Raw genomic sequence first — 56,994 nt, 5'->3', positions numbered from 1 at the left:
GCCAGCATTCACAAAGCCAATCGTTGCAACGGTAACCGCGCCGGAATGCTGCACGATACCGGTAATGACAAAGCCGGCAAACAGACCGCGTAGCGGAGTTCTGGTCCAGTGTCCCAGCATATGGCGAAGATGATGGCCGGCGGCGTTTTTCAGACCATTGGTCATCATCTCCATGGCCAGGAGAAACAGGGCCAGACCGCCCAGAACCTGGAAAACCGATGACAGCATGATGGGTTATCTTTTTTATGGATGGGGCGTTAACACAAGCCTAGCAGAGCCCGGGCAGCTTTCAGAGTGTCAGACCAGAAACTTTCGGATATCGAGTTTGTAGTCGTCTGGATCGACCGCCCGAACGATCCGGTCCTGGTTGCCGGGGCGAGACAGATCGATGGTATGCACGGTTACAGGCATTCGGAACTTCGTATTGTACATAACGCGCACCACTGGCAATCTCTGGTCAGATTCATTCGTTTCGATGACCACGCCCAGCTTGCCGCTTTCAAGTAAGACCAATGAACCTATCGGGTACAGCCCAACGCAACGGATAAACTGTTTCACCAGCGTCGGATCCAGATGATCCCCGGACCACTCCAGCAGTTTCTTCAGCCCTTGAGTCGGCGTCAGGCCTTTGTGGTAAACCCGGTCAGCAGTGATGGCATCGTAAACATCCGTGATGGCAACCATGCGTCCGTACTCGGTGATTTCGTCGCCTTTGAGACCCTCCGGATAGCCGCTGCCGTCCAGTTTCTCATGATGTTGGGCGGCGGTTATCACGGTGATCTCCCCGATGCCTTCGGTGCTGGCAAGAATGTCACGGGAATGGCGGGCGTGAAGCTTCATGACCTCGAACTCTTCCGCCGTCAGTCGGCCAGGTTTGTGCAGAACCTCATCGGGCGTAAGAATTTTTCCGATGTCGTGCAACAAAGCACCTACGATGGTCTGGTGCAGAACATCCTGAGAGAGTTTCCGGTAATGTCCGAACAGTGACATCAATACGCTCAGGTTGACTGAGTGTTCCAACAGGTAATTGTCTTTCTCGCGGATCCGTCCCAGGCAGCTCAGGGCATTGGCATTGCGTAGTACCGAATTTTGCAGCTCGTCTGCAAGCTGGTGGATCGGGGCCACATCAATTGCACCACCAATCTTGACGTTGTTCATGAAACTGCCCACCAGGCTTTGGGCCTGGCTGTGCACCTGTTGAGCAATAACTATTTCTTCTGCCAGAGGGGCCTTCGGGGTGTATCCCGGCTTCAGGGCTCCGGCGTTCTGCAGGGCCGTTTCATTGCGCTGATCCACATGCGCCGCCGGCTCGGAATCCTGGCAGTCGGCGCCACGGGTGACATCAATGTAGATATATTGCACGCCCATCTTGCGGATTTTTTCAATGGTCTCTTCCCGCTTGATCACCCCTTGCTTGCGCTGGGTGTTATGGGGGATCCAGTCGTTGTTCAGGTCGGTGATGTACATGCCGACCTTCAGGGCGGAGACAGGAATGCGCTTGATCATTGATGGGGGAAAAACGTTCTCAGGCTATTTTGATAGGTCTGACTTAATACCTGATCCATCGGCAACTCCTTAACGTCGGCAATTTTCTCGGCCACGAACGGCAGGTAAAACGGTGCGTTTTCACGGCCGCGATAGGGTACGGGTGTCAGGAACGGGGCATCGGTTTCCAGCAGGATCTGTTCGATGGGCGTCATGCGTACGATATCGCGCACGTTCTCGGCCTTATTGAAAGTGGTGATGCCGTTGAAGCCCAGGCACCAGCCCTGGTCGATGGCGTATTGTGCCAGCCCGGGCCCGGAGGTGAAGCTGTGAATAACCCCCCGGCGCTCAAGAGAATGCTCGAACTCTTTCAGAATGGCTATGGTATCGTCGTCGGCGTCGCGGCTGTGAATCACCACCGGACGGTCGCTGTCGCAGGCAATCTGAAGCTGCCGGCGAAACACCTCTCGTTGCACGGAGCGATCGGCATTGTCGTAGAAATAATCCAGCCCGATCTCGCCCACGGCCACGATCTTGTCGTCGGTGGCATGCTGGCGGATTTCTGCTTCCACCTCATCCGTATAGGTTTCCGCTTCATGGGGATGAATGCCCTGGGTGCCAAACACCCAGTCAGCGGAACCCGCCAGTTCGCGCACGGCGGCGAGGTTATCTGGCGACACCGCAATGGTGATCACCTTTTCGATGTTGACCCGCTGGCTTTGCTCCAGAGTATCGGACAACGGCCGGTCTTTCAGGTAGTCCAGATGGCAGTGGGTTTCGATGATCGGATGATCAAATACGGGAATCTCACGACGTTTCTTGCTCATGCCGGGGTACTAGACTCCATCAGGGTCGGTGTATGGATGCTATTCTGAGAAGCGAATCACACAAGTTTATCACTTTGTACGATTACTGACCTGCATCGTGGCGATAGGGAGTTTCCTTGATGAAGTATACGGCGTTTGCCCGTTCCTGGTTCCTGAATCCCGACAAGCCGGCTCTCGAAGGCTATCCCTCCCTGTACGAGGGCGAAGACAAGCTGCCTGCGCTTGAAGCCAGTCTGGAGGACATCGGAGAGTACCAGAGGCGGTTGTGGGCGAATCGTAAGCGGGCATTGCTGGTGGTCATCCATGGCCCGGACACCAGCGGCAAGGACAGCCTGATCCGGACGCTGGCCACCTATGCTGACCCTGCCGGCTTTCATGCCTGGTCATTCGGGCGACCCAATGAAACGGAAGCAGCGCATGATTTTCTCTGGCGGGTGACGCCCTATCTCCCCGCCTACGGCCAGATGGTGGCCTTCAACCGTAGTCATCATGAGGCCGTGATCGGGGAGCGGGTATGGCCCGTGCGTGATGCCGACACCTATCACTGGCCGGCCCGGTTCGAGGCGATACGACATTTTGAGCGTCACCTGGTCAGCGAAGGCACCTGTGTCGTAAAAATCTGGCTCAATCTCTCCGAGGATGAGCATAAACAGCGATTGCTCAAACGTCTGGACAAGCCCAGGAAGCGCTGGAAGTTTGACCGCTCGGACATCGAGGGCTGGAAACAGCGCACCCGTTATCAGGCCTTCGCCGAGGAAGCCCTGGCTCAGACCCACACCGAGGAAGCCCCCTGGTTCATTGTGCCCGGCGACCGCAAGCCCGAGGCCCGGGCTATCGTGGCGTCACTGCTGGCCGGGGTGCTGAAACAGCTTGCGCCGGACTACCCGGCCGAACATCCGGATGTACTGGAAGACTATCGTCAGCTGCTGGCAGCGAATGGTGTCAGCTAATGGAGGAATTATGCACATCGCAGTGGTAGGGGGTGGCGTGGTGGGTGTTACCACCGCCAGGGAACTGATTCGCCGGGGGCACCAGGTGACCCTGCTGGAGCGACACGACCTTGCGGGTAATGAGACCAGTAAAGGCAACGCCGCCCAGCGGTCTTACGGTGTGGTTTACCCCTGGGCTGATCCCTCCATGGTCTTCAAGGCACTGCCCTGGCTGTTCAAAACCGACGGCCCGCTCAAGCTGCGGGTGCCGCCTTCGGTAGAAGCCATCAAATTTATGTTTGCCACCCTGCGCTACGCCTGGAGCCCGGGCCTGTTTGGCCTGAATAAGCGGGCGATGCTGCGCCTGGGTATCCACAGTCGGGAGCGCTTTTTGGCTCTGGAACAGGAGCATGACCTGAGCTTTGATGGCGACCACAAGGGCCTGCTGCACCTGGCCAGCAGCCCTGAGGCCATGGATGATTATCGTAAGATTCACGACCTGTTGAATGAGCTGGGCATCGCCTCGCAGCTGCTCACGCCCGAGCAGGTGCGCGCCGCGGAGCCAGGTATGACCGGAGACGGGCCTCTCTATGGTGCTATCAGCTATGACACAGACGGCACCGGCGATTGCCACCTGTTTTCCCGGGCACTGGCGCAGGTGTGTGAACAGCAAGGTGCAAGTTTTCACTATGGTGTCGAGGTTGAGCGGCTGTTGTTTGATGACGAGAAGGTGAACGGGATCGAGTATCGAACCCGCGGCGGCGAGTTAGCCACTCTGGAAGCGGATGCGGTGGTGGTTTGTGCCGGATGCTGGTCACCGCAGCTGGTTCGGCCCCTGGGGCTGGAGCTACCGATCTATCCGATCAAGGGTTACAGCCTGACAGTGCCCCTCAGCGACCCGGACAAGGCCCCGGCCAGCACGATCCACGACGATAACCTGAAAGTAGTGTCGACCCGACTGGGCAACCGGCTCCGGGCCACGGGCTTTGTTGAGCTGGCGGACTTCAATCGCGACATTCCGGAGGCGCGCATCGCCACTATCAAGAAATCCGTGCGTTCACGCTTTCCCGGCTGTGCGGATCTTGAGGCTGCCGAAACCTGGACCGGTTTCCGCCCCATGACCCCGGATGGCCCGGCCATCATTGGCCGCGGGCCACGCCGGAATCTGTTCCTGAATACTGGCCACGGCACCTTCGGCTGGACCCTGTCGGCGGGCAGCGCCTCGGTGATTGCCCAGGTCATCGACGGTGAGGAGCCGGCGGTGCCGCTGGATGCGTTCCGGCCCGGAAGGTTCCAGGAGTAAGCTCAGAGTTTGCGTTCGAGGTTGCCGCACAGAGTGTGCACAAAGCCGACGTCCCGTTCGGAGAGCATGGGCAGGCGCTGGAACACCCATTGCGACAGCTTGCTGTCGGCCGGTGCCTCCAGCGCCGGTAACAGTGTTTCCAGGCGTTGCCGCAAGGCGCCCAGGCGGGCGTCTGAGGCGACCTCCGGCGTGTTGTCACTCTGGCGCGCCAGTCCGGACAGCTCCCAGGCATACAGCATGACCGCCTGCGACAGGTTCAGGGACGGATAGCTGACCGCCATCGGAAAGCCGGTGAGTAGATCGCACAGGGCCAATTCTTCATTGGCCAGGCCCCGGTCCTCGCGACCAAACACCAGTGCCGCCGTCGCCACTGAGCCACCTTTGTTGGCCAGTACCGAGCGCAGTGCGCCGGGTTCGTGCCAGTCCTGTCGGTGATGGCGGGGCTTGGCCGAGGTGCCCATCAGCAAATCCGCGGAGTTTCTAACCGCGGCCAGATCGGGGAAAATGCGCGCATTATCCAGAATGTGGTCACTGCCATGGGCCAGCCAGTGGGCTTCGGGCCGCGTATGCAGGTCGGAATTGACCAGCCATAGCTCGGAAAAACCCATGGTGCACAGAGCCCGCGCAGCGGCGCCGACATTTTCCGGGACTTTCGGTTCAACCAGTACAAAGGCCAGTTTCATGACATTACCTCCGGCGGCGAGTTTACACCAAGCCTCGGGTTGTTTTTACCAGCGCTGGCAGTCTTTGAATGACTGGCTGCGGGAACTGGAGCCACTCTGGCGCCCCATCCCGTTCATGGAACCTGCCCCCGCCTGGCGCGACGCGCATCCTGACCTGGCGCGCTGGCTGGAGGCGCTTCCGGAGGTTGAGTGTCAGGACTGGGAGGAGCGGCTTCCGGAACTGTCCTCTGTGTTAGCCGAGTATGTCCCGGCGCTGGCCCGGTACCAGAATTTGCTTGATCTACCTCGTCTGGCGACCGAGGCCGAGGGCCGGCAGGCGGAACTGGCGGAGGTCGCCGCCGTTGATATGCCTGGCCGAAAACGACAACAGGCCGGCGCATTTGCCGCTGCGGTTTCGCCTCTGGGCTATCCGGTACTGGACTGGTGCTGTGGCAAGGGCCACCTGGGCCGGACCCTGGCCCGGCAGGGGGCGGTTCAGGTAACCGGATTCGAGTGGAATCCGGAACTGGTGGCTGATGGTAACCGCCTGGCCGTGCACTATAGCGACCCGGTTCGTCTGGCTCATCAGGATGTGATGGCCGATGATCTCAAACTGCCTGAGCGCCACCATGGGGTGGCGCTGCACGCCTGTGGCGATCTGCACCGCCGACTGATGCAATCTGGTGCCCAGGCCGGTTTGCCCCGGCTCAGTCTGTCACCCTGCTGCTATCATCTGACCGAGGGTGAACGGTATCAGCTCCAGGCCCGGCAAACCCGGGAATACGGCCAGTGCTTGTCGGTGGATCGTAACGATCTGAGACTGGCAGTCCAGGAAACCGTCACCGCACCGGAGCGGGTGCGCGAGCAAACCATGCGCATCAGTACCTGGCGCCTGGGTTTCGATGCGTTGCAACGGGAACTGACCGGCAACAGGCACTACCTGCCGGTGCCGTCGCACCCGGCCTGGCTCAATAATGGCCGTTTCGAGGACTTCTGTCGCTGGGCGGCGGCAAAGAAACAACTGGCTCTGCCCGCCGATGTTGACTGGGCAGAATGGCTGGCGCGCGGTGAGGAACGATATCGTCAGGTGCGCCGGCATGAACTGCTGCGGCACCTGTTCCGGCGGCCCCTGGAACTCTGGCTGGTCCTGGACTACGCCGTGTTTCTGGAAGAGCAGGGTTACCGGGTTCGGCTGGGCACTTTCTGTGATCGTCAGCTGACGCCGAGAAACCTGATGCTGGACGCGGTACGCGAGGGCGATTGAAAGCCTGAACGGATTTCTGAATACGGGTCAAAAGAAAGGCGCCCGAAGGCGCCTTACCGAGGTTGCCCTGGTTGCCTTAACGGCGAACCTGGATGCGCGCCTCAACACGACGGTTCTGGGCACGGCCAGCCGGCGTGTCGTTGGTGGCAACAGGCTCGGCTTCACCATAGCCCACAGCACTGACACGGTCCGGATCGACACCCAGAGGCCCGGTCAGTCGACCAGCAACCGCTTCCGCCCGACGCTGGGACAGGAACTGGTTATAGCCGGCTTCACCGGCGCTGTCGGTATGGCCGGCGATCTCAACGGTGGTCTCCGGGTATTCCGCCATGAAATCGGCGACGCGACGGATTTCGTTGTCGTAGGCGTTGTCGATGACAGAGCTGTTGGTGGGGAACTGAACCCGCAGTTCAATGGTTTCCACCGTTTCAGTAATACCTTCGCAACCGGTTTCATCCACAGTGGCGCCGGCAGTAGTGTCCGGGCATTGATCCTGGCTGTTCACCACGCCATCGTTGTCGCTGTCGAGCTCACAGCCTCGGCTGTTTACTTCTGCGCCGGCTGGGGTGTTGGGGCACTGGTCGCGGCTGTCGGCCACGCCGTCATTGTCGCTGTCCAGCTCGCAGCCACGGCTGTCGACACTGGCACCGGCCGGAGTGCCCGGGCACTGGTCGCGAGTATCGGGCACGCCGTCGCTGTCGGCATCGACCGGTGCTTTCGGGGCCGGGGCAGAAACTGTGCGGGTAAAGGCCCAGCTCAAGCCAAGCGAGACCATGGTGTCGAAGGTGCTTTCATCAATGCCGTGGAATTCCCGCAGATCGCCACGAATGGAAATGCCATCACTGACGTTGTAGCGGAAGCCCGTACCCACGTTTACACGGGTTTCATCGTGATCGGTGCCTGCCGTACGGTAGGAAATGGTATCTCCCAGCCCGAAGTCGGCATGGCCTGCACCCAGAGAAACGTAGGGATTCCAGGCAGCTTCCGGGCCGGCGAAGTAGTAGGTGCCGTCAACCCGGATTTCGTCAAAATCGGATTCGCCAGACACATACTTGCGGTCGGCATCGGCCCGTGAGTACACGGCTTCAACTGACCAGTGGGGGCGGAACCGGTATTCGACACCAACACCGAACGTGCCGGTTTCACTCAGATCCCGTTTATCGTCAAACAGCTGGAAGCCGGCAAACGGATTCAGGTAGATGGTTTCCTGGCGTTCCGCCAAGGCTGGTGTGGTAAGGGATGTTGCAAGGGCGGCCAGAGCGACCGGGCGCATGAGTTTCATGCAGAACCTCCTGTCTGATTATTATGTCTTGAAGCTGTCTCCGATGAAAACGGATAAACTCCGGTAAAACACTACGTTACTGAAAATCTAGGCCAGTAAGCCATAAAACACAAAATTTGGCATCTTTCGGCGTCTTCGCAATTGTACGCAGCTTTCACACATGACAGATCAATCACCTGCGGGTGTGAAATACAGATGCGCGCTTTTTTTACTGAAATTCAGCGTGTCGCCATTGCCAAACCGGACCTCGAACGAGCTTTCATCTTCCGAGATAACCTCGCCCGTGCCAAAGATGGCATGGGTCAGACGCTGCTGATGCCACACTGGTTCCGCTGTGTTTTGGCTTACTGTTCCTTCACTTTCCAGCTGAACGCCCTCGCGTTCAGCGTATCGCAGACTCACGGGGGTTAACGGGTGATCCAGCCTCAGGGGCTGGTCTGTCGGGGCAGTACCGGTATCCAGCGCGGAGCCGAGTTCCTGGGCTAATCCAAAGCACAGTTCGGAAACAAATCGACTGGGACCTTGGTCGCCCGCAAGATGCGGGCTGGCCGGAGTGGGCCGGGTGATCAGGTGCAGATGGTGGCGGGTGCGGGTCATGCCCACGTAGAGCAGCCTGCGCTCGCTTTCCAGCAGGGCCCGGGCATCGTCCTGGGGACGTGGGCTGTAGGGCAGGTATTTCTCCTGCAGGCCGGGAATGATTACCACGGGCCATTCCAGTCCCTTGGTTCGGTGAATGGTGGACAGCAGGACACCCTCGTCCCGATGTTCGCTGGCCTGTTGTTTCAGCAGGCTCAGGTGGTCCAGGGCTCCGTCGGCATTGACTTCCAGGCTTTTCAGGTAGTCGCGAAAACCCTGAATGGTATCAATCCGCTCCTCGGCACTGTCATGGGTCAGTGCGAGACTGCGAATACCCTCATAGAGATCCATGTGCTCGGCATAGACGGTGATCAGGCCAGCTACCGGCCCCTGATAGCGGTCGAGTTGCTGCAGGACTTCACCGAGTTTTTTCAGCTTTCTGGCCGCCATGGGCGCCAGGGCGTCGAAATCCAGACTGAGCAGCCGTTCGTGCCAGCCGGTGTCGAACGCCGCCAGGAACCGGGCCAGGTTTTCCAGTTCCGGTTCTTTCAGGCCCACATGGGGGAACCTCAGAATCTGGCGGGCAATGTCCAGTCGGTCATTTTCTGCCAGCTTGTCGAGCCGACGGGTAACCACCAGCAGCAAGGCCTGCACCGCCTGAACCTCGCGGCTGAACAGCGCGCCCTTACCGGCGTCGATCCGGTAGGGGATCTGGCGTGCCAGCAGTTTCAGTTCAATCGGCACGCTCTGGCTCCAGACCCGGAACAGGATGGCGCTCTGGCTCTGTTGTTCCGGCGCGAGTCCCTGCAGGATAGAAAGCACCTGGTTGCCATCGTTTTCGGCCTGATGCAGATGGATTTCGGTGTCGGGGGTACCCGGGTGGGAATGGCACATCACATCCCGGCGGCCGGTGTTGTGGCAGATCAGATGGTTGGCCAGCAGTGCCACCCGGTGGCCGTAACGGAAGGTGTAGCTGAGGGTCTGCTCCAGCGGGCTTTCAAACTCATCACTGAACTTGCGCAGAATGAACTCGGGCCGGGCACCACGGAATTCGTAGATGGTCTGGTCCGGGTCGCCGACCACGGTTACCCGGGCGCGGTCACCGGCCACATAACGCAGAAGCAGGTGCTGGATCTCGTTGGTGTCCTGGTACTCGTCCACCAGGATCAGATCCATTTTGTTACCCACCAGGCGCTGCAATGGCGGGTTCTGATGGATGGCCATCACCGGCTCATACAGCATGTCGGCGTAGCTGATACGGCTTTCGCTTTTACGCCACTGCTCGAAGGAATGGAACAGGTCAATCAGGTAGCGGTGTTTGTCGGAGTAGCCCAGCTCCTCGAACACCACCTCCGCGGGTGCCAGCCCGGTTTTGACGCGGTCGATAAAGCCGGTGGCGGTTTCGACAAAATCCTTCTTGTTGCGGCGGATTTCATCGGCCAGTTCCTCCGGTGCCAGCCGCCGGGTCAGCAGCCAGGCCTGGAAGCCGATCTCCTGTTCGGTCAGGATCTTTTCCGAAAAGCCCGGCAGATAGCCTTCGCGGACGAACCGACGATACAGCCGCAGGCCCATGGCGTGGTAGGTGCGGATTTCCGGCAGAGCCAGCCCGCTCTGATTGCAGACGGACTGTAACTTGCGCTCAAAGTCCACCTTGGCGCTGCGGTTGAACATCAGCACCAGCATCCGGTCCGGATCGTGGCCCTGGGCCAGCAGGTAGCGGATGCGCCAGGCCAGCGTGGAGGTTTTACCACTGCCCGCCACGGCCGTAATCACCGCATGCTCGTAACCGGCCGTGATGATGGCGCGCTGCTCGTCGGTCAGGTAATCCGGTAGGGACAGGTGGTCGGGGGCTTGGGTTTGGCTCGGCATAGTCGCTATTGTACTGGCCAACTGGTAGTGCGGATAGCGCTGCCGCATAATCCCGGCATAGCTCAGGCGCAAATACCTTCTTATGGCCAGCAGGTCCGAATTGACGTGAATGATAAAACCGAGACAATCGCCTCAGGCTGGCGCGCGTTCCAGCACATCCTGGCAGCTCGCGGCCATCGCCGGCTGGTATTGGTTGAGGGTGATCGGCAGGCGGCGATCGCCTGGGTAGCCGGGTTGTTGCAGGCGTTGTCGAGCGCCGAAGGTATTTGGGTCGGGCGCGAGCAGGATGCGGCCAGGGCTGGGCTCGGTCATCTGCGTGTTAAAGACTACCGGCGTGTACTGGGCCGGGAACTGCCCGTGCTGGTCTGGGATGGCTGGGAGGGAACGTCTCCGGACGCGTTTGTGGCACTGTCCGGCACATTGCGGGCCGGTGGGTTGCTGTTCTGGCTGATGCCGCCGTTGGCGCAGTGGTCGGATTTTGATGACCCGGACTATAGCCGAACCGGGCTGGATCGGACGAGTGCTCATCCCTTTGCTGCCCGGTTGGCGGCGATACTGGCCGAAGATCCCGATGTCATTCGGCTTGTGGCGGAAGATGCCAGCGTGCCTGATCTTAACCGGCCGGAACCGGGCAGGGCGGGCTTTCAACCCGGGCAGACGGCCGAGCAGCAGGCTCTGGTTGCCGACATTGTGCGCACTGGCCAGGGCCGCCGCCGACGGCCGCTGGTGATTACTGCCGATCGCGGCCGAGGCAAATCGTCGGCCCTTGGCATGGCTGCTGCCCGCTTGCTCGGAACCGGCCGCAAACGGGTGCTGGTAACGGCACCTTCGGCTGATAACGTGGCTACCCTGTTCGCTCACGCCCGGCAGGCACTGGGTGATGCTCTGGCACTGGATACGCCGACCCATCTGACCACCCGGTCCGGTCATGAACTTTGCTTTCTGCCGCCACAGGAGTTGCTGTCGCAGCGGCCGGAGGCGGAAGTGGTCTTGGTTGATGAAGCGGCGGGTTTACCGGCCCAGTGGTTGAAAGCCGTGTTGCTGGGCTGGCCGAGGGTGGTGTTTGCCAGTACGGTGCATGGCTATGAAGGTACCGGCCGGGGCTTTGCCTTGCGCTTTCGACAGATTCTGGAACAGGAAACTCCGAACTGGCGCGCCGTCAGCGTTCGCGAGCCCATTCGCTGGGCGCAGGGTGACCCGCTGGAGCGACTGGTTTTCCAGCTGTATCTGTTATCGGCAGACGCGCCGGAGCCGCAACCGTTCGTCGCCGGCGACGTGCGCATTGAACGCTGGCAACCTGCCGCGACCAGCGAACAGACCCTGGCGGAGGCCTTTGGTCTGCTGGTCAATGCCCATTACCGGACCACGCCCGCCGATCTTCGGCAATGGCTGGATGACCCCGCCGCGATGACCTGGCGGGCCAGCGTAGAGGGGCGGACCATTGGCTTGCTCTGGGCATCCACTGAAGGTGGCCTGGCTCCTGATCTGGCTGAAGAGGTGGTCGCTGGAAAACGGCGGCTCAGGGGCCATATGCTGGCCCAGTCACTGGCCAATCATGGCGGCGCCCCCGCCGCTGCTACCCTGAAAACCCTTCGAGTGGTCCGCGTAGCGGTGGCGGAATCGGCACGCAGGCTTGGGGTCGGCCAACGGTTGGTGGCGGCTGCCCATGAGGCCTGTGTTCAGGATGGAATGGATGCATTGGGTACCAGCTTTGGCGGCGAACCGGGTTTGTTGGCGTTCTGGCACCGATGTGGCCTGCGCATCGTGCGTATGGGTCTGAGCCAGGAGGCGTCCACCGGAGAGTTTCCCCTGCAAATGCTGATGGGCACCTCTGAGCCGGGGCAGCAACTTCAGCAACAGCTGAGCAGCCGGTTCGCCCGACACCGGCAACATCTGGTGTCCCGCCATTGGTACCAACTGGACCATGAACTATTGCTGGCCATCTGCGACGCCCTGCCATCATCGGCGTGGCTGGATGACGATGATCGCCGGGATCTGACTAACTTCGCGTATGGCTTTCGCGGCTTTGAACTAACCTTGCCGGTTTTGCAGGAGCTCTCTGCCTGCAAGGGTATGGCTCAGCGAATTCAAAGCCATCCGGAGGCAAAGCTCTGGTGTCGTGCGGTATTGCAGGGCTGGTCCTGGGTGCAGTTGCAGGAGGCCGGCCTATGCCGGGGCCAGCGCGATGCAGAGGCGCGGCTGCGGTTGCTGGCTCGAGAACTTCTGCAAAACGAGACGGAGTTGTGACCGGTTCGATTTAATTCCGGTGACTGGCTGAGCAGAATAGCTGCAAAACGCAAACAAGAGACTTCCGACATGGGCAGGGACGCGAGCAGCTATTTCCACCTGGTATTTTTCCTGGCACTGACGCTGCTGGCCGGATGCAGTACAACCGGGTCAGCACCTGAAACCGGAGAGGCCGGTGCCGGCCCGGAGGAACTGATGGCTGCGGTGCGCGCCAATGAGGATCGGGCGGTACTTGAGCTGCTGTCCAGGGGGGTAAGGCCGGATGCCCAGGCCGGAGCGGAGCAAACTCCGCTTATGGTGGCTGCCACCAACGGTAACCGCCGCATTGTCCGGTTGTTACTGGCTGCGGGCGCAGAGGTGAATGCACGCAGTGCCGACGGCAATACCGCGGTTATCCAGGCTGCTGAAAATGGTCATCTTGCGGTGGTCCGGGCCTTGCTGGCGGCGGGCGCCAACGTGAACGTCAGCCAGGGTGGCGAATCCCTGTTGATGAAAGTGGTGGCCAGCGGTGATCTTCTGACCGCCGAAATGCTGCTGGCGGCCGGTGCCGATGTGCACTATCGCCGGGCGGATGGCACCACCGCTCTGGATCTCGCCCGCGCCAGCAACAATCAGGATCTTGAAATGCTGCTGGTGCAGGCGGGCGCCGCCCGCTGATTCAGAGGCTGTCCAGCATCATTGGGTCGGTCGTGTCGTCCCACACTGGCTGGAAATGCCGTTCAACCACCTCTTGCGGCACTTCGGCAACCGAGGGGTAAGACCACTCTGGGGAGCGGTCCTTGTCGACCAGCAGGGCGCGAATGCCCTCGGCCAGATCGGGTCTCCGGGTGCATTCTTCGGCCATGGCCAGTTCCATACGGAATACATCTTTCAACGACATCTGCTGGCCTTTCTGTATCTGGTGCCAGATCAGCCAGGCGGTGACCGGGCAGCCGGTCTTCAGGGTATGGATGCACGCCTGCCACCAGGGGTCGGTACTCTCCGAATTCCCCAGTTTTTCAACGATGGCCGGTAGCTCATCGCCTGCACTCAGGCGTGCGATGGTCTGTTCGTGCTGTTCCAGGTGCCCCGGAGCCAGCGTGCGGTAATCCAGCGCTTCCAGCTGGTTCAGCAGGCGGAACAGGCGGTTGTCGTCGGCGGCGGTTTCACCGCTCCAGCGTTCCTCCTGCAGCCGTTCAAGCAGGGCGCTGCTCTGGTCTGCTTCGATCACCATATCAGCCAGGCCCACTCGCAAGGCGTCGGCGACATTCAGTCGAGCGCCAGTCAGACCCATAAACAATCCGAGCCGGCCCGGGAGACGGTTCAGGAACCAGCTCGCGCCCACATCGGGAAACAGACCGATGCTGATCTCGGGCATTGCCATGGAGACATTCGGGTAGATTAACCGGTAGCGGCAGGCTGCCAGCAAGCCCAGGCCCCCGCCCATGACAATGCCGCCGGCCATGCCCACCACCGGCTTGGGGAACCGGTGCAGGGTAAAGTCGAGACGGTATTCCGCCGCAAAGAACCGCGCGGGCGCGGCTTTGTCGCCATCGCCTGTCAGTGCCGGGTACAGGGCCCGGATATTGCCTCCGGCACAGAACGCCCGGTCTCCCGCCCCCTGCAGAACCACCAGGCAGATACGGGAATCCTCGGCCCATTGCGCCAGCGCCTGCTGTGCCTGGTTGACCATCTCCTCGGTCAGGGCATTAAGTGTGCCCGGCTCGTTCAGGGTGAGCAGGCCGATGTGTCCTTCCCGGCAGGGGAGCTCCTGTACCTCAACTGGCATGGCTTGGTTCTCCGGTGGTATCTCTGATTGGGTATTTGTGGTTTGTTCGTACTGTCGTTCACTACGCTCAGGCGTAAAAGAGGACTATGGTCGCACGAAAGTCCTTGATCTATCACATTTGAGCTCACGGGCGGGTGTGCTATAAGTGAAACCTGAGTTACTGACCGGTTTTATGCCGGAATGTGAACGTTAAAACGATGAGAGGGTTAACACAATGAATCTGAAGCATCTTGCAGTAGCGGGCCTGTTCGCAGCTGGCGCGATGGTACCGGTCGCTTCCATGGCCGCCGGTGACATCGAAGCTGGTAAGGCCAAGGCCGCCGTTTGTGCCGCGTGCCACGGCCAGAACGGTATCTCTCAGGTGCCCATCTATCCGAACCTGGCTGGCCAGAAAGAGCAGTACCTGGTTGCAGCTCTGAAGGCGTACAAGGCAGGCCAGCGTCAGGGTGGACAGGCTCCGGTGATGCAGGGTCAGGCCACAGCCCTGAGCGATGCTGACATTGCCAACCTGGCAGCTTTCTACGCCAGCCTGCCGGCCGACGGCGGCAAGTAAGGCGTTGTGTTTGTCAGTGCTGCGGCTCAGGCCGCACCACTGACAATGCGATAGCTCGGACGGTAGGCTGAGGACCCGGGTAGCTTCATCCGGTTCTGCGCCACAAACTGCTCCAGCATGGCCTCCAGAGGCTTGATCAGCGTCGGGTCACCGGCGATTTCAAACGGCCCTTTCTCCTGCACCTGCCGGATTCCGCTTTCCTTCACGTTACCCGCCACAATCCCGCTGAACGCTTTGCGCAGATTCGCCGCAATCAGGTGAACCGGTTGATCGCGATGCAGTTCCAGAGCCCGCATGTTGTCATGGTTCGGCTCGAACGGTAGCTGGAATACCGGATCTATCTTCAGCATCCAGTTGAAGTAGTAGGCATCCTGCATGGCGCGGCGGAAGGTCTCCACGTCTTTCATGCCCTGCTTCATGGTCTGGGCGACCCGTATCGGATCATCGATGATGATCTCGTATTTGCTGGCAGCCTCATCGCCCAGGGCGTTGCGGATAAACTTGTCGATCATTTCGAAGTATTCGGCATTTTCCTGGCGGCCGGTAAACACCACCGGGAAAGGCAGGTCAACGTTGTCCGGGTGCAGCAGAATGCCGAGCAGGTACAGAATCTCCTCTGCGGTGCCTACGCCGCCCGGGAATACAATCACACCATGGCCACAGCGAACAAAGGCCTCGAGACGCTTCTCGATATCCGGCATGATCACCAGCTCGTTTACAATCGGGTTTGGCGCCTCGGCACCGATAATGCCCGGCTCAGTAATGCCGATGTAACGGCCATTCTTCACCCGTTGCTTGGCGTGGCCGATGGTGGCGCCTTTCATCGGGCCTTTCATGGCGCCCGGGCCGCAACCGGTGCAGATACTCAGGCCGCGCAGCCCCAACTGGTGCCCGACATCCTTGCTGTACTGGTATTCGTCGTGGCTGATGGAATGGCCGCCCCAGCACACCACCAGGTCTGGCTGACGCCCCGCCTCCAGTACCCTGGCGTTGCGCAGAATGTGGAACACCAGATTCGTTAGGTCTTCGGGGTTGTCTTTGCGGAAGCCGGCCACGCTGTTGGGCAGGGAGTGGCTGTAAACGATATCGCGCAGCACAGAAAACAGGTGTTCCCGGATGGCGCGTAGCATTTCGCCGTCCACAAAGGCGTGGCCGGGCGCATTGATCAGTTCCAGTTTCAGCCCCCGGGGCTGGGGCACCAGCCGTACATCGAAATCGGCGTGGGCTTCCATCAATTCCTTACAGTCGTCGGTTTCGACGCCGGTATTGAGCACGGCCAGTGCACACTGGCGGAACAGGCGATACAGACCACCCTCGCTCTTGTCCTTGAGCCGGTTTACCTCGTAGTTGGAAAGGATCTCGAGGCTGCCCTCGGGGGAGACCAGGGCATTCATGGTGGTTTCAGTCATCGTTGGTGAAGCTCCTGATGGTTTCGGCAATGACGGATTTTGAGCCAGTCTGGCGAAAGGGTACACTAAGGCCTTTCTGGCTTTTACGCCACCCGACGTTATTCCGATCAAAGTCTTTTTTATGAAATTGCTGATTCGTCCCGCCCCGGAAGTGGCTATCAAGAGTAAACCCGTTCGCCAGCAGCAGATGCGCCAGTTGCGGCAGAATATCCGTAAATTACTGGCCCGGCTGGATCCGGAGATCCGTGTGGATGGCAGCTGGGACCGGGTGGACGTGGATGTGCCCGATGGCCGCAGCCTTGCCGGCCCGGTGATTGATGAGCTGGTGCGCATTCCCGGCATCTCGACCATCCAGGAGATCGGGGTGTTTCCGTTTGTCGATCTTGACGATGTGGGCGAAAAGGCGGTGCAGGCCTATGCCGAACGCCTGAAAGGCAAGACGTTTGCCGTTCGCGCCCGCCGCCATGGCGATCATGATTTCCGTTCCATTGACCTGGAGCGTTCGGTGGGTGCGGCGTTGTTGCAGGGCTCCGGCGCCAAAGGCGTAGATCTGAAATCACCGGATTTGGAAGTTCGTATTGAGGTAAAGGACGACAGCTACCACATTGCCCATCGTCGCCACGAGGGTCTTGGCGGTTATCCGCTGGGGACGGTAGAAACGGTGATGACGCTGATTTCCGGCGGCTACGACTCGTCGGTGGCTGCCTACCTGATGATGCGCCGTGGCATTCGCAGTCATTATCTGTTCTTTAACCTGGGCGGTGCGGCCCATGAAGTGGGCGTGCGCCAGGTGGCTCACTACCTGTGGGAGCGTTATGGTTCGTCCCACAACGTCAAGTTTATTTCTGTGCCGTTTGAGGGTGTGGTCGCCGAGATCATGCGCTCGGTCAACCATCGCCACTGGGGCGTGGTGCTCAAACGGATGATGCTCAAGGCCGCTGCCGAGATCGCCCGGGATTACAACGCCTCTGGGCTGGTCATGGGCGATGCGGTGGCCCAGGTCTCCAGCCAGACCCTGACCAACCTGAATGTGGTGGACCGTGCCAGTGACGAGGTGGTGCTGCGCCCGCTGATCGCGATGGACAAGCAGGAAATCATTCGAATTGCCAAGGACATCGGTACCGAGCCGTTTGCCCGCAACATGCCGGAGTATTGCGGCGTGATTTCCAGCAAGCCGGTCACCCGTGCCAGGCTGCATCGCGTGGAGGAAGAAGAGGCGAACATGGACCCGGCCGCCCTGGCCGATGCCATCGCTAACCGTACCGACACCATGGTCAGCCAGCTCCTGGACAGCACCCAGACGCCGGAAGAGGTGGAGTTGATCCAGACGCCGTCGGTAGATGACGTGATTATCGACGTTCGCCACCCGTCTGAAGAAGAACGCTCGCCACTGACCCTGACCAACAACGACGTGCTCAAGATTCCTTTCTACGAGCTGAATCAGCAGGTGGCGGAACTGCCGGGCAACCGCCAGTACCTTCTGTACTGCGACCGGGGCACCATGAGCCGCATGCACGCCGGTCACCTGAAGGCTGAGGGGCATGGCAATATCAAGGTGTATGCCCCGGCGGTCTGATCAGCCCTCCAACCCCTTGAAAAACTGCTGGACGTTCTCGCTGAGGGCGTCCAGATCATACCCGCCTTCCTGCACCACCAGCGTGGGTAAACCCAGCTGACGAAGGTGCGTGCTCAGCCGACAGAAGCCTTCGGAAGTCACCGATACTTTCGCCTGCGGGTCGTTCTTGTAGATATCGAAACCCAGGGTCAGGATCAGCACATCCGGCTGGTACAGGCGAATGGCGGCCACGGCTTCATCCAGTTTGGCGAAGAAATCCTCCTCGCTGGAGCCGTGGGGCATGGGCAGGTTGATGTTGTAGCCATAGCCTTCGCCTTCCCCGCGTTCGTCCTCGAAGCCGCTGACCACCGGATAAAAGTTGGTGGGGTCGCCGTGGATGGAGATGTACAGCACGTCGCTGCGGTCGTAGAAGATCTCCTGAATGCCCTGGCCATGATGCATGTCGGTGTCCAGGATCACCGTTCGCGGGAACCGGCTCTTCAGATGCTCGGCTGCGATGGCGGCGTTGTTCAGGTAGCAGAATCCACCGGCGGCATCCTTGCGGGCGTGATGGCCTGGTGGCCTGCACACGGCGTAGGCGTTGCGTTCTCCGGCGATCAGCGCGTCGGCGGCACCCAGAGCGGTCTGAGCCGACCAGTAGGCCGCTTTCCAGGTATTCTCACCAATGGGGCAGCTGCCGTCTGCCAGGTAACAGGCGGCTTCCGCCAGGATGCCCCGCATGGCGTTGGGGGAACGTACGAAAATATTCGACATTACCTCGTCGCCCCAGTCTTCCATTTCCATCCAGCGCCGGTGGGCGGATTCGAGGAATCGCAGGTAACCCAGGTCGTGCACCTTGGTGATCGGGCCGGCGCCCTGGTCGGCCGGCTGCAGTACCGGGATGCCCATGGCTTTCAGGCCTTCGAGCATCTGGCCGGTGCGATCAGGCACCTCCTGAGGCTGGCGCATCTGGCCTCGGGTGAAATAGGTTTTCGGGATGTGCAGGTCCTGCGTCGGATGAAAAAATGCTTTCATGAATCCGTCTCCTTGGGGTGTCAGGGAGAGCCTGTAAAAACTCTCCTTCGAGTATAGGCAGTCACCCGCCCGGGTCAAAAATGACGGCCAGGAAATCTCCCCCTGACTTTACAGGCCGCCACTCAGGATCCACTATGAAAGGCACGCGTTGCTTTTGAACTCCGCCCCGGTCCGGGGCGTCACCAGTCATGCAAGAGGAGCCGAGATGATCGAGTCACCACTACTGGAAAACCTCACAGGCTACATTGGCGGGCGCTGGAAAGACTCTGCCGGCGGTGCCACGTTCGACGTTTACAACCCGGCCACCGGCTCGGTGATTGCCAAGGTTCCGTCGATGCCGGAGGAAGATGTTGTGGCAGCGGTGGAGGCTGGACAATCAGCGCTCCGGCTCACCAATCCCTGGCCGATTGAAACCCGCCGCAAGTGGCTGGAGGATATTCGTGACGGCCTGAAAGAAAACCGCGAAGAGATTGGCCGCATCCTGTGTATGGAGCATGGCAAGCCCTGGAAGGAAGCCCAGGGCGAGGTGGATTACGCCGCCGGTTTCTTCGATTACTGTGCCAAGCACATCAGCGCTCTTGATTCCCACACGATTCCGGAGAAGCCCAAGGACTGCACCTGGACGGTTCACTACCGGCCCGTGGGCGTGACTGGCCTGATCGTGCCCTGGAATTTCCCCATTGGTATGATCGCCAAGAAGCTTTCGGCGGCCCTGGCGGCGGGTTGCCCCTCGGTCATCAAGCCAGCCAGCGAAACCCCGCTGACCATGATCGCCTTTTTCAGCGTGATGGATAAACTCGACCTGCCGGATGGCATGGTCAACCTGGTGATGGGTAAGGCCAGCGTGATCGGCAAGGTACTGTGTGAACATAAAGATGTACCCATGCTCAGTTTCACGGGCTCTACCGAAGTGGGCCGCAAACTGATCGTAGACACCGCCGAGCAGGTGAAGAAGCTGGCACTGGAGTTGGGTGGTAATGCCCCGTTCATCGTCTTTGACGATGCCGACCTGGAGGCCGCCGCCGATAACCTGATTGCCAACAAATTCCGCGGTGGCGGCCAGACCTGTGTCTGCGCCAACCGGATTTTTGTGCACGAGAAGGTGGCGGATGCCTTTGGCCAGAAGCTGGCCGAACGTGTGAACAAGATGACCGTCGGTGACGGCATGAACGATGGCATCGACATCGGCCCGCTGATCAACAAGCAGGGTTTCGACAAGGTGAAACGGCACCTGCAGGACGCCCTCGACAAGGGCGCCAGCCTGGTGGCTGGCAAACAGCCAGCGGAACTGGGTGATGGCCTGTTTTTCCCACCCACGGTGGTGCAGGGCGTGGACCGGGAGATGTGCTGTTACCAGGAGGAGACCTTCGGTCCGCTGGTGCCCATGGCGCTGTTCCGGACCGAGGAAGAAGTCATTGATGCCGGTAACGACACGGAGTTTGGCCTGGCCTCCTACGTGTTCACCGCCGATGCTGAACGCGCCCAGCGGGTGGCTGCCGGCCTGCGGTTTGGTCACGTGGGCTGGAACACCGGCACCGGGCCGACACCGGAGGCGCCGTTTGGCGGTATGAAAGCCTCGGGTATTGGCCGGGAAGGTGGTCTGGAAGGGCTGTTTGAATTCGTGGAAGCCCAGACCGTGCCGAGAGGTTTCTAGGCAGCCGGTCTTCAAACAGCAAAAAGGCGAGCTTCGGCTCGCCTTTTTGCGTTCTGCACGGCTGTGATCAGGGCGTCAGGATAACCTTGACACTGTCGTCCACATCCGCGGAATCGATGTAGCCGATGGCGCCTGGTGTGGAGGCGACCTGGGCCTTCATGCCCGAAGCACTGCCGGCTTCCGCCGGAGGCTGACCACGACCGGTGAACACCTGCTGGGACCAGAAGGCCTTCAGTTGGGCGTCGTTACGGCCGGTCACCTTGTCATGGAATTCGGCACGGGTGGCGTTGCCTTCCGGGAGTTCAAACGGCTTCGCGCTCTGGCCATTCGGCAGGGCTTTGCTGCGGTTCAGATACAGATCCCGTACTTCGTTGGCGCTGATGCTGTCCGGGCCGGACGGGTTGCCGATCACCACGACTTCGGCCAGGGCCAGGGGGCTTGCCAGCAAGCTGGCCGCAAACAACAGGCTAAGCTTTTTCATGGGGCCTCCTTAGAATGCCGAGTCGATTTTGACGGTGTAGACGTTGGTGCTGTCCGTGCCCGAAGCCAGAATATAACTTGGGTTCAGGTTGCCAGTGCCCTTTTCGAAACCACGGGAATGGGTGTAATCGGCTTTGATGGCCACGCCCGGAGTAATGTCCCAGCGCGTGCCGATGCTGAAGTCTTCACGCTGGAAGTTCAGGATGGATTCGGGGGCGATCGGAGTGCCTCCTGTCGTTGTAACAAATCCGAGTCGCTCATCATCGTCCTTACTTTCAACCCAGCCAACTGCGATGTACGGCGTCCAGCTGCCAAACCGATGGCCGACAGACAAGTAGGCGGAGTCGGTATCGGCAAATTTGCCATCCACTTCAACGCGGGTGACTTCACCGATGATTTGCCAGGCACCATCGTCGTAACTAGCGCCGATGCCATAGAAATTGCCTCGTTCCCCATCGGCAATGACCGTATCTACGCTTACATTAGCGGGGGCCTGGGCTCCTAGCCGGGTCGCATCAATATCCGCCTCGGCGGTCGCCGCCACACCACGCACAGTCCACACGTAGTCGGTCCAGGTCAGGTTCATGCCTGCGATGTTGCGCAGCTGTACGTCGCCGGAGTTGCCATCTTCATCGGTAAAGCCGGTGAAGCCGGTTGCGGTCAGCGAGGAGTTGTCGAAGTTCAGGTTGTAGCTGGCATCCGCACCAACATAGCTGGTCACGGCAATCGGGCCATACACGCTCTGGGGCGGGCGGGCCCACGGCTGGGCGTAGCCGACTTCCAGGGAGTCGGAGTACATGAAGAACGGAATCCGCATCTTGCCGGCCCGAATCTGCAGGTTGTTGGTGGGGCGGTGGCTCAGATAGGCCCACTCCACCTGGGGTTCCCAGTCATCTTCGCCCCGGCCGACCAGTTGCATCACAATCTGGCTCTTCTGTGTGACGTCAAAGGTGCCCTGCAGGGCGAACAGGCTCAGATCCGCCACTTCGGATTCGTCGGTGATTCCGGCGTAACCGGCATCGTTGCTGGCCCGGGCGAAACCGGTGCTGAAAAAGCCGTTGAAGCGAATGCCAGTGTCTTTCGCGGAGTTCAGCTGCTGCTGCATGCGCTCGAGGGTGTCCTCGGTACTCTGTGCCAGAGCCGGGGTCGCGGCAATGGCGAGCGCCAGGGGCGCTGCAGTAAACAGTTTTTTCATCAGGAGTTTCCTTTTTCTGGGGTTTTACTTAAACGCGGAACTGCCCGGCCACGCTCTGCAAGCCATTACTGACGTCCTGGATCTTGCGGCTGACCGTATCCAGCTCATCGGTGCTTTCCATCACGGCCTCGGCGTTGCGATGCATGTCGCCCATATGGCCAGTGACTTCGCTGAAGGTGGTGCTTTGTTCATAGGTGGCCGCGGCAATCTGCTCGTTCAGTTCGCTGATCTGCTGAACGTTCTCGAGAATCTTGCGCAGGACCTCGCCAGACTCGGTGGTGGCATCCACGCCCTGCCTGGCCATGTCTACGCTGCCTTGCATGGAATGCACGGCGGCACCGGAGGCTTTGGAGAGTTCTGAAATCACCTGCTGGATTTCTTCCGTGGCCTTGTGGGTGCGCACCGCCAGGCCGCGAACTTCATCTGCGACCACGGCAAAGCCACGGCCGTGTTCACCGGCGCGGGCAGCTTCAATGGCGGCATTCAGGGCCAGCAGGTTGGTCTGCTCGGCCACGGTCTGAATGGTTTCCAGCAGTCCGCCCACCTTCACGGAGAACTCATCGAACTGGTTGACCAGGCTTGCAGTGTTCTCGATTTCTGCCATCAGTCGCTGGATGGTCTGTATGTTGCCCTCGACCTTCTGCTGCCCGGTGGTCGCAAACTTGGATGCGTCCTGGGTCTGGTCGGAGGCGCTGGAGGCAAAGCCCGCCACTTCCTCAACGCTTTTTACCAGCTCTTCCACGGAATTGCGGGTGGAGGAGATGGCCTGGGCCTGCTGGCTGATGCGTTCAAGATTGGTGCGGCTGGTGCTGCCCAGATGCGTGGCGACGCCGTTAAGCTCACCGATGTCCTGCTGGATGGTGGCAAAGGATTTATGCAGTTTTTCAACAAAGCGGTTGAACTGGTCCACCAGATCCCGGAGTTCATCCTTGCCGGTGTACTCGATGCGGGAGGTCAGATCGCCTTCGCCAGAAGCCATGTTCCGCAGGGAACTGATGATTTGCTGCAGGCTGCCGGAGACCGATCGACCGATAATCAGGCTCAGTGCAATCAGGACAACCAGGGCGACCACCACGATCGTCACGGAGACGGTGGCGGCTTCGCTGCTGGCCGCCGTGGTGTCGTCAATGGCCTGGGTCAGGCGGCTCTCCATGGCATTGCGCATCTGGTCGAGATCCGAGCGCAGACCCGCCAGGCGCTCGGCGTTGGCGGATGCTTCCTGGCCTATGCGACTGAAATCGGCGGTGCCCTCGATAATCGCGGTGGCGATGCGAGTGGCGGTGCTGTAGTAGCCGTTCAGTTCGGATTTCAGCGCTTTTACGTCGCTCTGCTGGCTCGGGTTAAGCTGGGCAATGCGGTCAAGATTCTCGATGATCTCGGCGAGTTGCTCTCGGGTAGCCGCAATCTGCTGATCGTCGCCCGTGGTGACGGCGCTGTTGATCTAGTTTTCGATGAGTTGCAGCAGACCCCGGTTGATGGTGGAGAGTTCCAGGGACGGATAGAGCTGGTTGCGCACCTCTCCCAGTCGTTCCGAGTTGTTTCGTTCCGTGATGACGGAAAAGGTCTGGCTCACTACGAAAGCCACCACGGCTACAATCACCAGCAGCGCGAGTGTAGGTTGTTTTTTTGAACGCATGACACAGAATTAATGTGTCAGTGTGTTAAGTGCTGTATCGGCCAAACTGGCTGTCTCTTTAAGCCTAGAGCCTTGAATTGGCCTGTATATACTCTTGAGGGGGTAGTTTGTGCCAGGGGAGGCAGCCGGGCTCTTGGCTGGTATACTGGGCTGTAAATTTAACCAGTAATGAAGCCTTGCTCCATGGATGTCTCTCATATTATTGATTCCCTGAACGACGCCCAGCGCGAAGCGGTGACGGCGCAGAACGACCATTTGCTGGTGCTGGCCGGTGCCGGCAGTGGCAAAACCCGCGTGCTGGTGCACCGGATGGCATGGTTGATGTCGGTTGACCGGGTGCCGCCCACGTCCATTCTGGCGGTGACTTTCACCAACAAGGCCGCCAAGGAAATGCGTTATCGCGTGGAGCAGATGATGCAGATTCCCACCCGTGGTCTGTGGATCGGCACCTTTCACGGAATTGCCCATCGTTTGCTTCGTTCCCACTGGAAAGACGCCGGCTTGCCGGAAAACTTCCAGGTGTTGGACAGCGACGATCAGTTGCGGCTGATCAAGCGGGTGATGCGGGAAAACCGCATTGATGAAAGCCAGTGGCCGCCGAAACAGGCTCAGTGGTTTATCAACAGCCAGAAAGATGAGGGCTTGCGGGCGGATCATATTCAGGAGAATCCGGGCGATCACTTCACCAATACCATGCTGAAGATCTACCGCCAGTACGAGAAGCTCTGCCAGCAGGGCGGCCTGGTGGATTTTGGCGAACTGTTGCTGCGGTCCCACGAACTCTGGCTGCATCGTCCGGAATTGCTGAGTCACTACCAGCAGCGCTTCCAGCACATACTGGTGGACGAGTTCCAGGACACCAACACCATTCAATACGCCTGGCTGCAGGTGCTGGCCAGCAACCGGGTGCCGCTGACGGTGGTGGGCGATGACGACCAGTCCATCTACGGCTGGCGGGGCGCGAAGATCGAGAATATCCAGCAGTACCAGCGGGATTTCCCCAATTCCCGGCTGGTCCGGCTGGAGCAGAACTACCGCTCCACCAAGACCATTCTGAAAGCCGCCAACTCGGTGATTGCCAACAACCAGGGGCGTTTGGGCAAGGAACTCTGGACTGACGGGGTGGAAGGTGAGCCGATCAGTCTGTACGCCGCGTTCAACGAGCAGGACGAAGCCAACTACATTGCCGATTCCATCTCGGCCTGGGTCAGCGAGGGCAATCTGCGCAGCGAGTGCGCCATTCTCTATCGTTCCAATGCCCAGTCCCGGGTGCTCGAAGAAGCCCTGATGCGCCAGGGTATTCCTTATCGAGTTTACGGCGGGTTGCGGTTCTACGACCGTCAGGAAATCCGAAACGCGCTGGCTTACCTGCGCCTGGTGCATTACCACCGGGACGATGCCGCCTTTGAGCGGGTGGTGAATATTCCCACCCGCGGCATTGGTGCCAAGAGCCTGCAGGAAATTCGTGAATACGCCACCGGCCAGGGTATTTCCCTGTGGGAATCGTCCGAGCGGTTACTGGCCGCAGGCCAGGTGAAGGGTCGGGCGAAAACCGGCCTGCAGCAGTTTATGGAGATCATCAACACGCTGTCTGAAATGGCGGGGCACGCTTCCCTGCAGGGGCTGATGAAGCAGGCCATAGAGTCCAGCGGCCTGAAGGATTATCACGCCAGTGAGAAGGGCGAGAAGGGGCAGGCCCGGGTGGAAAACCTGGAGGAACTGGTCAGTGCGCTGGCGGATTATGATGTAGAAGAAGGTGTAGATCCGCTGGCGGAGTTTATTGCCCAGGCGGCGCTGGATGCTGGCGAATCACAGGCCGATGTCCATGAGGACAGTGTGCAGTTGATGACGCTGCATTCGGCCAAGGGGTTGGAGTTTCCGATGGTGTTCCTGGCAGGTGTTGAGGAGGGTTTGTTCCCGCACAGTATGTCGCTGGAGGAGCCCGGGCGCATGGAGGAAGAGCGCCGCCTGGCCTATGTGGGCATTACCCGGGCCATGAAGAGGCTGGTACTTACTTACGCGGAATCCCGTCGCCTGTATGGTCAGGAGAAGTTTCATGCACTGTCCCGGTTTGTCCGGGAGATCCCGGGGGACTGCCTGCAGGAGGTGCGGTTGCGTAATACGGTGACGCGGCCGGCGATGGTGGAGCGACCGAATGAGAGTCTGTTTGCCCAGGATTCGGCCCAGCAGTCTGGCTTCAGTCTGGGCCAGCGGGTTCGGCATCCGAAGTTCGGTGAGGGTATCGTGATGAACTCCGAGGGTACGGGGCATCATACGCGGGTGCAGGTGAACTTCGATGAGGGCGCCAAGTGGCTGGTGCTGGCTTATGCGCCTTTGGAGGCCTGTTAAACGGTTGAGTTAGCGTCATGCAGCCTTCGAGTAAGGGGGCTGCATGACGGTGGGAACGTCTTTCCAAAAAGCGCTCGAGCCGTCCATGGGCGCTTGTGTTCCGCCATCCCTGGCTCCACAAATTTTTGGAAAGCCAACCCCAACCCGGCACTCTTGGTGCTGTGCAGGCCGCCAAGTATTTAAAGAAAACGGTTTACATCAGAACCGCGTAAATCACCCCAGCCAGAATGATCCGGTAAATCACATACGGCCACATGCCCACCTTGTTCAGCCACTTCAGGAAGAAGTGGATGGCGGTAATGGCCATCAGGAACGAGGTGACGCCGCCGATCAGAAAGCCATTCCAGTCCACGATCACGTCGGATGTTGCCACTTCCAGCAGTTTTACCGCCGACGCCAGCACGATAATCGGAATCGCCAGCAGGAAGGAAAACCGCGAGGCGGTTTCCCGGGTCATGCCCAGGAACAGGCCGGCGGTGATGGTGACGCCCGAGCGGGAGGTGCCGGGGACCAGAGCCATGGCCTGGGCGACGCCAACGATAACAGCGTCTTTCCAGTTCAGGGAATCCATGGTGCGCTGGCGTTTGGGGAGCCAGTCGGCAATGCCAAGAAGGATGCCGAACACCAGTGTGGTGAAGAAGATCACCGAGGCGCCCCGCAGTTCGTTGTCGATCATGTCGAGCAGGGCCAGGCCCGCGAGGCCCGCCGGGATGGTGCCGATCACCAGGTACCAGGCCAGGGCGCCCTGGCCGACGATTTTGCGCTGGCCCATGGAAATCAGGCCGTCCCGGGCGATGCCGAAGACATCCCGGCGGAAGTAGAGCACCACCGCCAGCAGTGTGCCCACGTGCACCGACAGGTCAAAGCCGACGCCCTGGTCTTCCCAGCCAAAGAAGGCCGGTGTCAGGATCAGGTGGGCGGAGCTGGATATGGGCAGGAATTCGGTCAGTCCCTGGAGGAGGCCAAGGAAAAGGGCCTGGAAAATATCCATTCTTTTAATTCCGGTCGGTGGTGCTGATTAACGGGTTCGACGCTCGAAAAACGAGCGCGATATTAGCAGGGTGGTTGTCGGCTGAACAGGCGCGGATAGCGACGCGCCTGTTCAGCTTAATCGTTCAGGCCGGGAACTTGTCCCGGGTGTTATTGGCGATGCGCACCAGGGCGAGCATCAAGGGCACTTCCACCAGTACGCCCACCACCGTGGCCAGGGCCGCGCCCGATTGCAGGCCGAACAGGGCAATGGCCGCCGCGACCGCCAGCTCAAAGAAGTTGCTGGCACCGATCATGGCTCCTGGGGCGGCGATGCAGTGGCGCACCTTCCAGAGCCTGGCCCAGCCGTAAGCGAGCAGGAAGATAAACACAGTCTGGATAACCAGTGGCACCGCAATCAGCAGTATGTGCAACGGATTTTGCAGAATGACTTCACCCTGGAAGGCGAACAGCAAGACCAGGGTGACGATCAACGCGGCAGGCGTCACCGGGCTGAGGCGTTTCATAAATACGTTGTCGTACCACTGTTCGCCGTGGCGGGCGATCAGGGTCCGGCGGGTCAGGTAACCGGCGGTAAGCGGGATCACGATGTATAAGACCACCGACAGAATCACCGTATCCCAGGGTACCTGGATGTCGGAAATCCCTAGAAGGAAAACCACAATCGGCGCAAAGGCGAACAGCATGATGATGTCGTTCAGGGACACCTGCACCAGGGTGTAGGCGGCATCGCCCTTGGTCAGGTAACTCCAGACAAATACCATGGCGGTGCAGGGCGCAGCCCCCAGTAGAATGGCGCCGGCCAGGTATTCGCTGGCCAGTTGTGGGGCGATCCAGGGTTTAAACACCACCATCAGGAAAAACCAGGCAATGGCGAACATGGTGAAGGGTTTGATCAGCCAGTTCACGATAGTGGTGATAGCGAGGCCCTTCGGCTCTTTTCGCACCCCGACCACGGCGCTGAAATCGATCTGCGCCATCATCGGGAAAATCATCGCCCAGATCAGGATGGCGATAGGGATGGACACCTGGGCGTATTCAAAGCGGGACAGGGTCTCGGGAATCGAGGGGGCAAGCTGCCCGAGGGCTACACCGGCCACAATGGCCAGTGCCACCCACACGGACAGGTAACGCCCGAACAGGTCCAGGCCGCCGTCAGTGGTTTCAACCGTGTTCACATCGCTTTTGCTGCTCATGGCATATCCTTAAATGGAACGTTGGTTCACACGCTTCGACAGTTCTTCGGCGCTTTCCTTGCGTTCGGAGTAGCGGTCGGTGAGGTAATCACTGCGGTCCCGTACCAGCAGGGTGAACTTTACCAGCTCTTCCATGACATCCACGATGCGATCATAGTAAGGCGAGGGCTTCATGCGATCATTGCCATCAAATTCCATGAAGGCTTTGGGCACCGAGGACTGGTTCGGAATGGTGACCATGCGCATCCACCGGCCCAGCACCCGCAGCTGATTAACGGCGTTGAATGACTGGGAGCCACCACATACCTGCATCACTGCCAGGGTTTTGCCCTGTGTCGGCCGAACCGCACCCAGGGACAGAGGTATCCAGTCGATCTGGGTTTTCATGATGCCGGTCATGGCGCCGTGGCGTTCCGGGGAGCACCACACCATGCCCTCACTCCACTGCACCAGTTCCCGCAGTTCCTGAACCTTGGGGTGGCTGGCGTCTTCGGCATCCGCCAGGGGCAGGCCGCGGGGGTTAAAGATACGGGTTTCCGCGCCCATGGCTTCCAGCAGGCGGGCGGATTCTTCCACCGCCAGGCGGCTGAACGAGCGTTCGCGCAGGGAGCCGTATAGCAATAGAATCCGGGCTGGATGCTCGGAGGCCGGGGCCTCGAATACCTTCGATGCCGTGGGAGCATTGAACAGCTCAGCTTTGATGTTGGGAAGATCCGCGGTTGGCATGTTGATCGTCGATCCTTTACGTCATCAATGTGTCACACTAATATGCGAAAAACTGCATATTCGAATAAGCGTATATATTGGTCGGTAAATATGAAAGGTCAAGCCCATTACAATCCGATGACCCTGTTCAAGGCCCTGGGAGATGAACTCCGGCTTGCGGCCACGCTGTTGATCCACCGTCAGGGTGAGTTGTGCGTGTGCGAATTGATGGCGGCGTTTGAGGCGCCTCAGCCAAAAGTCAGTCGCCACCTGGCATCGCTGCGTGAAGCTGGCTTGCTGGAAACAGAGCGCCGGGGCCAATGGGTCTATTATTACCTTAGTCCGCAACTGCCAGACTGGATGGAGAGGGTGCTGGAGGAAACTGCCGTTAACAACCCGGCACTGATTAAGCAGCCGCTGGCCAGATTACAGGCCATGGCGGATCGCCCGGCGGTGCAGTGCCTCTGATCATTTATCGCACATACGGATCGCGAAGGTCGCAAGGAGAACATCATGAGCAAGATCAAAGTAGGCATTAACGGATTCGGCCGCATTGGCCGGCTGGCGCTGCGGGCCGCCTGGGGCTGGCCAGAGCTGGAATTCGTCGCCATCAACGATCCCGGCGCGGACACCCATACGCTGGCGCACCTGTTGAATTTTGACAGCGTACACGGCACCTGGAGTCGTGAAGCGATGGCCGATGGTGACGATATGCTGATTGACGGCCAGCGCATCCGCGTGACCCACAACAAAGCCATTGCCGATACCGACTGGTCCGGCTGTGACCTGGTGATCGAGGCCAGCGGAGTGAATAAAAAGGTCGCCGTGCTGCAGGGCTACCTGGATCAGGGTGTAAAGCGGGTGGTGGTGACTGCGCCGGTGAAAGAGTCAGGCGCCAAAAACATTGTGTTGGGCGTAAACGAGCACATCTTCGACCCGGCCAATGACCGCATTATCACCGCGGCCTCCTGCACCACTAACTGTCTGGCGCCGGTGGTGAAGGTGATCCACGAGAAACTGGGTATCAAGCACGGCTCCCTGACCACCATCCACAGCCTGACCAATACCCAGACCATCATTGATGCGCCCCACAAGGATCTGCGCCGGGCCCGTGCCTGTGGTAGCTCGCTGATTCCCACCAGCACCGGTTCCGCCACGGCGATTATCGAGATCTTCCCGGAGCTTAAAGGCAGGCTGGATGGCCATGCGGTGCGGATTCCGCTGACTAATGCCTCACTGACCGACTGCGTCTTTGAAGTAGAGAAACCCACGGATAAGGAAACTGTGAATCAACTGCTCAAGGACGCGGCCGAGGGCGAACTGAAAGACATCCTGGGCTACGAAGAGCGCCCGTTGGTGTCCATCGACTACAAAACCGACCCCCGCTCTTCCATCGTCGATGCCCTGTCCACCCTGGTGGTCAACGGCACCCATGTGAAAATTTACGCCTGGTACGATAACGAATGGGGCTACGCCAACCGTACCGTGGAACTGGCGCGCAAGGTGGGGCTGGCCTGATATGAGCGCGGCCATCCGCCAGTACCTGGTGATCACCGGCAATTACTGGGCCTTCACCCTGACCGATGGCGCCCTGCGAATGCTGGTGGTGCTGCACTTTCACCAGCTGGGCTATTCGCCGCTGGAAATCGCCCTGTTGTTCATCTTCTACGAGTTCTTCGGGGTGGTGACCAACCTGGTGGGCGGCTATCTCGGTGCCCGCATGGGCCTGAACCGCACCATGAATATCGGGCTGTTTCTGCAGATTGTGGCGCTGGCCATGCTGGCGGTGCCCGCGGCCGTGCTCACGGTGCCCTGGGTGATGGCGGCGCAAGCGTTGTCGGGTGTTGCCAAGGATCTGAACAAGATGTCCGCCAAGAGCGGTATCAAGCTGCTGGTGCCAGATGAGCAGCAGGGCACCCTGTACAAGTGGGTGGCCATTCTCACCGGCTCCAAGAACACCCTGAAAGGGGTGGGATTCTTTCTGGGCGGCGTGTTGCTGATGGCCGCCGGGTTTACCGGTGCGGTGATCCTCATGGCGGTGGCGCTGGGGCTGGTTTGGCTGGCCAGCCTGTTCCTGCTGGGTCAGGACCTGGGCAAGAGCAAGGCTAAACCCAAATTCAGCGAGATCCTGTCCAAGAGCCGGGCCATCAACGTGTTGTCGGCGGCCCGGATGTTTCTGTTTGGTGCCCGGGACGTGTGGTTTGTGGTGGCGTTGCCGGTGTATATGGCCACGGTATTCGGCTGGGACCACTGGAAAGTCGGCGGCTTTATGGCCAGCTGGATTATCGGCTATGGCTTTGTCCAGACTCTTGCGCCCAGAATCACCGGCCACGCCAACGGTAAGTCCGGTGCCGTGCTTTGGGCGGCATTGCTGGCGTTGGTTCCTGCCGCCATTGCCGGGGCTCTGTTGGCCGGTTGGTCGGCACAGGTGGTGGTGATTGGCGGTTTGCTGCTGTTCGGGGTGCTGTTTGCCATCAACTCCTCGCTGCACAGCTACCTGATTGTCAGCTACGCCCGGGGTGACGGTGTATCGCTGGATGTGGGGTTCTATTATATGTCCAACGCCGCCGGTCGGCTGCTGGGCACCATTCTCTCTGGCTGGGTGTACCAGGCCTACGGGCTGGAAGCCTGTTTGTGGATTTCCGCTGCCCTGGTAGCCACAGCGGCAGCGTTGTCAGTATGGTTGCCGGAACGAGCGGAGAAACCAATAGGAGAAAAAGGCTATGTCTGATTCCAATGTGGTGGTCATTACCGGTGCCAATCGGGGTATTGGTCTGGAGCTGGCCCGGCACTATGCCGCTGAGGGCTGCGAGGTCATTGGCGTATGCCGACAGTCCTCGGAAGAGCTTGCCGGTGTGGCGGGTCAGGTGATCGACGGCGTGGATGTCACCACCGATGCCGGCATCGATAAGCTGAAATCCGGTCTGGCCGGCAAGTCCATCAGCCTGCTGATCAATAACGCCGGACTGCTGCAGGACGAGCAGCTGGGTAGTATCGACTTCGATTCCATTCGCACCCAGATGGAAATCAACGCCTACGCCCCGCTGCGCGTGGCCGAAGCCCTGGTGCCTCTGATGGGGCAGGGCAGCAAGATCGCCAATATCACCAGCCGGATGGGCTCCATTGCCGATAATGACTCCGGCGGCCGCTACGGCTATCGCGCCTCCAAGGCGGCCCTGAATGCCTTTGGTAAATCACTGGCCGTGGATCTAAAACCACGGGGCATTGCCGTGGCTCAGTTGCATCCCGGTTATGTGAAAACGCGAATGGTGAACTTTGGCGGGCTGATCACGCCGGAGGAGTCTGCCAGGGGGCTGGCCGAACGCATTGCCAATCTGACCCTGGAGAATACCGGGTCGTTCTGGCACAGCAATGGTGAGGAACTGCCCTGGTGACTTGGCTTTGACCGGGCTGTTGTTGCAAGGGGTCAGCGTTGGCGCGCTGCGTGAAGTAACGCTGACCGTTCCCGGCGGACAGGTAGCGTGCCTGTCCGGTGCCTCTGGCAGTGGCAAGAGCCGGTTATTGCGCGCGGTGGCCGATCTGGAGCCCCACGGCGGTCAGATTTCTCTGGATAACCTCGATCAACAGAGTGTGCCGGCACACCAGTGGCGACGGCAGGTGGTAATGGTGCCGGCGGAAAGCCAGTGGTGGTTTGATGAGGTAAGCGCACACTTTCCTGAGGGGGCTTGTGAGCGTTTGCCTGCCGCTCTGGGTTTCACTGCCGAGGTTATGGACTGGTCGGTCAGCCGCTTGTCCTCCGGTGAGCGGCAAAGACTCGCGTTGTGGCGGGCCTTGATTCAGGAACCAGACGCGCTGCTGCTGGATGAACCGACCGCCAATCTGGATAACGAATCGACAGAGGCGATCGAACGCTGGCTGTTGCAGGAGATTGAACAGCGGCAGATCGCCACTCTGTGGGTCGCCCATGATTCCGCCCAGATTCATCGGGTAGCCAACGCTCACTATCGGATTCGAGGATCCGCACTGGAGCCTGTCCATGGAAGTGATTGACCTGGCCTGGTGGAAGCTGGGCCTGGCGGCCTTGCTGGTACTGGCGTTGGCAGCGACAGCCTACCTGGGGCGGCTGGGGATCACCCGCAGCCTGTTGGTGGCGGCCATACGAACGGTTATTCAGCTGGCTTTGATTGGCCTGGTACTGGAAGCCCTGTTTGCCTCTTCCGCCTTCTACTGGATTGCGCTGCTGGCGGCGGTCATGCTGCTGGTGGCAGGCCGGGAAGTGGTGGCGCGCCAGAGCCGACGCCTGAAAGGCGGGTGGGCGTTCGGGATCGGCACCGGCGCGATGTTCGTGTCGTCATTTACCGTGACCGTGCTGGCACTGGCGGTGGTGATTGGTCCGGAGCCCTGGTATACCCCTCAGTATGCGATTCCTTTGCTGGGTATGATGCTGGGCAACACCATGACCGGGGTCAGCCTGGCCCTGGATCGCCTGAATGACTCGGTCTGGCGCCAGCGGGCGGTGATCGAGAACCGGCTGATGCTGGGCCAGACCTGGCAGCAGGCACTGGAAGATATTCGCCGGGAAGCCATGCGCAGTGGCATGATGCCCTCCATCAACGCCATGGCGGCGGCCGGAATTGTCAGCCTGCCGGGCATGATGACCGGCCAGATACTGGCGGGCAGCCCGCCCGCGGTCGCCGTTAAGTACCAGATATTGGTTATGCTGTTTATTACCGTCGGCACGGGGTTTGGTGCAGTGATGGCGGTCAGTTGGGGAGGCCGGCGGCTGTTTGATGACCGGGAGCGCCTGCGGCTGGATCGTTTAACCAAACCGTGATCGGGCACCAAAGTCGCATGGGGTCTCAGTCGGGTTTCGAGCCAGGCTTGGTTTTCCGGTAACCACAAAGACAATAATATGACCAGCCTACTGCAACGTTATCCTTTGCCAGTCATTGTGCTCGCACAATTGTTCGGCACCTCCCTCTGGTTCAGCATCAACGGGGTCTGGCTATCCCTGTCCGCCGAACTCGGGTTAGCGGAATCGGATCTGGGCCGGCTTACGCTCTCTGTTCAGGCGGGTTTTATTGCCGGTACGCTTGCTCTGGCGGTGACCGGCCTGGCGGATCGCTTCGGCGCCAGCCGCATCTTCCTTATTTCGAGCCTGATGGGCGCACTGGCGAACGCCGGCTTTGTAGTGGTGGCCGGGGTGTTTCCGCTGGACAGCCTGTTCCGGTTCGCTACCGGCCTGTGTCTGGCCGGAATCTACCCCCTGGGTATGAAACTGGTGATTGCCTGGACACCTAAATACGCCGGCGCCGCCCTGGCCTGGCTGGTGGGTATGCTGACTCTGGGTACCGCTCTGCCACATCTGATGCGAGGGGTAACATCAGGTATGCCCTGGGAGTGGCCACTGTTTGCATCGTCCTGTCTGGCGCTACTGGGCGGGCTGTTGGTGTTTCTGTTGGGTGACGGGCCGCACCTGCCCAAAGCCAGTGGGCGGCTTCCCCTTAGACAGGGACTGTCTGCTTTGCGCCTGCCCCGGTTCCGGGCCGTGGCGGGTGGTTATTTTGGCCACATGTGGGAGCTATACGCCTTCTGGACGCTGGTGCCGCTGTTGATCGGGCGAGAACTGCAGCGGCTGGGACAGGGTGATGCCTTGATCCCCTGGTTGTCGTTTGCGGTGATCGGTATGGGTGCGGCTGGATGTATTGGCGGCGGCCGGATCAGTCGGACTCTGGGTAGTGAGTGGGTTGCCCGGCGGGCGTTGATGGTGTCCGGGGTATTGTGCCTGCTCTATCCCTGGATGAACGGGCTGCCCCCGGAGTTGTTGATGGCGGCGCTACTGGTTTGGGGCGTCGCTGTGGTGGCCGATTCCCCGCAATTCTCCGCGCTGGCTGCAGTCACGGCCCCGAAAGAAACCGTTGGCTCATCTCTGGCGGTCATGAACGCGGTCGGCTTTGGCCTGACCCTGCCGGCCATCTGGCTCACCAGTGGGCTCTGGAATGCCTGGGGTGTCTGGGTAGCGTTGCTGCTTTTGCCGGGACCGGTGTTCGGCCTGTGGTCTCTGAGCCGGGGAAAGCCCGAGGCCTGATATACTTGCCGATTACGTCGACCTCCTGCTTTGGACCGTCATGACCCAACGCATTCTGTTATTGTCCGCTTATGATGCTGCCAGTCATCAGCGCTGGCGCGAGCAACTGGTCACCATGCTGCCCGATTATCATTGGCAGACGCTGGCGCTTCCGCCCAGATTCTTTCAGTGGCGGATTCGAGGTAATCCGGTGAGCTGGCTGCATCAGCCCGGCCTGGACGAATCCTGGGACCTGGTCATTGCCACTTCCATGGTTGATCTGGCCACCTTGCGCGGGCTGCACCCTCGAATCGCGAACACCCCCTGCCTGCTTTATATGCATGAGAACCAGTTTGCCTTTCCGGTCAGCGATCAGCAGCGAGGCCGGGTAGAGCCGCAGATGGTCAATCTTTACAGCGCTCTGGCCGCCGATGCGGTGGTCTTTAACAGTGCCTGGAACCGGGACAGCTTTCTGCAGGGCGTCGAGGGCTTTCTCAACAAAATGCCGGATGCGGTGCCCGGCGGGGTGATAGAAATGCTCAGGGAAAGGTCTTCGGTGCTGCCGGTGCCGATTGAAGACCGGTTGTTTATCGAGCAGCCACGGTCCGTGAACCGGGAACGGCCGCATCTGTTATGGAATCATCGCTGGGAATACGACAAGGGGCCCGACCGGTTGTTCGGCCTGCTGGAACAGCTGGAGCAGCGCAAGCTGGACTATCGCATCAGTGTGGTGGGTGAAGGTTTTCGCAGCCGCCCGCAAGCCTTTGACCGGATTTACCAGCAATTTGCCCGCCGAATTGAACACTGGGGCTTTCTGGAGCACCGGCAAGATTACGACCAGCTGTTGCGCAGTGCCGATATCGTGGTGTCGACCGCCCTGCACGATTTTCAGGGTCTGGCGATGCTGGAGGCGATGGCATCCGGGTGCTTGCCGCTGGCACCGGACCGGCTGGCCTACCGGGAATATGTGCCGGCAGACTGCCGATACCGGAGCCTGGAATCCGATCCCGGCGGTGAATCTCTGGTGGCCGCTGAACGGCTGGTACGTCTGCTAAAGAAACCTCCCGAGCTTAACCCGCCACAAGGCTGGCGGGCGTCGGAACTGGCCCCTAAGTACCAGGCGCTGGTTCAGCAGTTAATGGCGAGGGCTTAGTGATTCTGCTCCGGAACTTCCCGGATGCGGCCATGCTCATCAATCGCCACGTACACAAACAGACCTTCAGTCACCTTGCGGGGTGTCTTGGAGGCGCGGTCCAGTGTCCAGACTTCCACGTTGATTTTCATGGAGCTGCGGCCGATGTCCACCAATTCACAGTAGCAGCCCACCTGGGAGCCCACACGCAAGGGTGACAGAAACTCCATTCTGTCCATCGCGACGGTGGCATTACGGCCCTGGGAAATGCGACCGGCCATGGTCGCTGCCGCAATATCCATCTGTTTGACCAGCCAGCCGGCGAAGACGTCGCCGTTGGCATTGGTGTCTGACGGCAGTGGCACCACCTGCAGCATCATCTCGCCCCGGGGGGCCGGTTTGTCATCATCGTACGCAGTCATCAGGATCGCCTGTACAGCTTGTGAGTTGTTTTCTGTGCATGGTAACGGGCTGGCGCGGGGCTGCAAGAAAATTTGAACAATGACAGCTATATTTCAAAAGCTGTAACAAAGTTGTCACAGAGTGCCCCTAGGATGCAGTCATCGGTAAAGCAGATCCGACACAACGTCCAAAGTAAATAATGGAGACTCGACGTGATGAAACTGAACAAAGCACTTGCAACCGTTGCGCTGGCCGGCTCTGTTGCCGCCCTGTCTGCACCGGCCATGGCCCGTGACACCATCAGCATCGTGGGCTCTTCCACCGTGTATCCGTTCGCTACTGTGGTAGCCGAGCGTTTTGGTGCCAACACCGATTTCCCGACACCCAAGCTGGAATCCACCGGCTCCGGTGGCGGCCTGAAGCTGTTCTGTCAGGGCGTAGGCACCCAGCACCCGGACATCACCAACGCTTCCCGTCGTATGAAGCCGTCCGAGTTTGATCTGTGCCAGAGCAACGGCGTGAAGGACATCACCGAGTTCCGCATTGGTTCTGACGGCATCGTGATCGCCAGCTCCAAAGAAGCCGAAAATCTTGAAGTAACCCTGGAGCAGCTGTTCCTGGCGCTGGGTAAAGAAGTACCCAACCCGAAAAACGAGAGTGAGCTTATCGCCAACCCGTACAAGAACTGGAGCGACATCGATTCCAGTCTGCCGAACAAGCCGATCCGTGTGATGGGGCCGCCTCCGACTTCCGGTACCCGTGACTCCTTCAACGAGCTGGCTCTGCAGGGCGGCTGTGAAGACCTGCCTGCGGTTGCCAACATGAGTGAAGATGACATGGAAGGTGTGTGTCAGAGCATTCGCGAAGACGGCGCTTTCATCGAAGCGGGTGAGAATGACAACCTGATCGTCCAGAAACTGATTGGTGATACCGGCATGTACGGCGTCTTCGGTTACAGCTTCCTGGAAGAGAATGCTGATCGTCTGCAGGCTGCTACCCTGAACGGGAAGGTTCCGACTGCCGAAGCGATCGCTGCCGATGACTACCCGGTTGCCCGTTCACTGTTCTTCTACGTGAAGAAAGCCCACGTGGGCGTGGTTCCCGGTATCCAGGAATACGCTCAGGAGTTCACCGGCATGGGCGCCATGGGCCCGAATGGCTACCTGAAAAGCGTTGGTCTGATCGTTCCGCCGCGCGATGCGCTGATGGATCTGCAGGAGAAGGCTGAAAAGATGCCTAACCTGACCAAAGACGAGCTGATGTAAGCGCGGACTACCGCGAGTAGTGAGCGAAAGGGTGCGTCTCTGAAGGGCCGCACCCTTTCGCACGTAAGATAGTTGAAAGTGCGAATTGGTTTTTTACGCTTTACACTTGTGACCTGCTAAACGTGTAAAACAGGAATTTTCATGCAACCGGCTAACCTCATGCTATTGGTCATTGCCTTCGTGGTGGTGGCTTATGGTCTTGGATATGCCCGCTCCCGCTCATTGGCCATGCCGATGGGTGGTATCCGGCATCTCAAATCCCTGCCGTTCTATTACGGTGCCCGTGCTGCGCTCTGGTGCGGCATTCCGGCATTGATTGTGCTGGCACTGTGGGCGGCATTTCAGGGTAAAGTCATTCAGTTGCTGGTGATCGGCTCCCTGCCACCAGACCTGGTGCCGGAAGGGGCAGGGCAAGCCAGTCTGCTGCTCAGCAAAATCAGCAATGTGGCCAGTGGCGCCCTGCCTCCGGGCTTTGTCGAGGCTCCGATTGCCGAGGCAGCCGAGCGGTTGCAGGCGTTGCGTGCTCAAAGTCGGCTCTACATGTCGGTTCTGGTTGTGGCCGTTGCAGTGCTGGCCGGCTTTCTGGGCTGGATCCGGATCAGCCCGAAGCTGAATGCCCGGAGCCAGGTTGAAACCACCCTGAAGTGGATCTTTTTCGCCTGTGCTGCGCTGGCGATCCTCACCACGGTTGGCATTGTCTTTTCGGTTGCCTTTGAGACCTTCCGTTTCTTCCAGAAGATTTCCTTCTTTGAGTTTTTCTTCGGCACCCAATGGAGCCCCCAGACGGCGTTGCGCGCCGATCAGGTGGCAGCCGAGGGCGCCTTCGGGATGGTGCCCCTGTTTACAGGCACGCTGCTGATCTCTGCCATTGCCATGGTGGTTGCGGTCCCGGTAGGGCTTTTATCGGCTATCTATCTGTCTGAGTATGCCAACAAGCGGGTACGGGGTATTTTCAAGCCGCTGCTGGAAATGCTGGCGGGTATTCCGACTGTGGTTTACGGCTTCTTTGCCGCCCTGACGGTGGCGCCGTTTATCAGTGATTTTGCCGCTTCCCTGGGTATCAATGCGTCTTCCCAAAGTGCCTTGGCAGCCGGTGGGGTGATGGGCATCATGATTATTCCTTTCGTTTCTTCTCTTTCCGACGACGTTATCAACGCCGTGCCGCAAACGCTCCGGGATGGTTCGCTGGCACTCGGCGCCACCCAGTCCGAGACCATGAAAAAGGTTATCTTTCCTGCGGCGTTGCCCGGGATCATGGGCGGGATACTGCTGGCGGTATCCCGGGCCATTGGTGAAACGATGATCGTGGTGATGGCTGCAGGCCTGGCGGCGAATCTGACTGCCAACCCGCTGGAATCGGTGACCACCGTAACCGTGCAGATTGTCACCCTGCTGACCGGTGACCAGGAGTTCGACAGCGCCAAAACTCTGGCCGCCTTCGCCCTGGGTGCGATGCTGTTCCTGGCCACGCTCCTGCTTAACGTTATTGCTCTGAAAATTGTCCGCAAATATCGGGAACAGTATGACTGATCAACGTTCACAGGCGGAACTTGTCCGCCAGTCACTCAAGCGCCGTTACCGCAAGGAGCGCCGCTTCCGTGCCTATGGTATCGCTGCCATCGCCATTGCCCTGTCGGCTCTGGTGATCCTGTTTGCCGATATTATTGGCAAGGGCCATACCGCCTTTATCAAAACCACCGTTACCCTGGAGGTGGATATCGACGGTGAGGCCATGTATCTGGACGACGCGTCCGACGAACGCCAGATGAAAATGGCCGACTTTGTCGAGCCCTTGATCCGCGCCTTGATGAAAGAAATCCCGGAAGCCGGGGAGTCGGACAGGGACGATGTCCGAGATCTGATCAATCCCTATGCCTCCAATCAGCTGCGGGATGCGCTTCGGGAAAACCCGGAGTTGCTTAATACCACCCAGACCATGACCTTCCTGTCCCATACCGATGTGGATGTGTACGTCAAACATGCCGGGGATGAGAACTACTCCATCAAGCTGAACGAGAAGCAGCAGGCGTGGGTAGATACATTGTACGAGCGCGGCGTGGTGGATACCGGTTTCAATGACGTGTTTTTCAGCCGGGGCGATTCCCGGGATCCGTCCCGTGCCGGCATTCTCGGGGCGATTGTTGGCTCTTTGCTGACCATGGTTGTGACTCTGGCGCTGTCGTTCCCGATCGGGGTGGCTGCGGCCATCTATCTGGAGGAGTTCGCGCCCCAGAACAAACTGACGGACTTCATTGAGGTCAACATCAACAACCTGGCGGCGGTACCCTCGATCATCTTCGGTCTGCTGGGTCTGGCGGTGTTCATCAACCTGTTCGGCATGCCGCGTTCGGTGCCGGTGGTGGGTGGTCTGGTACTGACCCTGATGACCCTGCCCACTATCATTATTTCCAGCCGTGCGGCGATCAAGAGTGTGCCGCCTTCCATCCGTGAGGCGGCCGAGGGCATCGGTGCCTCCAAGATGCAGGTGGTGTTGCACCATGTGCTGCCGCTGGCCATGCCGGGCATGCTGACCGGGTCCATCATCGGCATGGCCCAGGCGCTGGGGGAAACCGCACCGTTGCTGCTGATCGGTATGGTGGCCTTTATCGTGGATGTGCCGGACGGCTTCTTCGATTCCGCCACGGTATTGCCTGTACAGGTGTTCCTGTGGGCCGGCAGCCCGGAACTTGCCTTTATCGAACGAGCGTCAGCAGCCATCATGGTGCTGCTGACTTTCCTGATTGGAATGAATGCATTGGCCATCTGGCTTCGTAAGCGTCTTGAGCGCCGATGGTGAGGAGGAGTTTTATGAATACCCTGAATACAACGGTAACCAGTGAGGCTGATGTGCCCGAAGAGAAGGCCATTCCGGTGCAGGATGAACGACCGGCAGAGACAGTGATTGAAGAGGGTAAAACGGTCGGAACGCCGTTTGCCGACGATCCCAAGTTCAAGTTGCGCAACGTCGAGGTCTTCTACGGTGAAGACCGGGCCATCAAGAACATCAGCCTGGATATTGCCCGTAACGAGGTGATTGCGTTTATCGGGCCGTCGGGCTGTGGCAAGTCCACCTTCCTGCGTTGCCTGAACCGCATGAACGACAGCATCGACATCTGTCGGGTCAAGGGCTCGCTGCAGCTGGATGATCAAAATATCTACGATTCCAAGCGGGATGTGGTGGAGTTGCGTGCCCGAGTGGGTATGGTGTTCCAGAAGCCGAACCCGTTTCCCAAGTCGATCTACGATAACGTGGCGTATGGCCCACGCATCCATGGCCTGGCCAATCGCAAGTCCGATCTGGATGACATTGTGGAGAACAGCCTGCGCAAGGCGGGGCTCTGGAACGAAGTGAAGGATCGTCTGGATGCCACCGCTACCGGTATGTCCGGCGGCCAGCAACAGCGGCTGTGTATTGCCCGCGCAATTGCCGTGAGCCCGGAAGTGGTGTTGATGGACGAGCCCTGTTCCGCGCTCGACCCGATTGCCACGGCCAAGGTGGAGGAGCTGATTGCGGAGCTGTCCGAGAGCTATACCATTGTCATTGTGACCCACTCCATGCAGCAGGCGGCCCGGGTGTCCCATCGCACCGCCTACTTCCACCTCGGCCACCTGGTGGAAGTGAACGAAACCGACAAAGTATTCACCTCTCCGGAACATGAGCTGACGGAGTCATACATTACCGGCCGTTTCGGCTGATGCATGTTCGGGGATAACGGAGACAGACACTATGCCTAATAAAAAGGATGATGTTTACGGGGATCATATTTCCCACAAGTTCAATGATGAACTGATGGAGCTGAAGACCCAGTTCCTCAAGATGGGTGGAATGGTGGAAACTCAGGTCGAAAGGGCAGTGCAGGCCCTGGTCGATGGCGATAGCCACCTGGCGGAGGAAGTGCGCGCCAACGACAAGAAAGTCGATAAAATGGAAGTGGACCTGGACGAAGAGGCCACCCTGATCATCGCCCGTCGTCAGCCTACGGCACGGGACCTGCGCCTGGTGATTTCGGTGATCAAGATGGTGGCGGATCTGGAGCGGGTTGGAGACGAAGCCAAGAAGATTGCCAAAATGGCCATCAAGCTGGTGGAGGAAGGTCAGGCACCCCGCGGTTACGTCGAAATCCGTCACATTGGCAACCACGTGCTGACCATGTTGCATGATGCACTGGATGCCTTTGCCCGGCTGGATTCCGAGCAGGCACTGCGGATCATGAAAGAGGACAAGCGGGTGGATGAAGAGTACCAGGCTGCCGCCCGTACCCTGCTGACCTTCATGATGGAAGATACCCGCAATATTTCCCGCTGCATGTCAGTGATGTGGGTGCTTCGTGCCCTGGAAAGGGTGGGGGATCATGCCTGCAACATTGCTGAGAACGTGATCTTCATGGTCAAGGGCGAAGACGTTCGCCATACCCCGATGGAGGAAGCGGAACGGGTGGTTGGCCGCTAATCCCGGGTGGCTGGGAACGGCTGCTTTCGGTGGCCGTTTCCGCTCTTGTCCCTGCCCGCAGTTGCGCTATCATGGCGGGGACAAATTCATTTCTGAGGCCCTATGATTCTCCTTGTCGCATTCGCGATTATCTCCATCGGCTTTTCATTTCTCTGTTCTATTCTCGAAGCAGCCCTGCTGTCTATCACGCCCAGTTACATTGCGTCCCTGAAAAATGATCGGCCGCAACTGTTTGCACGCTTGCGCCGGCTCAAGGATGAAATCGACGATCCGCTTTCCGCGATCCTGACCCTCAATACCATTGCCCATACGGCCGGCGCTACCGGCGTTGGAGCCCAGGTGGCGGTTGTCTTCGGTGAGGTCTGGCTGGGTGCGGCATCAGCGGCGATGACCCTGGCGATCCTGATCTTTTCGGAAATTATCCCGAAAACCATCGGCGCCAAGTACTGGCGTGTGATCGCCCCTTCGCTGCCGGCGGTGCTGGGATTCATGATGAAAGCCCTGCTACCTTTTGTCTGGCTGTCGAAGCAGGTTACGCGCAGGATTGCCCCGGGTGACGGCGATACCGATATTCGCGCCGAAATCAGTGCGCTGGTAGAGATCGGCCGTGATCAGCAGGCTCTGGATGAGGAAGAGCGCCGGATTATCCACAACGTACTTCGTTTCCACGAGATCAAGGTCAGTTCCGTCATGACCCCCCGTACGGTGTGCAAATTTATCGATCCGGACACCACCGTGCCGGAATTCCGGGAAAAGGTGATGAAGTCGCCGTTTTCACGCTACCCGATGATTGATGAAGACGGGGAGACCCTGGGGTACGTGCATCGGGCAGACCTGATCAGCATGAGCGACGATGACGACCTGCAAAGCCGGCTGCGCCAGATCAAACAGGTAAAGGCCAACACCAACATCGAGTTCCTGTTTTCGGAAATGCTGCGGGAGCGCCAGCACATTGCGGTGGTGTACGACGAGCTGGGAACCTGGCTCGGGGTGGTGACTCTGGAGGATATTCTGGAAACCCTGCTGGGTACGGAGATCATGGATGAGACCGATAATGTCTCCAACCTGCGCCGCTATGCCAAACAGCGTTGGAGCCGACGATTGAAGCGGTCGGCCGTGCAGTAATCAAAAAGGGCAGCCTCGGTGCTGCCCTTTGTCATTCTGTGCGACAAGTCTGTGAGAAGGATGCTCAGGCCTGTTTCATCTTGTCGGTGTACGGCGGCCAGCCCAGGGGTTTGCCGGCGAGCAGATGCAGGTGAATGTGGAACACGGTCTGGCCGGAATTCTCACCGCAGTTCATCACTACCCGGTAGCCATCGTCGGCAAAGCCCATGTCTTTGGCCAGCTTTGCCGCCACCCAGTAAAGATGGCCGACCAGCTCACGGTCGTCTTCCCCAATGTCATTGATGGTGGCAATGGCTTTCTTCGGAATGATCAGCAGATGCACCGGGGCCTGTGGATTGATGTCCTTGAAGGCCAGGCTGATGTCGTCTTCGTACACGATGTCGGCGGGAATTTCCCGGTTGATGATCTTGGTGAAGATGGTTTCAGACATAACGGCTCCTTGTGTCGAGTAAATGCGCGTACGCCACTATAGGCCACCCAGGCCGGGCAGGCGATTAACGATTTGTTGAATCGGCGCGGGCAACTGTTCATCCAGGCCCATGGCGTAGCGAGCGACGCGATTGCGTGCGAACGGCAGTACCCGGGCAGCGCCAAGCCCGAGATTGCGGGCCAGGTGCACTGGCGGAATGGCATTGCTGAACAGGTGGTAGAACAGATCCATGGTCAGCATCATCCGCTGGTTGGCGGGCCGGCGGCGATGTTCATAGAGTTTGAGCCAGTGCGCACTGGCCAGGTCTTCGCCCCCGCGCCGGGCTTCTTTCAGCACGCCCTGCAGGCATTGGGCGTCCTGGAAGCCCAGATTGACGCCCTGGCCCGCCAGCGGATTGATGGTGTGGGCGGCGTCGCCTGCCAGCACCACCCGGTTCTGGTAATAGTGCTTGGCATGCTGGCGGGCGATGGGAAAGCTGGCCCTGGCGTCAATGTGGGTCAGTTCCGGTAGTCGTTCGGGGAAATGCTGCTGGATCTCAGCCATCAGTTGCTGTTCGTCCATGGCCTTGAGTTCGTCCAGTCGGGCCGGGTGGTCGTACCACACGAGGGAGGCCCAGCTCTCTCCGGGGTGTTGCTCGCCAGCGCTGTGCAGGGGCAGGAAGGCCCTGGGGCCGCTGGGGTAAAAACCCTGCCAGGTAATGTCTTCCACGCCGCCCCGATAACGCACCGAGATCACCATGGCCTGCTGCTCATACTGATCCCGGGTAACGCCGATACCTGCCAATTCCCGCACCCGGGACATAGCGCCATCGGCGCCGACCACCAGCTGGGCCTGCAACTGGCTGCCATCATCCAGGGTCACCGTGGCGTACTCTGTGCTCTGGATCAGGTCCCGAACGCTGTGGCCTGTGATCAGGGTGACGTCAGTTTCCGTTTCGGCGGTTTGCCACAGAGCCAGTTGGGTAATGCTGTTCTCAACGATATGGCCAAGATGCGGCGCTCCCAGGCTGTTGGCGTCGAATTCCACCTCGGTCAGGCTTCGGGGCACCAGTCGTTTGAGCGGATTTGGTGTCTCGTCCCAGACCGCCAGGCGGCAATATGGGGTAGCGCGCATGGCCAGTATTCGTGGCCAGGCACCCAGGCTGGCCAGATAGCGTTCGCTGCCGGCACTGAGGGCAGATACCCGGATATCCGGGTGGCTGTCTGGCTGATAGGGGGCGGGGGAAGCCTGGTCGATCAGGGCCACGCGGATGCCCTGCTGGCCCAGCCCGGTGGCAAGTGCGGCGCCGACCATGCCGGCGCCTACGATGATGGTGTCAAAGGTCTGTGTCATATCCGGTTCCTGTCTGCTGGCCTCAGTTTACGCGATGCCGTGCTGCAGACAAGCGACCGGGGTCAATCCCGGGTGGATCAGTAGCCGGCCATGGAGGTGGCCGCTGTCTCCTCCCGGTTGCCGGAGCGGCGGGGGTTGCGGACCAGCCAGGCCGGTTTTCGGGCGCCCGGACGGGTGAAGCCCTGGTTGATAACCATGGGTTGTACCAGGCTCAGGAAGTCCCGGGTGTTCATGTGAATGGATTCGCTGTGGCTGCCGGCGGCAAAGGCCAGTTCCGGTTGCTCGGTTAAAGCCTCGGCGCAGTAAACGCTCATGCCAAAGAGGTTGCCAAACGGCGGCATGGCGCCCACTTCGCAATCGGGGAAGCGATCCTGAAAGGCTTGTTCGTCGGCCAGGTCGACAAAATCGGTGTCCAGAATCTTGCTCAGTCTGTCCCAGCGAATACGCCAGGTGGCCGGCATCACCAGCATGGCCATTTTGCCATCGAGTTCGATAATGACGGTTTTGACTACCCGATCTCCGGCGATCTTGACGTGATGGGCAAGTTCCTGGGCGGTAAAGGCTGGGGGGTGAGAGAGGCACATGTAGTCAACACCTGCCTCATCCAGAAATGTTTTCAGCTGCTTTGCCGGCATGTTCACAACCTCCTGACAGCATCGACAGTGTTGTGGAGCCATCCGCCTTTCCCGGGCCGGGCCCCGATGGCAGGCGGGGTTTTTACCCCGCCTTGTCGTCAGCTTAGTTCAGGATACGCACTTTGCGAGTTACCGGATGTTTCCATGTGAAACGGTTCCGTTTAATCAGCCTTGTACATGTGCACGTCCCGTTGCGGGAAAGGTATCGAAATACCCTCGGCGTCGAAGGCCTTTTTCACCCGCTCCTGCATATCCCAGTAGAACGGCCACAGATCGGCGCCCTTGGTCCAGGCGCGTACCGTCAGGTCTACCGAGCTTTCGCCGAGGGCGCCAACAACAATCAGCGGCGCCGGGTCTTTCAGGGCGCGCTCATCCTCTTCGATCAGGCGTTTGCAGATGGCCTTGGCCTTGTCGATGTCATCGCCATAGCCAATGCCGAAGCTCATGTCGCAGCGGCGGGTTTCGTAGGCGCTCAGGTTGGTCAGGCTGGCGTTGGAAAGCTGGCCGTTGGGGATCACGATCCGGCGATTGTCGAAGGTGTCGACAATGGTGTAGAGGATGGTGATTTCCCGCACCGAGCCCAGAAAGCCCTGGGCATCAATAACATCGCCGACCTTGAAGGGTTTAAAGATAAGGATCAGCACGCCACCGGCAAAGTTGGCCAGGCTGCCCTGCAGGGCCAGGCCCACCGCCAGGCCGGCGGCACCGATGATGGCGACAAACGAAGTGGTAGCGATGCCCACCATGGAGGCGACGGAGATCAGCAGCAGAATCTTCAGAATGGCGCTGATCAGGCCACAGAGAAACTTGTTCAGGGTCGGATCTTTTTTGCCAAGGCGGTTGTCCAGCACCTTGACGAACCGGTTGATCAGCCAGAGGCCGATAATCAGCGTAACAATCGCCAGCAGAACCTTTGGGGCATAAGCCATGATCAGCGCAATGGCCTGATCCGCCCATTCAGAGGCCTGCCCGTTAGCACCGAATAACTCTTCCATAGGGAAAAACTCCTTGATCGTTAATTTTTTCTGAGTGAGTTCTTATCGACAAATGACGTGGTTCAGCGGGATTTGTCTGAACCAACTATATAGCAGAGAAAGCTGTACACGGCATTACCGCCAACGGCCAGAATTACGCGCTGGCGCGGGATCTGGCCCACTCGGTGATGACTTCGGGGCCGCCCCGTACCAGTATTTCGCCCTGTTTCTGCGTGAGCTGGTAGTCGTACATGGGGTCGTAGTAGTCGGTCAGCAGGGCCTCAATCCAGCCATGATGCCCTTCCAGGGAGCCATTGGCTTCCTGTTGATCCAGAGCCTGTAGCATCAGGTTACGGAGTTTCTGGTAACGCTCGCCGCCCAGTCGTTTGCGAATGCGGTCGATGGCGCTCAACAGGTAGTCCCGGAAATTCAGCCAGCCGGCGTCTTCACCGTCCCTGGCCCGGTAACTGGCCAGCATGCCTTCAACGTAGTCGGCCCGGATGATGGCAATACGCTCTTCCATGGCCTGTTCCAGAATCAGCAGGGGTGATTCAGACATCCGGGCCCGAAGGGTTTCCGGCAGGGCACAGCGGCCAATCAGGCGGCTTTCGTCTTCAAGGTAGATTGGCCCTCCCACCCGGTGCCTGGCCTTGAGCATGGCCACCGCCAGTCGGTTCTCGAAGTCGATCTGGGAGGGTTGGGGAGTTACCTGCCGGCCAAAGCTGGAGCCCCGGTGATTGGCCAGGCCCTCCAGATCGACCGGATTGGGCAGTTGCATCAGTACCCGGGTTTTGCCGGTACCGGTGCGGCCGCTGAGAATCCGGAACTGACCTGATTCGATCTGTGCTTCCAGGCTGTCAATCAGGAAGCGACGCAGGGCCTTGTAGCCGCCTTTCACCAGCGGGTAGTCGATGCCGGAGTCCCTGATCCACTGCTGGGTCAGGCGCGAGCGCAATCCGCCCCGGAAACAGAACAGATACCCCTCCGGGTGTTGTGCCACAAAGCGCTTCCAGGCTTCAATTCGCTGGGCCTTGATGTCGCCGGAGACCAACTGGTGCCCCAGTTCAATGGCCTTGTCCTGGCCCTTTTCCTTATAACAGATGCCCACCCGGTGCCGTTCTTCGTCGTTCATCAGCGGGGCGTTTTCTGCAGACGGGAAGCTACCTTTGGCAAATTCCACCGGCGCCCGGACGTCCATCAGCGGCACATCGTTCAGGAACAGGTTGAGGTAGTCGTCGGTATCGGGTCTGCTGGCCATATCAACGGATCACTGTGATTCAGGGTGAGGCGGCAGTATACCGAACCGGCGATATCCCGGCATCCCGGACAAGGGTACAATCCCACGTCCTTTCAGCACTGGCGAGGAAAATCCATGAGCCCCGATGTTCTCAACCGGCATCTTCAGAAAACACTGAGTCGAGGCCGGGTGACGGTTTCGGCGCCTGCGGGCTGCCCGGACATCCAGCTGTATCTGTTTGACCCGGGGGTGCTGGATGGACCGTTGAGCCATGATGAAGCCCAGGCTGTGGTGGCCGAACCGGCGTACTGGTCGTTCTGCTGGGCCAGCGGGCAGGTGCTGGCCCGGTGGATTCTGCAGCATCCGGACGTGGTGGCTGGCAAGACCGTGCTGGATTTTGGCTCCGGTTCAGGGGTAGTGGCTGTCGCCTCCGCACTGGCCGGTGCTGCCCGGTCCATTGCCTGCGACATCGACGCGGCAGCGCTGGATGCCGCGGCCGCCAATGCCCGCCTGAACAATGTGGAGATTGATCTGTGTGACGACTGGGCAAACCGGCCCGGGAGGGTCGATCTGATTACCGCTGCGGATGTTCTGTACGACCCTGAAAATCGCCCGTTACTGGCGGCCTTCGAAGCAGCCGCGCCCCAGGTGCTGCTGGCGGATTCGCGAGTGAAGGACCTTGGACATCCCGGTTATGTGCAGAAGGCTGTGATCGAAGCCAGAACCTGGCCGGACCTGAATGAGTTTGAGGAATTCAACAAGGTGAGGATCTATCTGGCCGGCGGAGACTGAATTCTTCTGACCAGAAAAAACAAAGGGCAGCCATCAAGCTGCCCTTGAACAGGTACTGAACCGCCGTCCGGGGCAGTTCAGATTCGGAACAGGTTGGCGCCTCCGTGCGCGATGGGCAACTGCCGTGTTGCCATTCCTTGCTGCCGTTCCCTGGTGCCAGCATCCGAGCCGGCGATCCGATTCGTTATCCCTTAAGCGAAGCGTCCCTGTGTCCCTGCTTCTCCCCGCAGTCCGTGCCGGGGTGCATCCAGTGCGTCGTCCTTTCCCTGTCATCCTTGACGGTGTTCATATTACCAATGCCAGCTTTACAAACGTGTGAACTATGCACGCAGAGCGCGCTGCCGAACTCGCCAAACACGGGAAAGTTGTTACAAATCATTCATGTAGATTTTGGTCTGTAACTGGAGTTACAGACTGCGTACGAGATGTCACAGGGAGTTCCTACAGGTTTGTAGGAAATATCTCACAAGGATTCGGGCGATTTTCGCAAATCCGTTTCTTGAGCCAGCCGAAGTCCAGGCCAAGGCAGCAGGCCAAGCCCGATGCCAACGGCATCCGCTGTCAGATCTGCGAGGGAGAAATCCCGGTACGGCAGGTTGGCTTGCACCACCTCCAGTATCAGGCCGAAAACCAGCAAGGCGGGGGCATACCAAAGCACAGAAAGCCGCGGCCATGCCAGGCGGGTCACCAGGGTGAGCTCCAGAAAGGCAATCAGATGATTGATCTTGTCATTGGGCGCCGCAGGGATGGGGTAACTGTTACTGGTGGTTGCCAGGTAAAGGATCGCAGCAATGGAAACAAACAGCGCTGCCTGCCATAGCCGTCGCATGGCCAGAATGGAGACGATAATGGAACGGATGCGGGGCATAGTGGAATCCGAGAGTCCTCGCGGGCTGTGGGAATGGTTCCGACATGATATGCTTTGCGCCCCGTTATTGTCATGGCAGCGGAGGATCACCAGTAATGCTCAAGGGTAACTTTTTTCGTGGACTGGGCTATCTGGGGGAAGGCTTCGGGCTGATTCGCCAGCCAGGCCTCCGGTTGTTTGTTGTCATCCCGCTGATCATCAACATCCTGCTTTTCGGTCTGCTGTTCTATTTTCTGGCTGAACTGTTCACCGCCATGATCGCTGCGGCCATGGCCTGGTTGCCGGACTGGGCCTGGTTGCAGGCTCTCGATTGGCTTTTCTGGCTGCTGTACGGCGTGGTGATCCTGCTGATGCTGGCCTATGGCTTTGTGATCGTGGCCAACCTGATTGGCTCTCCCTTCTATGGTTACCTGGCGGAACTCACTGAAAAACAGCTGACCGGTCAGGAAGTATCTACTGACGATAGCTGGTCCGCCATTATCAAGGACATTCCCCGCGCGCTCTGGCGGGAGGTTCAGAAGATTGCCTATTACCTGCCCAGGGCTCTGGGCTTATTCATTATTGGCCTGATTCCCGTGGTCAACCTGGTGGCCGCTGTGCTCTGGTTTCTGTTCAACAGCTGGATGATGGCGCTGCAATATGTGGATTATCCGGCCGACAACCATAAGGTCAGTTTTCCGGCTCTGCGCAAGCTGTTGGGAGACACCCGGCTGTCGGCTCTCGGGTTCGGCCTGCCGGTCGCCCTGGCGGCGATGGTGCCGGTGCTCAACCTGTTCGTGGTGCCAGCGGCGGTGTGTGGTGCAACGGCCTATTGGGTTCGGGAAAACGGTTCAAACACTCAGTAATCAGTCATCGGAGGTTTCTTGGAAACATCGGAATTTGTCATCGGCCAGCGTTGGGTCAGCCACAGCGATACTGCCCTGGGTCTGGGTATCGTAACGGACATCTCGGGGCGCAGAGTCACCCTGGGGTTCCCCGCTGCCGATGAAGAGCGCACCTATGCCATCGATAATGCGCCCTTGTCACGGATCGTGTATCAACAGGGCGAGGAAATAGAGACCTTTGACGGTGAGCGCTATACCGTGCGCGCAGTGGAAGATCTCGATGGCGTTCTGGTGTACCACGCCGATGACGGTGAGAATATTCAGCCGATTTCCGAGGTTAAGCTGGCGGGCTCTGTGAATTTTTCCGCCCCTCATCAGCGCCTCTTCGCCGGCCAGTTTGATCGCAACGGTGCCTTCCGGCTTCGAGTCGCCACCCTGCAGCACATGGACCGTCTGCGGGCGTCGCCGGCCCAGGGGCTGATTGGGGCACGCACCCAGCACCTGCCACACCAGCTTTATATTGCCCACGAAGTGGCCCGCCGGCATGCTCCCCGGGTTCTGCTGGCCGATGAGGTTGGTCTGGGTAAAACCATTGAGGCAGGTCTGATTCTTCATTATCAGCTGCAGACCGGTCGAGCCCGCCGGGCGCTGATTGTGGTGCCCGATTCTCTGATCCACCAGTGGCTGGTGGAAATGCTGCGGCGTTTCAATCTGCGCTTTTCCATTATTGATCAGGCCCGGTACGACGACCTCAAGGCCGAAGAAGATGATGTCGACGCTCTGGTTAACCATATTTTTGGTGATGACGATGCGGTTAACCCGTTTGAATCTGACCAGCTAGTGCTGTGTAGCCTCGACTTCCTGGTGCGCAGCGAGAAGGCCCGCAAAGACGCAGTGGCGGCGGGCTGGGATCTGATGGTGGTGGACGAAGCTCATCACCTGGCCTGGTCGCCGGAACAGTCCAGCCCGGAATACGATGTGGTTGAGCAGTTGTCCGGTGCCAGCCAGGGCCTGCTGCTGCTGACCGCAACACCGGAACAGATCGGCGTGGCCAGCCACTTTGCCCGCCTGCGCTTGCTCGACCCGGCCCGGTTCCACAATCTGGAGACCTTCCGGGAAGAAGAACAGCACTATGAAGTGATCAATCAGGTGGTCCGGCGCCTGCAGCAGGCGCCGGATACTATCTCAAAAGACGATCGGCAGGCCCTGGCCGGTTGGCTGGGAGATGAGCTGGACGAATTGCTGGCCCGGAATGATGCCCACCAGGCGGTGATTGATGCGTTGCTGGATCGTCACGGCACCGGGCGAGTGTTGTTCCGGAATACCCGGGCCGCCATTCAGGGCTTCCCGGAGCGACAGCCGTTACCGGAACCCCTGCCGTGCCCGGACCTGTATGAACACCATCAATACGGTGTCACCGGGCTGGCGCCCGAGCAGTCAGTGGATGAAGAAGACTGGCTGGCTCAGGATCCCCGGGTGAGCTGGCTGGAAAAGAAACTGGCCAGCCTGCGCCCGGCCAAGGTGGTGGTGATCTGTGCCAAAGCCAGCACGGCCATGGCACTTGAGCATTATCTGCAGTTACGGGCCGGTATTCGCAGTGCAGCCTTCCACGAACACCTTAGTCTGATTGAGCGCGACCGGGCCGCGGCCTATTTTGCCGATACGGAGCAGGGGGCACAGGCGCTGATCTGTTCGGAAATCGGCAGCGAGGGGCGCAACTTCCAGTTTGCCCACCATCTGGTGCTGTTTGATCTGCCGGCTAATCCGGATCTGCTGGAACAGCGCATTGGTCGCCTGGATCGGATCGGCCAGACCGAAGCGATCCGTATTCACATCCCCTATCTTCAGGGCACCAGTCAGGAGGTACAGTACCGCTGGTTCCAGGAAGGGCTGAATGCGTTTGCCGAGAGCTGCGCCGTGGGTGTTGCTGTTCAGGAACATGTTCAGGGCCAGTGGCAGCAGGCCCTGGACGGAGACGAAAGCCAGTTGGAGAAACTGGTGGCGGCCAGTGCGTCTGAGACGGCGCGTCTGAAAGACATATTGCACAACGGCCGGGATGCGCTGATTGAACTGAACTCCTGTCGTGTTGATGAGGCTGAGGCTTTGATCGCCGGGATCGAGGAAGAGGAGAACGCCGCTGAAGTTCGGGACTACATGATTCAGGCTTTCGATATCCTCGGCGTCGACCTGGAAGACCACAGTGAGCATGCGGATATCCTGAAGCCGGGCGAGCAGTTCCAGGCCGGCCTGGTGGCGGAGCTTCCGGAAGACGGGCTGACCGTTACCTGGGATCGTCAGCAGGCGTTGCAGCGCGAAGATATGGCGTTCATGAGCTGGGAGCACCCGATGGTTACCGGGGTGATGGATTCGGTGAATAGTTCCGGTCTGGGCAAGGCTGCCCTGGCCAATCTCTCGGTCAAGGCTCTGCCCCCGGGGACGCTCCTGCTGGAAGCCGTATTCGCGGTGCATTGTCCGGCGCCCGAATCGCTGCAGTTGACTCGGTATCTGCCCGTTTCGCCCCTGCGCCTGGTGGTGGATGTGAATGGCCGGGATCTGTCCAAGGCTCTGCCCCATGAAAGGCTGAATGAGCTTTGTTCCAATATCCGTCGACGCACGGCCCAGGCCATCGTGCCGAAAATCCGGGCCGAGGTGGAAACCATGGTCGACCACGTCGAGACACTGGCGGAGCCGCATCTGTCACCGCTTCGCGAACAGGCGCTGGCGAGGGTAGAAGACAGCTTCATGCCGGAGATTCGGCGTCTGGAAGCACTGCAGAAAGTGAACCCGGCCATCCGCAACGAAGAAATCGACTTCCTGCGCACCCAGCTGGATGCCGCCCGCAGTGCTGTAGAGCATGCGTCCCTGGCCCTGGAAGGTATCCGTGTGATTGTCACATCGTAATGGTGCTAACCGACTGAACACTGGTCATTATCTGGCGAACAGACACCTGTTAGGGTAAGTTGAACGTAACGAAGTGTAGTCAAAGGGCTCCGGCACTGGCCGGAGACTCCAATCCATGGAAGACAGAGAGATCCTGAGATGACTTTGATTCTTTTTCTGGTGGCTCTGGGCGGCCTGCTGTACGTGATGCGCCGGGAATCCGGTGCCAAACCCGCCATTGGCGTGATGGTTGTGGTAGGTGTGCTGTCCCTGTTTCTGGCCTCTGGCTGGCTTGCTTTTGTCCTTCTGGCGGGCGCGGCCGTTACCGCTGTTGCGGGTTTGCCCCAGTTCCGGCAGAGCTGGCTCACCCCTCGGGTGTTTGCCATGTTCAAGAAGGTGGCGCCCAAGGTGTCAGACACTGAGAAAGTGGCTCTGGAAGCGGGTACCGTTGGTTGGGATGGCGAACTGTTCACCGGTCGCCCGGATTGGCACAACCTGCTGATTAACCGCCACACCGGTTTGAGTGAGGAAGAGCAGGCCTTCGTCGACGACCAGTGCACCCACGCCATTTCCATGTGTAACGCCTGGGATCTGGCGGTTGAGCGTGCCGATCTGCCCAAGGAACTCTGGGATTTCCTGAAGAAAGAGAAGTTCTTCGGCATGATCATTCCGAAGGAATACGGTGGCCTCGGGTTTTCCGCCAAGGCCCAGACTGCAGTGCTGCAGAAGCTGGCCGCCAACGAAATGCTGATGGTCACGGTCGGCGTGCCCAACTCCCTCGGCCCGGGCGAGCTGCTGGTGAAGTACGGTACCGAAGAGCAGAAAGACTATTATCTGCCGAGACTGGCCGATGGCCGGGAAGTCCCCTGTTTTGGCCTGACCGGGCCTCGCGCAGGCTCTGATGCCACTTCGCTGCCAGACACCGGCATTGTCTGCAAGCAGGAAGTGGATGGTAAAGAAGTGGTGGGTATCCGCCTGAACTTTGAAAAGCGCTGGATTACGCTGGCGCCAGTCGCCACGGTGGTCGGGCTGGCGTTCCGGATGTTTGACCCGGACGGGCTGCTGGGGGACACCAAAGACTACGGCATTACATGTGCGCTGATCCCCCGGGATACCGAGGGCATGGAAATCGGCCGGCGCCATTGCCCCATCGGGTCCCCGTTCATGAACGGCCCGATCAAGGGCAAGGATGTGTTCATCCCGCTGGACTATATTATTGGTGGCCAGGAAATGGCGGGCCAGGGCTGGCGTATGCTGGTTGAGTGCCTCTCGGTGGGTCGCTGTATCACCCTGCCGTCCGGTGCTGCCGGCGCCGCTGCCTATGCTGTGGGCACGGCCGGCGGCTTTACCCGAATTCGCCGCCAGTTCAATACGCCGGTGGCGGAGATGGAAGGGGTACAAGCCCCGCTGGCCCGCATTGCGGCTAAAACCTACATCGCTCAGGCGGCGGTTAATCACACGGCTAACATGATCGATCGGGGCGAGAAGCCGGCGGTACCGTCCGCTATCCTCAAGTATCACCTGACCGAATTTCAGCGTGAAATCCTCACCGATGCCATGGATGTGCACGGTGGTAAAACCGTAACCCTTGGCCCCCGCAACTACCTGGGCATTGGTTACAGTGGTGCGGCGGTGTCGATCACCGTTGAAGGCGCCAATATCATGACCCGCAGCCTGATGATCTTCGGCCAGGGCGCCATCCGTTGTCATCCGTATGTGCTGAAAGAGCTTGCCGCGAAGGACAATGACGATATCAAGGCGTTTGATGAGGCGTTCTTTGGTCATGCCGGGCTGATATTTGGCAATGCCGCCCGGGCCTTTACGCAGGCGTTGGGCCTGGGCAAGGCTGATGTGCCATTCGACAGTGCCTCCCGCAAGTATGCCCAGGCTCTGGCGCGGTTCAGCTCTGCCTTCGGCCTGTGTGCCGATGCGGCCATGACAACCCTGGGCGGCGAGCTGAAAATGCGCGAGCTGATTTCGGCACGCCTGGGTGACATGCTGGCGAATCTGTACCTGGCTTCCATGGTGCTGAAGAACTGGCACGAAACCCAGCCGGTGGATGGCGAGAAAGAACTGATGCAGTACAGCCTGGGCTACCTGCTGCATCGCACCGAGCTGGCGCTGGACGAGTTCCTCCAGAACCTGCCGAACCGGCCGGTGGCGTTGGCGCTGCGGGCTATCACCCTGCCGCTGGGATGCCGTTGGGATGCGCCCCATGATGATCTGGCGCGCAAGCTGGCCCGCTCCATCACCACCGATACTCCGGTTCGCAACAAGCTGATGGCTGGAGCCTGGACTACAGACGGCGAAGGCACGGTGGAGAATCCGGTCGCCCGCTATAACGGTTTGTTGAAAGACTACGACAAGGCCGAGCAGCTGTATCGGAAGGCCACCAAGGCTTACGCCAAGGGTGAACTGCCGATGACCGCACTGCATCCCGAGGAGCGTTTCGAGGCCGCCCTGGAGGCCGGTGTATTCAGCAAGGAAGAAGCCGACTTCATGCGCCAGTATGAAGAGGTGGTGCTGGAAATGCTCACCGTGGATGATTTCCCGTTTGACGAGTTTGCCCGTAACAGGGAAACCCTGATCGACCACAACCCGGCCTGAGGTGGCCGGGTAGCATGTGGTGGTCGGTTCTTGCAGTCAGCGTTGGTGCCGTTATAGGCGCCAACCTGCGCTGGGGGCTTGGGCTCTGGCTTAACGCCAGTTATCACGCCGTTCCCTGGGGCACACTGGTTGCCAACCTTAGTGGTGGCTGGCTGATTGGTCTGTTGATGGCTTTTTTCAGCCAGAGCAGCGTGCTTTCGCCGGAATGGCGCCTGTTTGCGGTGACTGGTTTGTGTGGCGCCCTGACGACCTTCTCGACCTTCTCGCTGGAGATGTTCGCCGCGCTTCAGGAAGGCAAGTGGGGCATGGCCCTGGTCGGAATTCTGGCCCATGTTGCTGGCTCTATCCTGATGACAGCACTCGGATTTCTGACTTTTTCCCTGGTGCGTGGGTAAGCCTGCGGGCCAGTCAGAATCTGTGGGTATCACTACCTACACAAATTATTGAAATTACGCTTGGCAAGCCCGAAATTCCAGAGTAGAGTGGGTTCGTAGGAAAGAATCAGTAAAGCAGTTCATGAATAAGACGTACCTCCGCAGTTAGTAGTGACCGTCCTGTTTTTGATCCCGCGAGTTCTGTTTTTCCGTAACACGCTGACCAGCACCCTATGAGTGTGTGGCAGCAGATAATATGATTGATTTCAGGAAGTTTAAGTATGTCTACTACTACCGGTACTGTTAAGTTCTTCAACGAAGCAAAAGGCTTTGGCTTTATCACTCGTGAAGGCGGCCCGGACGTATTCGTTCACTACAGCGCCATTCAGGGCTCTGGTTTCAAGACCCTGGCCGAAGGCCAGCAGGTCGAGTTCACCGTAACTCAGGGCCAGAAAGGTCCTCAGGCGGAGAACGTTGTTGCTCTGTAATCCCCTGAGGATTCAGCAATAACCCAAAAAAGGCAGCCGAGGCTGCCTTTTTTGTTGCCTGTGACCCGTCCTGAATAAGGTTTACACCTTCTCACTGGAAATTGTGGAGGGTGTTATGAACACGAAGAGGCGGAGGAGTCAGCGAGATTATTCCCTGGCCTTTAAATTGGCGGTGGTAGGCC

The 56,994-nt window shown here is 59.4% G+C and carries 52 protein-coding genes (1 of these 52 only partly in view); 30 read left to right on the top strand and 22 right to left on the bottom strand.

Annotated features, from left to right (window positions below):
* From QPL98_RS11380 to QPL98_RS11370, 3 genes are all read right to left on the bottom strand, one after another.
* Positions 1-228: the 5' end (the start) of a Na/Pi cotransporter family protein gene (locus tag QPL98_RS11380; RefSeq protein WP_303293281.1), read on the bottom strand. The gene continues 1,380 nt to the left of window position 1, outside the view; only the first 228 of its 1,608 coding nucleotides appear in the window; it begins with the start codon at positions 226-228; the stop codon falls past the left edge of the window.
* Between the two features lie 69 nt (positions 229-297).
* The gene (locus QPL98_RS11375) at positions 298-1,506 is read right to left on the bottom strand and encodes an HD-GYP domain-containing protein (protein WP_303293280.1); all 1,209 of its coding nucleotides are present in this window, start codon (positions 1,504-1,506) and stop codon (positions 298-300) included.
* Positions 1,503-2,312, bottom strand: coding sequence for a TatD family hydrolase (locus tag QPL98_RS11370; RefSeq protein ID WP_222179636.1), 810 nt, complete (start codon positions 2,310-2,312; stop codon positions 1,503-1,505). The genes QPL98_RS11375 and QPL98_RS11370 overlap by 4 nt, the downstream gene beginning before the upstream one ends.
* Before the next feature lie 119 nt (positions 2,313-2,431).
* Between QPL98_RS11370 and QPL98_RS11365 the strand changes: the two genes are divergently transcribed.
* Positions 2,432-3,262 (top strand): polyphosphate kinase 2 family protein, encoded by an 831-nt coding sequence (locus tag QPL98_RS11365; RefSeq protein ID WP_288589750.1) that lies wholly within the window; start codon positions 2,432-2,434, stop codon positions 3,260-3,262.
* 10 nt (positions 3,263-3,272) lie between these two features.
* The gene (locus QPL98_RS11360; protein WP_278350990.1) at positions 3,273-4,544 is read left to right on the top strand and encodes a D-amino acid dehydrogenase; all 1,272 of its coding nucleotides are present in this window, start codon (positions 3,273-3,275) and stop codon (positions 4,542-4,544) included.
* 2 nt (positions 4,545-4,546) lie between these two features.
* Here QPL98_RS11360 and QPL98_RS11355 read toward each other — a convergent pair whose 3' ends face one another.
* Positions 4,547-5,227, bottom strand: coding sequence for a tRNA/rRNA methyltransferase (locus QPL98_RS11355; RefSeq protein ID WP_303293279.1), 681 nt, complete (start codon positions 5,225-5,227; stop codon positions 4,547-4,549).
* Here QPL98_RS11355 and QPL98_RS11350 point away from each other — a divergent pair.
* On the top strand, positions 5,226-6,470 hold the full coding sequence (locus QPL98_RS11350; protein WP_303293278.1) for a methyltransferase: 1,245 nt from the start codon (positions 5,226-5,228) through the stop codon (positions 6,468-6,470). The two genes, QPL98_RS11355 and QPL98_RS11350, sit on opposite strands and share 2 nt — an antisense overlap.
* 76 nt (positions 6,471-6,546) lie before the next feature.
* Here QPL98_RS11350 and QPL98_RS11345 read toward each other — a convergent pair whose 3' ends face one another.
* The gene (locus QPL98_RS11345) at positions 6,547-7,752 is read right to left on the bottom strand and encodes an OmpA family protein (RefSeq protein WP_303293277.1); all 1,206 of its coding nucleotides are present in this window, start codon (positions 7,750-7,752) and stop codon (positions 6,547-6,549) included.
* Between the two features lie 168 nt (positions 7,753-7,920).
* The gene (locus tag QPL98_RS11340; RefSeq protein ID WP_303293276.1) at positions 7,921-10,197 is read right to left on the bottom strand and encodes an ATP-dependent helicase; all 2,277 of its coding nucleotides are present in this window, start codon (positions 10,195-10,197) and stop codon (positions 7,921-7,923) included.
* 105 nt (positions 10,198-10,302) lie between these two features.
* Here QPL98_RS11340 and QPL98_RS11335 point away from each other — a divergent pair, with 105 nt between their 5' ends.
* Complete coding sequence (locus QPL98_RS11335) at positions 10,303-12,444, top strand: tRNA(Met) cytidine acetyltransferase TmcA (RefSeq protein WP_303293275.1); 2,142 nt, start codon at positions 10,303-10,305, stop codon at positions 12,442-12,444.
* Between the two features lie 69 nt (positions 12,445-12,513).
* Positions 12,514-13,101: an ankyrin repeat domain-containing protein gene (locus QPL98_RS11330; RefSeq protein ID WP_113879103.1), complete on the top strand. Its 588-nt coding sequence runs from the start codon at positions 12,514-12,516 to the stop codon at positions 13,099-13,101.
* 1 nt (position 13,102) lies between these two features.
* Here the strand turns inward: QPL98_RS11330 and QPL98_RS11325 are convergent, their stop codons facing one another.
* On the bottom strand, positions 13,103-14,212 hold the full coding sequence (locus QPL98_RS11325; protein WP_286714408.1) for an enoyl-CoA hydratase/isomerase family protein: 1,110 nt from the start codon (positions 14,210-14,212) through the stop codon (positions 13,103-13,105).
* Between the two features lie 214 nt (positions 14,213-14,426).
* Here QPL98_RS11325 and QPL98_RS11320 point away from each other — a divergent pair, with 214 nt between their 5' ends.
* Positions 14,427-14,765: a c-type cytochrome gene (locus QPL98_RS11320; protein ID WP_206853750.1), complete on the top strand. Its 339-nt coding sequence runs from the start codon at positions 14,427-14,429 to the stop codon at positions 14,763-14,765.
* 26 nt (positions 14,766-14,791) lie between these two features.
* Here the strand turns inward: QPL98_RS11320 and ppnN are convergent, their stop codons facing one another.
* On the bottom strand, positions 14,792-16,174 hold the full coding sequence (gene ppnN, locus QPL98_RS11315; RefSeq protein WP_011787057.1) for a nucleotide 5'-monophosphate nucleosidase PpnN: 1,383 nt from the start codon (positions 16,172-16,174) through the stop codon (positions 14,792-14,794).
* A gap of 121 nt (positions 16,175-16,295) precedes the next feature.
* Here ppnN and thiI point away from each other — a divergent pair, with 121 nt between their 5' ends.
* Positions 16,296-17,750, top strand: coding sequence for a tRNA uracil 4-sulfurtransferase ThiI (gene thiI, locus QPL98_RS11310; protein ID WP_023012098.1), 1,455 nt, complete (start codon positions 16,296-16,298; stop codon positions 17,748-17,750).
* On the opposite strand, the gene QPL98_RS11305 is transcribed toward thiI, so the two are convergent.
* Complete coding sequence (locus QPL98_RS11305; RefSeq protein ID WP_303293274.1) at positions 17,751-18,764, bottom strand: histone deacetylase family protein; 1,014 nt, start codon at positions 18,762-18,764, stop codon at positions 17,751-17,753. It lies immediately after the preceding gene.
* A 205-nt stretch (positions 18,765-18,969) separates the two neighbouring features.
* Here QPL98_RS11305 and QPL98_RS11300 point away from each other — a divergent pair, with 205 nt between their 5' ends.
* Positions 18,970-20,418, top strand: coding sequence for an NAD-dependent succinate-semialdehyde dehydrogenase (locus QPL98_RS11300; protein WP_011787054.1), 1,449 nt, complete (start codon positions 18,970-18,972; stop codon positions 20,416-20,418).
* Between the two features lie 67 nt (positions 20,419-20,485).
* Here the strand turns inward: QPL98_RS11300 and QPL98_RS11295 are convergent, their stop codons facing one another.
* From QPL98_RS11295 to QPL98_RS11285, 3 genes are read right to left on the bottom strand one after another with little or no spacing between them, the layout of a single operon-like run.
* The gene (locus tag QPL98_RS11295) at positions 20,486-20,899 is read right to left on the bottom strand and encodes a substrate-binding domain-containing protein (RefSeq protein WP_011787053.1); all 414 of its coding nucleotides are present in this window, start codon (positions 20,897-20,899) and stop codon (positions 20,486-20,488) included.
* Positions 20,900-20,908: 9 nt separating this feature from the next.
* Positions 20,909-22,093: a hypothetical protein gene (locus QPL98_RS11290; protein WP_303293273.1), complete on the bottom strand. Its 1,185-nt coding sequence runs from the start codon at positions 22,091-22,093 to the stop codon at positions 20,909-20,911.
* 28 nt (positions 22,094-22,121) lie between these two features.
* Complete coding sequence (locus QPL98_RS11285) at positions 22,122-23,072, bottom strand: methyl-accepting chemotaxis protein (protein WP_303293272.1); 951 nt, start codon at positions 23,070-23,072, stop codon at positions 22,122-22,124.
* Positions 23,073-23,093: 21 nt separating this feature from the next.
* Between QPL98_RS11285 and QPL98_RS11280 the strand changes: the two genes are divergently transcribed.
* Together QPL98_RS11280 and uvrD are read left to right on the top strand one after the other, a co-directional pair.
* Positions 23,094-23,723: a hypothetical protein gene (locus QPL98_RS11280; protein WP_303293271.1), complete on the top strand. Its 630-nt coding sequence runs from the start codon at positions 23,094-23,096 to the stop codon at positions 23,721-23,723.
* A 189-nt stretch (positions 23,724-23,912) separates the two neighbouring features.
* Positions 23,913-26,078: a DNA helicase II gene (uvrD, locus tag QPL98_RS11275; protein WP_303293270.1), complete on the top strand. Its 2,166-nt coding sequence runs from the start codon at positions 23,913-23,915 to the stop codon at positions 26,076-26,078.
* A gap of 193 nt (positions 26,079-26,271) precedes the next feature.
* Here the strand turns inward: uvrD and QPL98_RS11270 are convergent, their stop codons facing one another.
* From QPL98_RS11270 to arsH, 3 genes are all read right to left on the bottom strand, one after another.
* The gene (locus QPL98_RS11270; RefSeq protein WP_023012092.1) at positions 26,272-27,069 is read right to left on the bottom strand and encodes an undecaprenyl-diphosphate phosphatase; all 798 of its coding nucleotides are present in this window, start codon (positions 27,067-27,069) and stop codon (positions 26,272-26,274) included.
* A gap of 124 nt (positions 27,070-27,193) precedes the next feature.
* A complete protein-coding gene (gene arsB / locus QPL98_RS11265) occupies positions 27,194-28,264 on the bottom strand; it encodes an ACR3 family arsenite efflux transporter (RefSeq protein WP_141067360.1) in 1,071 nt (356 codons plus the stop codon).
* Positions 28,265-28,273: 9 nt separating this feature from the next.
* The gene (gene arsH, locus QPL98_RS11260; RefSeq protein WP_011787046.1) at positions 28,274-28,990 is read right to left on the bottom strand and encodes an arsenical resistance protein ArsH; all 717 of its coding nucleotides are present in this window, start codon (positions 28,988-28,990) and stop codon (positions 28,274-28,276) included.
* Positions 28,991-29,080: 90 nt separating this feature from the next.
* Between arsH and QPL98_RS11255 the strand changes: the two genes are divergently transcribed.
* From QPL98_RS11255 to QPL98_RS11220, 8 genes are all read left to right on the top strand, one after another.
* Entirely contained in the window at positions 29,081-29,437 is a 357-nt protein-coding gene (locus tag QPL98_RS11255) for a metalloregulator ArsR/SmtB family transcription factor (RefSeq protein WP_236072941.1), read from the top strand.
* 45 nt (positions 29,438-29,482) lie between these two features.
* On the top strand, positions 29,483-30,487 hold the full coding sequence (locus QPL98_RS11250; RefSeq protein ID WP_303293269.1) for an ArsJ-associated glyceraldehyde-3-phosphate dehydrogenase: 1,005 nt from the start codon (positions 29,483-29,485) through the stop codon (positions 30,485-30,487).
* Between the two features lies 1 nt (position 30,488).
* The gene (gene arsJ / locus QPL98_RS11245; protein WP_303293268.1) at positions 30,489-31,700 is read left to right on the top strand and encodes an organoarsenical effux MFS transporter ArsJ; all 1,212 of its coding nucleotides are present in this window, start codon (positions 30,489-30,491) and stop codon (positions 31,698-31,700) included.
* The gene (locus tag QPL98_RS11240) at positions 31,693-32,364 is read left to right on the top strand and encodes an SDR family oxidoreductase (protein ID WP_273031721.1); all 672 of its coding nucleotides are present in this window, start codon (positions 31,693-31,695) and stop codon (positions 32,362-32,364) included. Before arsJ ends, QPL98_RS11240 begins: the two co-directional genes overlap by 8 nt.
* Positions 32,365-32,371: 7 nt before the next feature.
* The gene (locus QPL98_RS11235) at positions 32,372-32,980 is read left to right on the top strand and encodes an ATP-binding cassette domain-containing protein (RefSeq protein ID WP_286896573.1); all 609 of its coding nucleotides are present in this window, start codon (positions 32,372-32,374) and stop codon (positions 32,978-32,980) included.
* Positions 32,967-33,764 (top strand): iron export ABC transporter permease subunit FetB, encoded by a 798-nt coding sequence (fetB, locus tag QPL98_RS11230; RefSeq protein ID WP_286896575.1) that lies wholly within the window; start codon positions 32,967-32,969, stop codon positions 33,762-33,764. The genes QPL98_RS11235 and fetB overlap by 14 nt, the downstream gene beginning before the upstream one ends.
* 78 nt (positions 33,765-33,842) lie before the next feature.
* Entirely contained in the window at positions 33,843-35,018 is a 1,176-nt protein-coding gene (locus tag QPL98_RS11225; protein ID WP_272999112.1) for an MFS transporter, read from the top strand.
* A 40-nt stretch (positions 35,019-35,058) separates the two neighbouring features.
* Positions 35,059-36,150: a DUF3524 domain-containing protein gene (locus tag QPL98_RS11220; protein WP_272999113.1), complete on the top strand. Its 1,092-nt coding sequence runs from the start codon at positions 35,059-35,061 to the stop codon at positions 36,148-36,150.
* On the opposite strand, the gene QPL98_RS11215 is transcribed toward QPL98_RS11220, so the two are convergent.
* The gene (locus tag QPL98_RS11215) at positions 36,147-36,551 is read right to left on the bottom strand and encodes an acyl-CoA thioesterase (RefSeq protein ID WP_011787037.1); all 405 of its coding nucleotides are present in this window, start codon (positions 36,549-36,551) and stop codon (positions 36,147-36,149) included. The genes QPL98_RS11220 and QPL98_RS11215 overlap by 4 nt on opposite strands.
* A gap of 192 nt (positions 36,552-36,743) precedes the next feature.
* On the opposite strand from QPL98_RS11215, the gene QPL98_RS11210 reads away from it, so the two are divergent.
* From QPL98_RS11210 to QPL98_RS11185, 6 genes are all read left to right on the top strand, one after another.
* The gene (locus tag QPL98_RS11210; protein ID WP_153740276.1) at positions 36,744-37,796 is read left to right on the top strand and encodes a substrate-binding domain-containing protein; all 1,053 of its coding nucleotides are present in this window, start codon (positions 36,744-36,746) and stop codon (positions 37,794-37,796) included.
* A 141-nt stretch (positions 37,797-37,937) separates the two neighbouring features.
* Positions 37,938-39,326, top strand: a complete 1,389-nt coding sequence (gene pstC / locus QPL98_RS11205) for a phosphate ABC transporter permease subunit PstC (protein WP_011787035.1) — start codon at positions 37,938-37,940, stop codon at positions 39,324-39,326.
* Positions 39,319-40,593, top strand: coding sequence for a phosphate ABC transporter permease PstA (gene pstA / locus QPL98_RS11200; protein ID WP_011787034.1), 1,275 nt, complete (start codon positions 39,319-39,321; stop codon positions 40,591-40,593). The genes pstC and pstA overlap by 8 nt, the downstream gene beginning before the upstream one ends.
* 11 nt (positions 40,594-40,604) lie before the next feature.
* Complete coding sequence (gene pstB / locus QPL98_RS11195) at positions 40,605-41,492, top strand: phosphate ABC transporter ATP-binding protein PstB (protein WP_113879121.1); 888 nt, start codon at positions 40,605-40,607, stop codon at positions 41,490-41,492.
* 31 nt (positions 41,493-41,523) lie between these two features.
* Complete coding sequence (phoU, locus tag QPL98_RS11190; protein ID WP_011787032.1) at positions 41,524-42,246, top strand: phosphate signaling complex protein PhoU; 723 nt, start codon at positions 41,524-41,526, stop codon at positions 42,244-42,246.
* 102 nt (positions 42,247-42,348) lie between these two features.
* On the top strand, positions 42,349-43,371 hold the full coding sequence (locus tag QPL98_RS11185; protein WP_011787031.1) for a CNNM domain-containing protein: 1,023 nt from the start codon (positions 42,349-42,351) through the stop codon (positions 43,369-43,371).
* 64 nt (positions 43,372-43,435) lie between these two features.
* Here QPL98_RS11185 and QPL98_RS11180 read toward each other — a convergent pair whose 3' ends face one another.
* The 5 genes from QPL98_RS11180 to mnmH form a co-directional block, all read right to left on the bottom strand.
* On the bottom strand, positions 43,436-43,801 hold the full coding sequence (locus QPL98_RS11180) for a histidine triad nucleotide-binding protein (protein WP_011787030.1): 366 nt from the start codon (positions 43,799-43,801) through the stop codon (positions 43,436-43,438).
* Between the two features lie 36 nt (positions 43,802-43,837).
* The gene (locus QPL98_RS11175) at positions 43,838-45,133 is read right to left on the bottom strand and encodes an FAD-dependent monooxygenase (protein ID WP_303293267.1); all 1,296 of its coding nucleotides are present in this window, start codon (positions 45,131-45,133) and stop codon (positions 43,838-43,840) included.
* A 77-nt stretch (positions 45,134-45,210) separates the two neighbouring features.
* A complete protein-coding gene (locus tag QPL98_RS11170; RefSeq protein WP_114433679.1) occupies positions 45,211-45,768 on the bottom strand; it encodes an aminoacyl-tRNA deacylase in 558 nt (185 codons plus the stop codon).
* A gap of 161 nt (positions 45,769-45,929) precedes the next feature.
* Positions 45,930-46,763 carry a mechanosensitive ion channel family protein gene (locus tag QPL98_RS11165; RefSeq protein ID WP_153740272.1) on the bottom strand — a complete coding sequence of 278 codons (834 nt, stop codon included), beginning with the start codon at positions 46,761-46,763 and terminating at the stop codon, positions 45,930-45,932.
* 133 nt (positions 46,764-46,896) lie between these two features.
* Positions 46,897-48,000, bottom strand: a complete 1,104-nt coding sequence (gene mnmH / locus QPL98_RS11160) for a tRNA 2-selenouridine(34) synthase MnmH (RefSeq protein WP_303293266.1) — start codon at positions 47,998-48,000, stop codon at positions 46,897-46,899.
* A gap of 114 nt (positions 48,001-48,114) precedes the next feature.
* On the opposite strand from mnmH, the gene QPL98_RS11155 reads away from it, so the two are divergent.
* Positions 48,115-48,771 carry a methyltransferase gene (locus tag QPL98_RS11155; RefSeq protein WP_113879127.1) on the top strand — a complete coding sequence of 219 codons (657 nt, stop codon included), beginning with the start codon at positions 48,115-48,117 and terminating at the stop codon, positions 48,769-48,771.
* Between the two features lie 463 nt (positions 48,772-49,234).
* On the opposite strand, the gene QPL98_RS11150 is transcribed toward QPL98_RS11155, so the two are convergent.
* A complete protein-coding gene (locus QPL98_RS11150; protein ID WP_023009474.1) occupies positions 49,235-49,639 on the bottom strand; it encodes a teicoplanin resistance protein VanZ in 405 nt (134 codons plus the stop codon).
* A gap of 95 nt (positions 49,640-49,734) precedes the next feature.
* Between QPL98_RS11150 and cysZ the strand changes: the two genes are divergently transcribed.
* From cysZ to QPL98_RS11125, 5 genes are all read left to right on the top strand, one after another.
* Positions 49,735-50,484: a sulfate transporter CysZ gene (gene cysZ, locus QPL98_RS11145; protein ID WP_011787023.1), complete on the top strand. Its 750-nt coding sequence runs from the start codon at positions 49,735-49,737 to the stop codon at positions 50,482-50,484.
* Between the two features lie 18 nt (positions 50,485-50,502).
* Positions 50,503-53,364, top strand: coding sequence for an RNA polymerase-associated protein RapA (gene rapA / locus QPL98_RS11140; protein ID WP_114433682.1), 2,862 nt, complete (start codon positions 50,503-50,505; stop codon positions 53,362-53,364).
* Between the two features lie 138 nt (positions 53,365-53,502).
* Positions 53,503-55,950, top strand: a complete 2,448-nt coding sequence (locus QPL98_RS11135) for an acyl-CoA dehydrogenase (protein ID WP_303293265.1) — start codon at positions 53,503-53,505, stop codon at positions 55,948-55,950.
* A 14-nt stretch (positions 55,951-55,964) separates the two neighbouring features.
* Positions 55,965-56,345, top strand: coding sequence for a fluoride efflux transporter CrcB (crcB, locus tag QPL98_RS11130; RefSeq protein WP_121207831.1), 381 nt, complete (start codon positions 55,965-55,967; stop codon positions 56,343-56,345).
* Positions 56,346-56,605: 260 nt separating this feature from the next.
* Positions 56,606-56,812: a cold-shock protein gene (locus QPL98_RS11125; RefSeq protein ID WP_008172950.1), complete on the top strand. Its 207-nt coding sequence runs from the start codon at positions 56,606-56,608 to the stop codon at positions 56,810-56,812.
* The last annotated feature ends 182 nt before the right edge of the window (positions 56,813-56,994 follow it).

Source organism: Marinobacter sp. ST-43 (assembly GCF_030541085.1).
GTDB classification, from domain to species: domain Bacteria; phylum Pseudomonadota; class Gammaproteobacteria; order Pseudomonadales; family Oleiphilaceae; genus Marinobacter; species Marinobacter nauticus.
The sequence above is the reverse complement of the archived record's forward strand: the minus strand, read 5'-3'. Positions and strand labels throughout refer to the sequence as shown.

Bases quoted from the DNA above. Each gene is read 5' to 3' on its own strand.
- cysZ (WP_011787023.1), top strand. From the start codon at position 49,735: ATGCTCAAGGGTAACTTTTTTCGTGGACTGGGCTATCTGGGGGAAGGC.
- QPL98_RS11350 (WP_303293278.1), top strand. From the start codon at position 5,226: ATGACATTACCTCCGGCGGCGAGTTTACACCAAGCCTCGGGTTGTTTT.
- QPL98_RS11240 (WP_273031721.1), top strand. From the start codon at position 31,693: ATGTCTGATTCCAATGTGGTGGTCATTACCGGTGCCAATCGGGGTATT.
- QPL98_RS11250 (WP_303293269.1), top strand. From the start codon at position 29,483: ATGAGCAAGATCAAAGTAGGCATTAACGGATTCGGCCGCATTGGCCGG.
- QPL98_RS11345 (WP_303293277.1), bottom strand. From the start codon at position 7,752: ATGAAACTCATGCGCCCGGTCGCTCTGGCCGCCCTTGCAACATCCCTT.
- QPL98_RS11375 (WP_303293280.1), bottom strand. From the start codon at position 1,506: ATGATCAAGCGCATTCCTGTCTCCGCCCTGAAGGTCGGCATGTACATC.
- QPL98_RS11320 (WP_206853750.1), top strand. From the start codon at position 14,427: ATGAATCTGAAGCATCTTGCAGTAGCGGGCCTGTTCGCAGCTGGCGCG.
- QPL98_RS11305 (WP_303293274.1), bottom strand. From the start codon at position 18,764: ATGAAAGCATTTTTTCATCCGACGCAGGACCTGCACATCCCGAAAACC.
- QPL98_RS11340 (WP_303293276.1), bottom strand. From the start codon at position 10,197: ATGCCGAGCCAAACCCAAGCCCCCGACCACCTGTCCCTACCGGATTAC.
- QPL98_RS11220 (WP_272999113.1), top strand. From the start codon at position 35,059: ATGACCCAACGCATTCTGTTATTGTCCGCTTATGATGCTGCCAGTCAT.
- ppnN (WP_011787057.1), bottom strand. From the start codon at position 16,174: ATGACTGAAACCACCATGAATGCCCTGGTCTCCCCCGAGGGCAGCCTC.
- pstC (WP_011787035.1), top strand. From the start codon at position 37,938: ATGCAACCGGCTAACCTCATGCTATTGGTCATTGCCTTCGTGGTGGTG.
- QPL98_RS11125 (WP_008172950.1), top strand. From the start codon at position 56,606: ATGTCTACTACTACCGGTACTGTTAAGTTCTTCAACGAAGCAAAAGGC.
- pstA (WP_011787034.1), top strand. From the start codon at position 39,319: ATGACTGATCAACGTTCACAGGCGGAACTTGTCCGCCAGTCACTCAAG.
- arsH (WP_011787046.1), bottom strand. From the start codon at position 28,990: ATGCCAACCGCGGATCTTCCCAACATCAAAGCTGAGCTGTTCAATGCT.
- arsB (WP_141067360.1), bottom strand. From the start codon at position 28,264: ATGAGCAGCAAAAGCGATGTGAACACGGTTGAAACCACTGACGGCGGC.
- QPL98_RS11180 (WP_011787030.1), bottom strand. From the start codon at position 43,801: ATGTCTGAAACCATCTTCACCAAGATCATCAACCGGGAAATTCCCGCC.
- QPL98_RS11330 (WP_113879103.1), top strand. From the start codon at position 12,514: ATGGGCAGGGACGCGAGCAGCTATTTCCACCTGGTATTTTTCCTGGCA.
- fetB (WP_286896575.1), top strand. From the start codon at position 32,967: ATGGAAGTGATTGACCTGGCCTGGTGGAAGCTGGGCCTGGCGGCCTTG.
- QPL98_RS11360 (WP_278350990.1), top strand. From the start codon at position 3,273: ATGCACATCGCAGTGGTAGGGGGTGGCGTGGTGGGTGTTACCACCGCC.
- QPL98_RS11290 (WP_303293273.1), bottom strand. From the start codon at position 22,093: ATGAAAAAACTGTTTACTGCAGCGCCCCTGGCGCTCGCCATTGCCGCG.
- QPL98_RS11135 (WP_303293265.1), top strand. From the start codon at position 53,503: ATGACTTTGATTCTTTTTCTGGTGGCTCTGGGCGGCCTGCTGTACGTG.
- QPL98_RS11285 (WP_303293272.1), bottom strand. From the start codon at position 23,072: ATGGCTTCTGGCGAAGGCGATCTGACCTCCCGCATCGAGTACACCGGC.
- QPL98_RS11150 (WP_023009474.1), bottom strand. From the start codon at position 49,639: ATGCCCCGCATCCGTTCCATTATCGTCTCCATTCTGGCCATGCGACGG.
- thiI (WP_023012098.1), top strand. From the start codon at position 16,296: ATGAAATTGCTGATTCGTCCCGCCCCGGAAGTGGCTATCAAGAGTAAA.
- crcB (WP_121207831.1), top strand. From the start codon at position 55,965: ATGTGGTGGTCGGTTCTTGCAGTCAGCGTTGGTGCCGTTATAGGCGCC.
- QPL98_RS11185 (WP_011787031.1), top strand. From the start codon at position 42,349: ATGATTCTCCTTGTCGCATTCGCGATTATCTCCATCGGCTTTTCATTT.
- mnmH (WP_303293266.1), bottom strand. From the start codon at position 48,000: ATGGCCAGCAGACCCGATACCGACGACTACCTCAACCTGTTCCTGAAC.
- QPL98_RS11325 (WP_286714408.1), bottom strand. From the start codon at position 14,212: ATGCCAGTTGAGGTACAGGAGCTCCCCTGCCGGGAAGGACACATCGGC.
- QPL98_RS11175 (WP_303293267.1), bottom strand. From the start codon at position 45,133: ATGACACAGACCTTTGACACCATCATCGTAGGCGCCGGCATGGTCGGC.
- QPL98_RS11165 (WP_153740272.1), bottom strand. From the start codon at position 46,763: ATGGAAGAGTTATTCGGTGCTAACGGGCAGGCCTCTGAATGGGCGGAT.
- pstB (WP_113879121.1), top strand. From the start codon at position 40,605: ATGAATACCCTGAATACAACGGTAACCAGTGAGGCTGATGTGCCCGAA.
- phoU (WP_011787032.1), top strand. From the start codon at position 41,524: ATGCCTAATAAAAAGGATGATGTTTACGGGGATCATATTTCCCACAAG.
- QPL98_RS11270 (WP_023012092.1), bottom strand. From the start codon at position 27,069: ATGGATATTTTCCAGGCCCTTTTCCTTGGCCTCCTCCAGGGACTGACC.
- QPL98_RS11355 (WP_303293279.1), bottom strand. From the start codon at position 5,227: ATGAAACTGGCCTTTGTACTGGTTGAACCGAAAGTCCCGGAAAATGTC.
- QPL98_RS11255 (WP_236072941.1), top strand. From the start codon at position 29,081: ATGAAAGGTCAAGCCCATTACAATCCGATGACCCTGTTCAAGGCCCTG.
- uvrD (WP_303293270.1), top strand. From the start codon at position 23,913: ATGGATGTCTCTCATATTATTGATTCCCTGAACGACGCCCAGCGCGAA.
- QPL98_RS11370 (WP_222179636.1), bottom strand. From the start codon at position 2,312: ATGAGCAAGAAACGTCGTGAGATTCCCGTATTTGATCATCCGATCATC.
- QPL98_RS11170 (WP_114433679.1), bottom strand. From the start codon at position 45,768: ATGCCGGCAAAGCAGCTGAAAACATTTCTGGATGAGGCAGGTGTTGAC.
- QPL98_RS11300 (WP_011787054.1), top strand. From the start codon at position 18,970: ATGATCGAGTCACCACTACTGGAAAACCTCACAGGCTACATTGGCGGG.
- QPL98_RS11215 (WP_011787037.1), bottom strand. From the start codon at position 36,551: ATGACTGCGTACGATGATGACAAACCGGCCCCCCGGGGCGAGATGATG.
- QPL98_RS11365 (WP_288589750.1), top strand. From the start codon at position 2,432: ATGAAGTATACGGCGTTTGCCCGTTCCTGGTTCCTGAATCCCGACAAG.
- QPL98_RS11155 (WP_113879127.1), top strand. From the start codon at position 48,115: ATGAGCCCCGATGTTCTCAACCGGCATCTTCAGAAAACACTGAGTCGA.
- arsJ (WP_303293268.1), top strand. From the start codon at position 30,489: ATGAGCGCGGCCATCCGCCAGTACCTGGTGATCACCGGCAATTACTGG.
- QPL98_RS11225 (WP_272999112.1), top strand. From the start codon at position 33,843: ATGACCAGCCTACTGCAACGTTATCCTTTGCCAGTCATTGTGCTCGCA.
- QPL98_RS11295 (WP_011787053.1), bottom strand. From the start codon at position 20,899: ATGAAAAAGCTTAGCCTGTTGTTTGCGGCCAGCTTGCTGGCAAGCCCC.